Below are 43,455 nucleotides of genomic sequence, written 5' to 3'. Positions count from 1 at the left end.
CGATTTGACTTAGAGCCAATATTTGACAGATTGATGTTCTTTGATTTGGGCCATTTATAAATTTTAAAGTGAGTTTTTTGATTATAGTTTCTTCAAACCTTTGCGTTGTTCCTCATCGATCATATGCGTGTATAAGCTAGTTGCTCCAGTAGAGTTTTGACCTAGCTGTGTCGCTACTAGCTGTTCATTTTTGGTAGCTAAGTACAGTTTTGATGCCAGGGTGTGACGCAATTTATGCGGTGTTATCCGAACTTTAAAAGCTGCTGAATACTTGGCAACCATTTTCTCTATCGAGCTCGATTGCATTCGTGAAGCTTTACCTCGATAAATGGTTAAAAATAGGGCTCGATCATTTGCTGATGGGTGATAAATAGCTGTTCTTTCGGAAACGTAAGCTTGGATATATGGCAACGTCCAAGGTGCAATATTGACAATATCTTTTTGACCGCCTTTTCGGATAACGCCAATCGTGCCTGTTTTTAAGTTTAATTGTCGTAAATCAGAATTGGCAGCTTCGGAAACACGCAATCCACTTCCCAAAAGAAGAGCATTTATTGCTAAATCACGTTTTTTATCACGAAGAAAATAGCGCTTCTGGCTGGTTGTTAGTTTAGTCTCGTATTTATCATCAATAAAGGATAAATATTCATGATCAGTGTCACCTAACATGAGTTTAGTTTTTAAATTAGCAGCTCTGGTAGCAAAGGTTTCGTTAGTTCTGACTAAGGTGATTTTGTGCATCACGTTACGATCAAAATAAGATTCGCCATTCTCATCTTCAGTATCTTCTGTTAAATATTTGAACAGTGAGGAGAGGGCATTCAAGGAACGATTGATGGTTGGATGAGTGCGACTTCCGCGAGACCCCGAGGATTTAGTCTGATTAAGTAGGGCAGACTTGTATAGTTCAACGGTTTCTTTTTTGAGATGTTCAAGAACTGTTAATGAAATATCATCTTGTTTGGGACCCGGAGTAATGCCTTCAGTAATTAGCCAATTAAAAAAGCGTCGAAACTCAGTTAAATATTGATACAAAGTGGCAGGAGATAACGGAATTGTAGATTTTGCTTGATAATATTCTTTAACGAACCAGGGTGCTTGAGCAAGTTCTTCATCAATGAGTTTTAAATAGTGCTGTCTTTCCATAAACAGGTCCTCCAAACAGACGTTCTTATACTAAAGCTTAGCATATTTGCTGAGAGAAGACGATTGTTTAACTAGAAGTGTAAAAAACCCTTGTTTAAATTAGACAAGAACTAATTCGACCATTTTGAACTCATCAACGATGTCCTTGGCAATGTTAAGGTGACTCAAGTTCATGCTACAATTAATAGTAAGACTTTACCCACGACTTAATTCGACTTTTTATAAGGTTGCTTGTGTGCATCTACTCGAACCAGGTTCAGAGTAATACCTAGCCCTATTAAGACGAGCAGTGCCATTCCGAGTGATTCAAAATGGTAAGCTGAAAGTAACCCGTTGTGTGAAAATAGCGTCGCAAGTGTTGCGAGTCCCATAACTCCACCAATTTGCAACATGATGTTGATAAGGCTTGAATCGATACCGGCCGCTGAGGGCTATAATCCAGTAACAGCTAAGGTTGTCACGGGACTTAAAATCCAGCCTTGGCCGTAGCCAATCAAAACCATCGGGAGGGCAACGGTTAACCAATAGTTACCACCGTGATGAATGCTCAATAAGCCCAGAAAGCCAATCAATCCAATCATCAGTCCCCATAAAAGTGGTTTCCGATTACCATCAAGGCGGGCTAAATGATCCACCTGGTGAGCCGACCAGAAATTAACTAATGTCATGGGTAAAAATGATGCTCCAACCAAAATCGGGCTCAGGTGGTATAACGTTTGGAGAATCCTAGGCGTGAAAAACCAGAAGCTAGTAATTGCCGCCGAATAAACGAATCGAATCAAGTAGGCCTGGGTGCGAGAGGCGTTGTTGAAAATAGCCACTGGAATTAAAGGTTGGGAGCTATTTATTTCGTGATAGGCAAAACCTCCTAGAAGTAATAGACCAATCAGTAAAGAAAGTAACCGATTGCCAAAGCCATTAATCCCGTTAATTAAGCCCACAATACCTAAAAACGAAAGGGCAACTCCCGACCAATCGACAGTGCGTCGTTGACGACTTGATGCTGGCAGGTAGCGATGTGTTAACCAAATTAAGCCAAGGGTAATGGGTAAATTAATGAAAAAGCCAGCGCGCCATGACCATAAAGTTGTAATCCCCGCACCGATAATAAGACCGAGACTAACACCGATACCAGACATTGCCCCATAAATGGTAATTGCGTGGTCCCGTTGAGAGCCTTGATAATTATCCATAATGATGGCTAAAGTGGCGGGTGCAATGATAGCGGCCCCAACTCCCTGGACAGCGCGGGCTAAAATGAGCATGGAGGTACTGGTTGCTAATCCCACGATCAATGAACTGATTCCGAAAATCAGGAGCCCAGTGATAAATATTGGTTTGCGTCCCCATAAGTCACCTAAGCGTCCACCCAGAAGAAGGAGACTGCCAAAGGTGAGGGCGTAAGCATTACTGATCCAAGTCGCTTGACTCGTCGTCATCGCAAAAGAACGGCCGATTTCATTGGAGCAGGTAAAGACAAGAGATGTGTCTACTAGAATAATGAAGTAGGCCAGTAGAAAAATTAACATGATAAAATCAAAGTGTTTCAAACGCATAGTTTAAATGCCAGCTTTCTTAACTAATAAGTACTCCCAGTTTAAAACAAGTGAAGTCGGTTGAGAAGAAAGCTTTTGTTAAGGCGAATTAAGGGATAGTTTATGGAGGAATAGCAATGATAGATATGATGAGTTTGACGATTTTTGAATTGGTCGTGGCCAACGGGAGTTTTACGCAAGCTGCTGCTCATGGTTATTTAACGCCCCCGGCCGTCAAACGACGAATTGAAGAGCTAGAAAAGCAGGTTGGGGTGACTCTATTTTTAAGGACCGCTCAGGGTGTGCAACTAACTGCAGCGGGAAAACTACTCCACCAACAGGCGCCAGCCCTGATTAATCATAGTGAAAGTCTACTGAAACAGGTTCAGCATTATGCGGGAAGTCAAGCTAAAGTGATTCGGATTGGAACGTCTGCGTTGAATCCTGCCAGTCGACAGTCTGATTTGTGGGCTGAAGTTAGTCGTCAGCTGCCAGATTATCGGTTTCAATTCATTCCATTGGAAACTCTGAATATGGGATTCCCTACGCTATACCAGCATTTGGGTGAACAGGTTGATCTATTAGTTGGTCCTTCAGGTTTTCAACAAACGCCCTCGCAAATTCATTTTTACCAGTTGTCTACATCTAAGTTGACCTTGACCATGTGCCAAACCGACGCTTTGGCTCGTCAGTCCGTGATTCAGCCAAATGATTTGGCCGGAACTAAATTAGCTTTAATTCCTCAATATGAATCAATTGCGATTGATCAGGTTTACGACTATCTGGCTCAAGCCCAGATTAAATTTAAGGCTGTGGTGGCTGATGCCCATTATACGATTGATACGTTTAATCGTGACATCTTACCAAATCAGCCTTTGTTGACACTTGATTGTTGGCCGGCAATTTTACCCGGGACAGTTACGCGACCGTTAAATATACCCGTTAGTGTTCCTTATGGCATCATGGCGCCACTAAAATTAACACCAGCTATGGTTAAACTAACAGACGTAGTACAGCAAATTATCAAAAATTAGAAAAACAAACCTAGAGACTTAAAAATAAATGAAATGAAAAAAGATAAGTGAACTGAACCCCATAAGTTGTAGTAATCCAAACTTATGAGGTTTTTTATGTTTTCAAAAGAAATTAAAATTAAAGCTGTTCTCGATTATCTCTCCGGAAAAAGCTTCACATATGTGAATCGAAAGTATGGTATCAAGGGATCTGCCACTATTTATCAATGGGTTCATTTATTCAAAGAATTTGGAGTTGAGGGACTTTATACTTATCCTTCAAAGACTTTCTATGATTATTCGTTTAAAATCAAAGTAATAACATGGCGAGTTAATCATAGAGCATCATATCCAGTAACCGCTAAGAGGTATAGGATCCGTAATCCTGCAACTATTTGGCAATGGGAACGAGAACTGGAGTCAGGTCGTCTAAAACCAAATGATAGGCGGTCTAGGAAAATGACTGATAAAAAACCACTTACAAGAGAAGAATTCAAAAAATTAGAGGAAGAGAATCGTCGTCTAAGGATACGGGTAGCTTACTTGGAAAAATTGCATGCCTTAACTCAGAAGAAGAAAAACTCTCAAATCAAGAGAAAGCACGATTAATAACTGAGTTAAGGCACGAACTCAATGAGTCTCTGGCAATCATATTAGAAGTCACAAATATGTCTAGCAGTAGTTATCACTATGCACAAAGCCACTCCTATAAGTCACATCCTGAAAAGCTGGTAAATGAAATCAGGATTATTAGGACGGAACATAAAGATTATGGCTATCGAAGTGTAACAATGGAACTTCATAACCGTGGAATTAAAGCTAATCATAAATTAGTTCTCAAGATAATGAATAAACATGGACTTCTTTGTCATGCATTTGATTGGAAAACTAGAAAATATAATTCTTATAACGGTAACGTTGGCAAGAGAGCCAAGAATAAGTTGAACCGAAGGTTCATCACTGATAGACCCTTTTAGAAGAGAACAACTGACGTCACTGAATTGTGCTGGGGAAATGGGACAATGTCGGAGAGAGCATATTTTACGGCTTTTATGGATATCTATAGTGGTGAAGATCATCAGTTGGAATATAAGTCTTCACCCAGATGTTAAATTTGTGACTGATACGTTGGATCTTCTGACCGCTAAATGTCCCGAAATGCCTTATCGTATGACGATACATTCTGATCAAGGATTCCAATATCAAAATTATGAATATGTATCACGACTAAAGAAAAATCGCATTATCCAAAGCATGAGCCGCAAAGCGACCTGCTTAGATAATGCGATGATGGAAAGCTTCTTTCATATCTTAAAAGTTGGAACAGTAAATAACAATGAGTATAAGTCATATGAGCACTTAAAGAATGAGGTCTCAAAATATATTTACTATTACAACAATAAACGTATAAAAACAAAATTGGTCGGAAAAACTCCGATAGAATGTCGAAATCTTTCCGACCAACTTGTGTCTTAAAACAAACTCCAATTAATGGGGTTCACTTCAAAGCTCATTTGGGCTTATCTTTTTTATAATCTTCGTGATAAATAAATTTATGGAGTTTTAGGTACTATTCACCAAACTTCTTTTCACTCTCGTTGTTTTTTGGATAATAGTAACGTTTGCCAGTAAAACCCTCAGGCATATAATTTTGAGAAGCAACTTGAAATGGTTGAGCAAAGGGACTCTCGAATAGTCCACCACCAGTGATTTCCTCAGAATGTTTATAGTGTGCATCTCGCAATCCTTTGGGCATTGGATGTAAATTAGGATGTTCGGTGTCTTTATCTAATTTTTCCCAAGTTTCATCAAATGATCCCGACTTAGGTGACAAGCACATCAACATTGTCGCAAACATCAGGGGATACTTAGCTTTAGGCATTCCAATTTTTTCGGCTTGATTTGCGGCGACGACTATTTGAGTGGCTTGTTGGGGATTGGCTAATCCAATATAAGTATAGGGGATTTCACGTAATCTTCGAACAACCGAAGGTAAGTCGTTATTTTTTAGAAGAACTGTTAGATAGTATAAAGCCGCATCGGTATCAGAGCCGGCCATTGAGTCAGAATAAGCGGATAAGTAATCATAGTGCTTGGTAGCTTTTTTATCGTAGCTGAAGTGTTGCTGCTTAGCAAAGCGCTTAACATCTTTGACGGTTATTTTGTCGGGGTTGATAGCATGCAGTGTTTCAAGAATGTTCAAGGCGATTCGCAGATCACCTCCAGAAGAGATAGCAATCAACTTTAAAGAATCAGTCTCAATCTGGTCTGGATTTAACTCAAAAACCTCATCAGTTGCTCGTTTCATAGTGGTCAAGATATCCTCGGTACTCAAAGGCTTGAATTCAAAAATCTGACATCTTGATCGAATGGCAGGAACAATCGACATTATAGGATTCTCAGTTGTTGATCCAATCAGCATAATATGACCGTTCTCTAAATATGGTAGTAGGAAGTCTTGAAGAGTTTTGTTCATTCGATGAATTTCATCGATCAGTAATACAAATGATTGGTAACGATAGAGTTCGATTGACTGTGTCAGTTGTGCTTTGTTATCGGTCGAAGCATTGAAGAAAACGAAAGGATATTTATATTTTTGAGCAATGATTCGTGCCAGACTAGTTTTCCCAGTTCCCGGCGGTCCCCAAAGTATCAAGGGAATATTGACTTTTTTATCAATGATCTGACGTAATGGTTGACCAGACTGTAATAGATCCTGTTGACCGACCATCTGTTCCAACTTTTCGGGTCTCATTTTATCTGCCAAAGGTGTTTTGAATGCCAATATAAAAAATCCTTTCTAATTATAATTATTTGTTTCAGATATAGAAATTGTAACCCAAAAACAATTGTTATGAAATTTGAGTAATTTAAACATGGTTGAAAGATAAGTATTTGTAATTATTTTAGTGCTAACATACAATAAAGATTATATTACTTAAAAGGAGGGCTTTCATATTGTTGTATTATCCATTATTCGAATGTGATGTACCTTCATACCGCTAATCAGTGGTGTGAATCCGCTGATTCCTTAAATGATTAAGTAAAAGCGGAGGTTTCATATTTTGAACAAAAATAAAATAATAGGTAGTATTTATTTAACATTAGCAGCTTGTATTTGGGGTGGAATGTTTGTCGTTGTCAAATCAGTTGTTGCTGAAGTTCCACCAGTTCAGTTAGTCTGGTTGCGATATCTCATTGGATCGATTGCCTTATTGATAATTGCATTAGTCGCAAAAATTCATTGGTATTGGGATAAAAGAAATTTATTGCTGATTTTTTTAATTGGATTGATTGGCAACACAATCTCTATCGTTGCACAAGAAGCGGGAACGATGTTTTCTTCAGCCCAATTGGGATCAGTTGTTACAACAGCAACGCCAGCATTTATGATAATATTCAGCTGGCCGTTATTGAAAATTAAACCAACAACAGGCAAATGGATTAGCCTATTTTTAGCTATTTTCGGTGTTATTTCGATTGTTGGTTTCCAATTTACAGGTAAAAATTTACTGCTAGGTGTAATTTTTTTACTGATTGCCGGTATTACCTGGGCATTGATGTCAGTATTGATTGAACTAGTAGATAAAAAATACAGTATCATTCAAGTAACTTTTTTAGGAACCCTAGTTGCTATCGTCTGTTTGACACCTATTATTTTCATGCAAAAAAGAATCTTATTAAATATAGCTTGGAGTAGTGTAAATATTTGGTTAAGCCTTTTGTACTTAGGAATAATTTCAACAGCAATTGCTTTTTTCCTTTGGAACAAGGGATTAGTCTTATTTCATGGTCCAACATCAGGATTATTTTTTCTGTTCCAACCAATCGTAGGAACGTTATTAGGATGGCTATTTTTAAGCGAATCAATCCAAGTAGGCTTTTTTATTGGTTTAGGATTGATTTTATTAAGTATAGTTGTTTCTATTAGAAATGAATGAGTTTAAAAAATAAAGCCAATCAACTCAACAAGAAATATGAGTTGATTGGCTTTTAATATTGTCTTTCTAAATTATATCTTCTGAATTAGACGATAATTAAAACTGTGTCATATACTAGTATTGATATATAAAAATATAGCTTATTTGACATGGCTTTTTACCAAATTGCTTAGACTGACTAACATTACCCACAATAGCACAGATTGTCAAAATTATAAGTCCGATGCCTAAAAGTGTAATTATTCAAATTCCATCGTATTCTAAAAAGTTCAATAAAACAATTATAATATTAAAAATCAACTGTTGACAATTGATCCTGTATTTTTTGAATTAATGTTTTTAATCTATTTTGGTTACGTTTCAAGAAACTAATGTAGAATGTTTGATTTGCTGATGAATCCATCAACGGTTTTAATACACGGTTATTAGGCAAATTTTTGCCCTAATTAGGATCGAGTTTTGTCAAATTAGTTGTAAAAAATGGCATACTAGAGAAACTAAGTAATTCCTTATACTCCGTTGATTCATTTTGATAAATAAATTTACCATCAGGAATTTGGGATTCATAAATATCCTTCCAAAACCCTATTTCTTGAGGACAAAGAAAGGTATTACCAGCTAAATCAGCAAATTTTAATGACTCAATTTTAGTTAAAGGATTTTCCTGCCTCAAATTAACAGCCATTCTTTCACTACCAATGAAAACTGAAATTATTTTATCTGACTTCAAAGATTTGTTTGTTAATAGACACGTAACTTGCTCTTCATTAAGAATTTTTTCAAAATCCTTTTGGACATGTTTGTTTTGTACGATGAGATTATCAAGGTTCAAGGAATGGATAACTATCAAGGGACCAGGAGCGTTAGCGCCGATAGTGATGCTCGATTGATTTTGTTCAAAAAGTTTTACTTTATCGGTAAATTTATAATTGTCATCAATGACTCTTTTGGCTTGTTGAACGGCATATTTACCAGTGTCAGTTAAATAAAGTCGATTAGGTTTACGATCAAATAATTGAACTCCCAATTCATCTTCAAGATTCTTAAGAGAATGTGTTAAGGCAGGTTGAGTAACACCTAATTGTTCAGCTGCCTTGGCAAGAGTGCCATATTCATCGAATTTTACTAATGCTTCCAATAAATAAAAATCAATCATGGTTGAACCTCCAGTATCAATTATATTTATACTAGCATTCAAAATAGTAAATTTTAAAGAGCCTAAATTCACTATATACTAACAATATTGATTGAGACATCTCGTCAAAATGTCAAAAACATAAAACTTATAAGACTGGAGACCACAATATGATTAAAGAGAAAGTAGTAGTGATTACAGGAGCATCAAGTGGTATTGGAGCTTCAACAGCAATGCTGCTAGCAAGTAAAGGTGCCAAATTAGTCTTAGGAGCACGTCGTGAAGATAAACTTCAACGAATCGTTAATAAAATCAAAGAAAATGGTGGGGAAGCAATTTATAAAACTACTGATGTTGTAAATCCTGATGATAATAAGTCCTTGGTTGAGGCTGCAAAAAAAGAATTTGGCAGAGTCGATGTAATTTTCTTAAACGCTGGCTTAATGCCAAGTTCAGAAATAGCAAAATTAAAAACTGATGAGTGGGATAGAACTGTCGATGTAAATATCAAGGGCGTCCTGAATGGAATTGCTGCAATTATGCCTACTTTTAAAGAACAAAATGGTGGTCAAATTGTTACCACTTCTTCAGTTGCTGGATTGAAACCATATCCTGGTGTTGGAGTTTACGGTGCTACTAAGCATGCTGTTCGTGATTTGATGGAAGTGTTGAGAATGGAATCTGCCCAAACTAACAGCAATATTCGTACGGCAACTATTTATCCGGCGGCTATCCATACTGAATTATTGAGTACAATCACAGATCCCGAAGCAGCTAAAGCAATGCAAGCAAATTATGATCAATATCAAATTGGACCTGATCGTGTTGCCAATGTGGTTGCTTTTGCAATCGATCAACCCGAAGATACAAATGTTAGTGAATTCACCGTTGGGCCAACAAATCAACCATGGTGATTAATTTTATTCAGTTCATCTATATTAACTTTTAAATTAATTCAAAAAAATAGTTCTCTGAGGATTTACAGATTGACGATTACAATCTGTTAGTTTATCAGAGGACTATTTTTATCGTTTCTTCTAATTATTATGCATTAAATTATCATCACCACGTCTTTAGTATTAATAATATTTATACTAGCATTCAAAATAGTAAATTTTCAAGAGTCTATTTTCACTCTATACTAACGATATTGATTAAGACATGACGTCGTCAAGCTATCAAAATAGAGTTTAAATATTTAATTCAATTAAATAGAAAATGAGGTCCTACATGAGAAATAAAAAATTATTAATTTTTGTATTAGCAATCGGTACTTTTAGTATTTTAAATACTGAGGTGGGCATTTTAGGAATTCTTCCTGTTATCAGTCAACGATTTGAGATATCGACTGCGACATCAGGATTGTTTGTCAGTATGTTTGCCTTGATAGTCGCAATATTTGGTTCAATCATGCCAGCTATTGTGCGGAAAATTAATCGAAGAAAGATCATGCTTGCCACTTTGTTACTGTTCATCGTTTCAAATGTTTTAGGTGGGTTGGTCACAAACTTTGGATTGGCATTATTCTTCAGATTACTACCAGCGGTATTGCATCCAGTCTACTGTTCGTTAGCATTTACAATTGCTGCCGAAATTTCAGATGCTGGTGAAGCTTCTAAATCAGTTTCTCGAGTAATGATTGGTGTTAGTGCTGGTAGAGTACTTGGAACTCCAATTACAACATTAATTGCCAACAACGTTTCATATTCAGCAGCAATGTATTTCTTTGCTTTAGTCAGTTTAGTTGCCTTTTTTTTGAATTACTTCCTATTACCAAAACAGGATACACAATCAGTTTCAGCTAGTGATAGCAGCGAAACTAGTATTAAAAAAGTATTAGTTAAAAGGTCACTCTGGGTATCGGGTGCTGGAACAATTTTAATTGGTAGTATTTTGTTTGTTGTTTACGGATATGTTTCAGATTTATTATCACAATTGAGTAATTTTTCTTCAACACAATTGAGTTTAGCATTATTTGTTTTTGGACTGATGAGTATCATCGGAAATCTGGTAGCCGGAAATATGCTATCACGGTCACCACGTAAACTAATTACAATTTATCCATTTTTAATGATTGTTGTTTATTTATTAATAATTTCATTATCACAATCAACCCTATTAATGTTTCCAGTCGTTCTCCTTTGGGGTATGATTTACGGAATTGGTAATAATGTTCAACAATATCTAATTTCAGCTGCAATTCCAGAAAGTTTGGATCTTGCAAATGGATTATTCATTTCATTAGGAAATATCGGAACTACTATCGGTACTAGTATTGGAGGAATTCTGTTGAGTACTAGTGGTTTGATGATGTTGCCAGTTGGTGGAATCGTCATGCTACTCGTAACTTTTGCAGTAATTTTAGTAAGAAATAAAATAGTTCACAGTGAATTGAATGAGATAGAAAATTAAATTACAAATGAGGAATATTATGAGTGAAAAAACATGGACAACTAAAGAGATTCAAAATTTTGCGAAGGCTGATGACTTCCAGGTCTCACCGTTTTATGCTGATGGAATAACTTACGGAACACCCACTTGGATTTGGTCAGTAGTAACAAATGGTAAATTATTTATTAGAGCTTGGAATGGCCAAAACTCAAGCTGGTATAATTCAGCAATTAAGCAAAAGGCTGGTCGAGTTTTTCTAGATGGATTAAATCATGAAGTAATCTTTAAAAAGCTTAATGATAATGAAGTCAACACGTTAGTTGATCAGGAGTACGAAAAGAAATACCAGGGTAGTGCTTATTTACCACCTATGGTTCAAGCTGGACCAAAAAGCTCTACCATAGAGGTAATCCCTAGATAGATGTTTAACATTTCACATTATTTGATCGGCATCTCAGTCAATGGGGGATATACGATTCAATAAAATTACTAGTATTTGTTAAACGAAGATTAGTTAATAAAATTAATTTCAAATTATGATAGATGAAACCAGAAGAGAAGAATTCGTTATGATCTTTAAAGATGGAAAAGGGCATGATGAAAAATAAGTAATTCCAACAATCTCGTTTGGATAATCAATTATGTTAATTGTAGAACGGAAAATCACTGGTATAATGCCTGTTATTTTCCGTTTTTTCTTTGTTAGTATATTGCTATAGAATTCGATAATTTATAAAATTCTATTATGATTACAAATATGTACTATTGTACTTTCATTAAAATATTCATTTTAATGAAAGTACTCATTAAGCAACCTAGGTTTTATCTTGATTTAAGTATTATCAATATCTCTAAAATCACTTAGTTTAGCTAATTTCGTTATATTGTTTCAGCAAACATATTCAGTTTTAGACATTTGACCATCTAAACCATCGTAAATGCTATTATATCAAGCTTTGCAGCTATTTATTTTTGAATTTCACACATTAATTTAACAAATCAACATATTCAAACATCAAATGATCGCTGATTTTCCAATTTACTCAACTAAATTCAACAAAATCTATCATATTTATGATGATCAGCTGTTTAAATTTGAATCGTAATCAATAAGAAATTTGCTATCGGCTAGTTTTGAATGTAATCCACGATAACTACATATTTAAATCTACATATCTAAACTTCAGCAAATATCTCAATTTGAGCGTTGATTCTAAGAACGCGTTCAAAATATTTACAGGTAGTTGATGGTCAAGCGACATCTGACAACGTGCTTAATTGAACAAATATTGCTGTACAGATTTAAACCTTAGGACTTATCAGCTGAAATGATTTTACTCAGCGGATACGGGGCCAATATTTGTCAGAACTTTTGATTGAAACTGCATTTAATGCAGATTCGTCAAAAAACGGTAAAAAACAAAAACAGGGGGTCTTTTTCTCTAAACCATCGTTTATATCTATCTAAGGTTACATAATACATATTATACGAAGTAATGGATTTTAAGAAAAAAGAGTACTTTCTGCTGTACTCTTTTAATAAACCTAGAAATGTTTTTCCCGTAGTTGTTTAATAAATTTTTCTACGTCATCACGATAACCAAATTTTTTGTTGTCTTTTTTTAAGGCTGGAATATCATGTGTGCTAGCTTGACCAGTATGTAGCATTTTGCCATATTGATCTAAGTACGGAAGATCATTGGCTTCAGCAATTTTTAATTCATCATCAATATTGTATCTTGCGCGTTTAAAGGACACGTTCGCATAACCAGATGAATCAATTTCCAAGATGGCATATTCTGCGCGTAAATCTTTGCTGAACTTTTTCCAGTCTGTATATGGATCACCAATCGAACCTGGATTAATGATCATTTGGTCAGTTGAACTGGTCCGCATCACTTGATGATGTGTATGACCATAAAATGCCATATCAATTGACTGATCATCAGTCAATTCATCAAAGTTGCCCTGGATCTCGTATGGCAGTAATTCGTGACCAAAGTTCTTAAATGGTAAATTATGGGATATTTGTAAATTTAAACCGTTGATTGTTTTACTTGTCACCGTCGGTGCATTCTTCAATCGGTCAAAATTTGTCTGAGTGATTGTTCTTGATAAGTATTCAACCATTTTTGCTACGTGAACATAGCCGTCGTTGTTCAAATCAAAATATTGTTCATCGTCTAACAACACCTTGATAACCAAATCGTCCCAGTTACCACGGATAAAGGCTGTTGTGTTTAAGTTATTCAATAAATCAAAGATCTCATTAACTCCTGGTCCAGGTGTTAATAGATCACCTAAAAACCAATATTCGGTGATATTTTCGCTTTGCAGCTCTTCTAGGACTGTCTTAAGGGCAGTGATATTGCCGTGAATATCTGAAAGTATAGCAATTTTGTGGTCCATTTTTCTCCCCCTAAGTACGTTCTTGTGTTTTTGTTAAGATGTTTTCGTAAAACATTTATTATCACATATAATAGCAGTTTAAAACAGATAACATATTTTACTTTAAGCTTGGTATTCTTTGATCTCGTGAATAAATTTATCACCATATCGCTCAAGCTTGGCATTCCCGACTCCAGAAACAGTTAAAAATTCTTGACTATTTTCCGGCCTGATCTGTGCCATATCACGTAATGTCCGGTCCGAGAAAATCACGAACGGCGGTACATCAGCGGCATGAGCTAAATCTAGACGTAAGGCTCGTAAGCGTTCGAAGAGTTTTTGATCATAATTGCCGTCATCCATGATCGGTTGTCTAGCATGAGTGATCTTGGTCTCACGACGTTTGACCTTTAATTCACTCTTCAGGACCATCAGACCTTTGTTAGTTAAACGCAAAGTTGGATATTGATCATCAGATGTTTGCAAATAATCATTAGCTGTTAAGAAATCAAGAAATTCTTCAATGAATTTCAAGGTCGTGTCGTGCATCAAACCAAAGGTACTCAATTCACCAAAATTATGCCAATCAGAAGCCACATCGGGTTTCCCTGCTAGGACACGAGCTACTAATTTCTTACCGTATTTTTGTCCCATCCGGACGACACAACTCAATGCTTGCTGTGTCTGGTAAGTGACGTCATGTTCTGGTCGTTCATCCAAACAATTTGAACAATGGCCACATGGTTCAGTTTTGGTCTCACCAAAATATTTGAGGATATAGTTCATTAAGCACAATTCAGTTTTGGCATACTGATTCATTTCTCGCAATTTTTCAGTCAAACTTTGCTTATAATCATCGTCAGCATCTGACTGCTCGATGAAGAAACGGTGCAATTGTAAGTCAGCCGGCGAATAGAGCAAAATTGCTTCAGACGGCAAGCCATCACGCCCTGCCCGACCTACTTCTTGATAATAGCTTTCGATCGTGCCTGGGATCGAATAATGAATCACGAAGCGGACGTTGGTCTTATTGATACCCATACCAAAAGCGTTAGTGGCGACCATGACATCAATTTCGTCAAATAGGAAATCTTCTTGCATTTGATGACGAACGTCATCATCCAAGCCAGCATGATATTTACCGACTTTGATGCCTTTTTCTTTCAATTGATCGTAGATCTTTTCAACATCTTTTCGCTTACCGGCATAGATGATGCCTGATTCACCTGGATGAGATTGAACGTATTCTAATAAATAACGTGGTTTATTGACACCTCGTTCGATTTTTAGGGCCAAATTGGTCCGCTCGAAGCCTGTCTTAATGACATCCTCATCCTTGATATTCAAAATACTAGTCAGATCCTCTTGGACACGGTTAGTAGCAGTAGCTGTCAGAGCTAGGACTGGGGGATCATTCGGCAATTGATTCAAAGGTTCGATGATGTTCAAATAACTTGGGCGAAAATCATGTCCCCAAGAAGATAAAACATGGGCTTCATCGACCGCGATCAGATCGATCGGCAGATGTGTCAGCCAGTTATAAAACTCAGGGTTCTCAATGCGTTCGGGAGCTACATACAATAGTTTGACTGCGCCGGATTCGATATACTGCATCCGCTCATTAGCTTCAACATAATTCAAGGTACTGTTGATAAAGGTCGCTGGGATATTCATTTCATTCAATCCATCGACTTGGTCTTTCATCAAAGAAATCAGTGGTGATACGACTAAGGTCAACCCAGAAAACATCAATGCTGGTATTTGATAGCAAACTGACTTCCCTCCACCAGTTGGCATGATCCCTAGTGTTCTCTTATGATCCAGGACTTTATTGATGATATCCAACTGACCCGGACGAAATTCATCGTATCCAAATGTCTGTTTTAAAATTTCATTAGGACTAATAATTTTGAAAACTCCCTTAAATATACTTCTTCTATTAGAATATCATTGTCCAAGAATATCGTCATCAAAAGTAAACTCATTCTTGAACCGATAACTATAATTACGCAACTTTTCAGTTGAAAACTGTCGACTCGAATTCCTTTATTATAAGATTAATCTGAATTGATTGAAATAGAACCATCGATTGTAAGTGATTACAGAACGAGACATTTTTATTAGCTTTTCTCTAATATTATTGACATTTCATTAAAAAGGTCGATTATTATGATTACGTTCTATAATATATTTTGTTTTATGAGGTGTGTGTTATGAGTAAAATCGCAATCATTGGATTAGGCCATGTGGGGAGCACAACAGCCTATACCCTAGTAAGCCGTGATCTGGTCGATCAATTGGTGTTGTTCGATAAAGATGAGAAGATCGTTACGGCCCAATACAAGGACTTGAAGGATGGACAAGTGGGATTAAACTCTCACTTAGAGATCATCAAACCTTCCCTTCAAGAGCTGAAGGATACCGATATAATCATTTTTTCAGCTGGTAAGATCTCGGTCCAACAAGGTAGCGGCAATCGTTTTGATGAATTGAACTATACAAAAAAGGTTGCCGACGAATGGGGTCCTAAAATCAAGCAGTCTGGCTTCAATGGTATCTTGATCAATATCACCAATCCATGCGATGTTATCGCCCGTCTCTTGCAAGAGTTATCTGAATTACCTAGAAATCACGTCTTTGGTACTGGGACATCCCTTGATACAGCTAGGATGAAACAGGCCGTCAGTGATAAATTAGGCGTCCATGCCAATAGTGTCCATGGTTGCGTCCTTGGTGAACATGGTATGACGCAATTCGTTCCTTGGACATCAGTCCGGATCGAAAATACTAGCTTGAGTCAACGTTTGACTGATGAAGAACAAGACTCACTCGAACATCAAGCCAAACAAAACGGGATGGATATCTTCTTTGGCAAAGGTTTCACCAGCTATGGCATCGCTAATCAAGCGGCCTTGATCGTTCAGACGGTCTTAAGCGACAGCAAGAAGATCATGCCTGTTTCTGTTTACAATCCAGATGAAGCGATCTACATCGGAGAGCCTGCTTTGATCGGTTCCGATGGAGTCGAGAAAATCTTCCCATTAGACCTGACTGACCAAGAGAGCCACAAATGGGATAAATCAGTTCAAAGCATCAAAGAAATGTACGCCGCCATTTAAAAAAATTACCTCACAATGTTATTGAACATCTGTGAGGTTTTTTATCGTGTAATTTGCTGAATAGTCATAAGTCCGCTAATCTAGTAGTATCTAATAACTAATAAGGACTACTTACGACAAAAATACCATATATCCCTGGATTTAATGCATATTTGAAAACTCGCGCTATCTCTTCAAGAGCTCATACTGAATATCTCAATAGTCTGCATGATTTCTTTGACTACCTAGTGGTTAAACATCCCTCTTATAAAGCAACGGAAGATCTAACGACCATCCATGAACAGGACTTACGGATCTACAAGGACTATTTGATGACGACCTTAAAACTTAGTCCATCAACTATCAATAAGATCCTGAGTAATCTCAATATTTACTTCAAGTATCTATTTGCGAACAAGAAGATCAAAGAGATACCGACACTTAATATCACTAGCCTAAAAGTCCCGACTCAGGAAGATTTTCCAGTCGATGTCTTCTTAGACTTACCAAGGTATCTAAACGATATCTCTTTACATGTCTATCCACGCTTGTTGATCTTAGCAATTTCGAAAGGATTCACTTATCAGCGAGCCTTGGCTGAAGGCTTTTATCAAATCTTCCAAAAATTAGCCTTTTCAGACCCTGAGACGAGTTTTTTATCTGAGTATGATGACTTTATCGAGCCTTATCGAAATTACTGGCACAACCAAAATCTGTTCCTTTCACGTAACAAAGGAGCTAAGTCTCCTCTACTGAGCACTTCTGCTTTACATCGTGATATCAAAAAGGACAGTGACAAAACCAATTTGGATCTGACTCCCAAAAAGCTCTATACGACCTTTATCTTATTGTTACTAAGCGAAAAAGAACCTAATGATGAGCAATTGAAGATCATCGAGCACTTAGATACCTCATCACTACTTTATTATCGTCGACTATTGCGGGAAAGCGATTTTGAAAATATCTAAAGATTCCTGAATTGTAACAGTAATTTGATAACATTTGAATTATAATATTTATATTCAGATACAAAGGAGCTCGCCTCAATGTTTAAAAACAAACTTTTCACCCGCATCATCTTGAGTGCAACGATCTCTGTCTTGTCACTCAGTGCCATCACACTGACTAATGTCAATGCTGCTACGACAAGTCAGGATAATACCGGAACTTATCAAATGTTCCCGACAGAATACGCTGACCAATACTTAGATGGTCTCACGACAGATATCACCATCCCTAGTTATGACTTACCTTCAGAGACAGATGGTTATTGGCGTAACTATGACCAGTTCTTAGCTGGCGATATGACGACTTGGCTCGGACAAACTAATCTTAACTACGCCAAGTCTGCTCGTAACAATACCTTAGTCAAGAGCTTCCTTTATCGTCTCAGCCCAGCTGATGATGATTTTAGCAATTTTGCGACTAACGTAGTACCAGATTTGAAGAAAAATGGCGGTACAGCTAATCTTAAACTTCAAGTGCTGAATAACTATAACAGTGGACAGGTCTTACGCGAACAACCGATGACAGTCCATGTTCCCAAACCTATGAGTGAGTTAGACGTTAACTTTCAAGATACCATCAAAATAAAGTCGACTTCCTTAGCTGATATTTTTAAAAACACTTATTTGATCCCAAATTTCACGATCACTGACAAAGATAATGGTAAGACTTATCAAGCTACCAAGATAAGTCCTGTCAATAACGTCTATTTAGACGGTAAAAAAGTTGCATTGAGTGATTTACCAAAGACTTTAAAGGCTGGTACGTATACACAAAGTATCTTCTTCACCGTTGATGGTATGAGTCAGGCACAATTGAGTCAACTTTCTGCCAATAGCCGGATCGTGGGTAATGGTGGAACTGATTCGATCCGTTACTCTAATGGCCAATTGATTGCTGCACGAACCGTAGTCATTTTATAATCAAATGATTTTATTGCCTTGAAATCCCAATTCATATCTCAAATGGATCGGGGTTTTTTGCTAGAAAGATGTGTAAAAATGAAAAATATTGCAGTTTATTGCGGAGCTTCATCCGGTAACAAGGCTATCTATACTGAGGCAGCCGAAAAACTTGGCCACTGGATAGTCGCTCATCACTATGGTTTGACTTATGGCGGCGGCAAATTTGGACTGATGGGCACCATCTCTGATACCGTCTTGAATGACCATGGATATGTACATGGTGTTATCACTAAAGACATGGTCAATCGTGAATTGACTCATAAGAAAATCGATCAGGTGGATATAGTTGATTCGATCGATCAACGAAAGGAATTGATGTTAAAAAACTCGATTGCTAGCATCGCGTTGCCTGGAGGTCCCGGGACCTTGGAAGAAATGGCCGATGCCTTTTCTTGGACCAGAATTGGCAAAAATCCTGATCCCTGCATCTTTTATAATGTCAATCATTACTACGACCCACTGAAAGCTATGTTCAATCAGATGACCAATGAGGGTTTCTTAGAAGAAAAATCCAAAAATACTTTACTGTTCACTGATTCATTATCAGTCATAGATAAATATATCAATAATTACGTAACACCAAAAAAGCGTCAATATAAAAATAAATAAATAAGTCTTCTGTTTCACATCTTATAGTGATGGACTTATGATGAAAATGTCAGATAGGTATTGGTGATTTCCCTATTTGACACTCCTTCGATTTCTGCTTTAACAAATGTTAGACTCATCACTAACATTTAAAGCTGAGATCCCCCACATTATTGGATAGAAGTATGAAAGGAAATGGGTTTTAACTTGTTTCTGAGTAATTACGAAGGTCATAGAGCTGCCGATGCAGAACTATGACCTTTTTTGTGCAAAAAAAAAGACATCGACTGATGTCTTTAAAATTATTTAATGAAGGCAGTAATGATACCAGCAATAACAACTAATGCTAGTCCCGCTAGAACTGCGATCATTTCTTTGTGTGTTTTCTTTTCGTGAAGCACATAAATTCCACCTAATGTTGCTAAGATAACATTCATTTGTGAAAGTGTGAAACCAGTTGCCAATCCGTTAACGGATGGACGTGCTGAGATCAAATATGTTAAAGCAGCAAATGCAAAGAACAAACCAGCAATGATGTTCGTGTATGAGCTCTTTGTCCGGTAAGGTCTTGATTGACGATTCTTCTTAGTAGCTAAAGCAAAGATAGTAGCTGTGACAGCCATACCTAAAGCTTGTGGCAAGAAAGCTTCGAATCCTGTAGCCTTTGGAACAGCTTGTGGGAAAGCTGAGTATGCTAAGTAACCGATTTCAGCACAGGCCACTAAAAGTACACCTTTGAAAGCTTTTGATCCACCGGCTGTTTTGGTCTTGTTTTCAGTATAAGTTGTGAAGTACACACCAATGATGATCAATAGGATCGCAAAGAATCCGATGAATTTTGACGATGTCTTACTCCATTCGCCTAATACCAAGACACCCCACAGTGAGGCTCCGATCAACTGGGCTCCGGTTGAAATAGGCATCGTTCTGGAAACTCCCATTTCAGTAAAGGCATAGAAAACTAGGATTTGACCAGCTGCCCAACCAATACCAGATAAGAAAGTGAACAAGAACTCTTTGCCACCGATCATCGGTGTACGCATGAATAATGCCACTACAATTGCACCAATCAGAGTACCATAGGTTGCTCCAATGATTTGGTTAACTGGCTTACCGCCAAAATAACCAGTAAGGACTGGGAAGACACCCCAACCAATCATCGGACACAGTCCGATCAAAATGTTCGTAATACTCATTGTATATCCCCTTTGTTTAAAAAAGTAACTTAAACATCAAAACTGCTGGAGTCTAAAAACCTCCAGCAGCTTTCATGATATACAAGATTATACTAGACGAAACAACCGTTTTCAATGTAAACGTTTCAGTTTAAGTAAATTTTTTTGATTAATTTACTTATATTTACTAAAACTCTCCATTCAATGGTGGAACGATTTGTTTCTTACGTGAGACAACACCAGGTAAGCTAGCTTTATTGTCGCTGACCTTAGTGTTCAAAGCCTTTTCAAATGTTGAAACAGCATTATCATCGCCAATGATGACACCTGTGGTATCACTAGTCATGATGTTAGTAATCAACAAGACGAACAAGTTATAATTGTTTTCTTGGTTTTCTTTCTTAATGTCACTGACAAATTCTGCTTCACGTTCCAAAGTATGGTCAACATCAACTGTGTTAACTTGAGCGATACGAACATTATTGCCATTCATTTCGAAACTCTTGGCATCCATATCGATCAACTCTTGAGTTGATTTATCATCCAAGTCTGTACCAGCTTTGAGCATTTCCATACCGTATGCTTCATAGTCGATACCAGCAGTCTTAGCCAAGCTCTTCAATGCATCTTCATCTTTTGAAGTAGATGTAGGTGATTTCAATAACAATGTATCAGAAATAATAGCTGAGGCCATCAATCCAGCAATTTTTGCAGGGATCTCAACATCCTGTTCGTTGTACATTTCCCAAAGGATAGTACTTGTACAACCGATTGGTTCTGCACGGTAGTATAAAGGAAGAGCTGTCTCGAAATTAGCGATCCGATGATGATCGACAACATGTGTTACTTCAACATTGTCGATATCATCAAAACTTTGTTGTTTTTCATTGTGATCGACCAACATAACTTTTTTAGCATCGCCGTTCACAGCAGTCGTGATCCGAGGGTATTTGTAGTCAAACTTGTTGAAAACAAATTTAGTTTCCTTATTTGGTTCTCCTTGTGCTACGGCTTCAGTATTCATACCTGTTTGGTTTTGCAAGTAAGAATAAGAGATAGCTGCGACTACAGCATCTGTATCGGGATTCTTATGTCCTACAACTAATTGTTTTTCTTCTGTCATTGATTCAATTCTCCTTCTTGGTAATTAAGATCTTAAACGATCGGTATAGCTAGTTTTTTGTAAGAAACTGTCCCATTCGTTGAAAAATTCTTTGATCCGAGGGATCTTGTCTTTGTCATCACGGTAAACAAAAGTCAATTCACTCGAAATTGCTGGCTCTAAAACAGTCGTGTACGACTTAACAAGACGTTCGTTAGCAATACAGAAACTCAATGGTAAACCAGCATAAATATCGTCTGATTCTTGAACAAATTTCAAGATCTGATATGGCGATGAGAATCTTGCCACGATCTTAGGCACATCAACTAAGGAATTCTTAAATTTCTCGATCAATAGATCTGTGAAGTAATATCCCCGCAAATAGGTTGCCCAAGGTTGAACAGTTGCTTCTTTGTAAGTAGCCTTACCTTTCTTAAAAATCTTCTCATTATTGTGAACTAACATTATCGTATCATTAATAATCTTCTTTGACTTATATGATTTCCAATTTTTAATAGTATTGTCGGGTAAATACATCACGGCAATATCGATCTTATTGTTTTGGATCTCATCCCAAATTTCTCTTCTGGTCAGTAAAATTAAGTCGATCTCGATATTAGGGTTGATCCGATTGAATTCAACGATGAAATCTTCAAGAACTTTCGTTTCGACCGCAGCTAAAATACCGATACTGATCGTCCCAGAACTTTCAGAAGATTTCTGTTGGATCTGGTCAGTTACCGTATTGATCACATTAAAAATATCTTGTGTTGCACTCAATAACAGCGTTCCGGCATCGGTCAGATAGATCTTTTTGCCGACACTGTAAAATAGTGGTGCACCCACGACCTTCTCAATCTTCTTTATTTGTTGAGTCAAAGCAGGCTGAGTGATACCTAAAGACTGTGCAGTTTTGGTATAACTCATATTTTTTGATAATTCATCAAAATAATTTAAAGCCTTTGAACTAAATACTCTTCGTGCATCTTCATCTAACAAAGAATTCACTCCCCCTCAACCAATCAATTCATATCTATGTTTCAAAGTAATCATACTATATATAATAAAAAAATTATAGTAAAGCTTATTCTTCTTTATAAATCTTTTGGAAGCGGAGTGGTAAACCATCTGTTTCGGGATCAAGAATGAATGATCCATTTGAATAGCGATCAGCATCATTATGGGCGGAAAAGTCGATCGCAATATCACTATTTTGATCAGTGATAACGTGTAGTTCGGTATCTTTATTGGTCTTGGCAATCAATTGGATACGATGTGGTAATCGTTTTAGTTCTCTTAGGGTCAAGACTCCTCGACGAGCACGGCTTGTCACAGGGATCTCTGCCAATTTCATCTGTTTATAGGAACCACGTTGTGTCAATAAAGCAATTTTATCTGTTTGGTCATTTTGATCGGCAATAAAGTAACTGACCACCTGATCATCTTGTTTCAAACTGACGAATTTAACACCGACAGCCTTGCTACCAACGACTGGTACTTCACTGATCGGAAAGGCTGAAGCATAAGAATGTTTCGTAAAGACATAGACCAAGTCATCTTTGGAAGCGTCTGGAGCAATATAATCGACATCTAAGACCCGAGTTTGGTCGTCTTTTAATTTAATATATCGAGCAGCTCGAGATTTATAAGTTCGACCTGGTAAGAGGTCTTCAAATGAAACTTGCTTGATGTAATTGCCATTAGTCCCGGTGATAAAGGTCCCTGTTTGTTTGAGATCCTTAAATATGAATGCCTTCAAAACTGATTCATCGTTAGCAAGGCCAACTTCTTGAGACAAGTGAGAACCGGTATCTTTCCAACGGCTATCTTCTAATTCATAGATCTGACGGTAAACCAAATTACCTTTGTCAGTAAAGATGAAGATGTGATCTAAGGTATTAGCTTCAACATCTAAGATCGGATAATCTTCGTCTTTTAAGCCATTTTCACTCGGCTCAGAAGCCATATATGAACGTTGACTACTACGCTTGACATAACCATCATGACTAACCAAGACACGGACCTCTTCACTGGCGACCATGACTTTAGTATCGACTTTGATCTCATCAACTTTAGCTTGGATCTTCGTCCGACGTTTGTCAGCGTATGTATCCTTGACCTGTTGAAGTTCTTTTTTGATGACATTCATCAAAGTAGTATGGTCGTTGATGATCTTATTCAAACTGGTGATCAATTCATTCAATTCTTTGTCTTCTTTTTCAAGCTCAGTCACATCAGTATTCGTCAAACGATAAAGTTGCAAGGATACGATAGCTTCAGCTTGTGGTTCAGTGAATTGATACTCTTTGACCAAATTATTCTTAGCATCAGATTTGTTCTTACTGCCACGGATGGTTTTGATGACTTTATCTAAGATCGATAAAGCTTTGATCAGACCTTCAACGATATGCAAACGTTTCTTAGCTTTTTCTAAATCAAATTGAGAACGACGTAAAACTACATCTTCTTGATGCTTGATGTATTCTTTCAAGATCTTGATCAAGCCAACTTGTTGAGGCGTCATTTCTGAAATGGCGACCATATTGAAGTTGTAAGAGATCTGTAGATCAGTGTTTTTTAGTAAGTAATTCAAGATACCTTGGGCATCAACATCACGCTTTAATTCGACTACGATCGAGAGACCTTTACGGTCTGACTCGTCTCGGACTTCAGCGATACCGTCGACTTTTTTGAGCACGCGGACTTCATCCATCTTCTTGACCAGAACAGCCTTGTTGACTTCATAAGGTATTTCCGTGATCACGATTTGAGATTTATGTCCCCGTAGTTCTTGAATAGTCGTTTTTGATTTCAGATAGACTTTACCACGACCGGTCTTGTAGGCTTCTTTGATACTACTTGCACCTTGCAAGATACCACCAGTAGGAAAATCTGGTCCTTTGACGATCTTCATTAGGTCATCCAAACTCGTGTCAGGTTCATCGATCAGCTTGATAGTTGCTTCGATAACTTCTCCCAGGTTATGTGGTGGGATCTCAGTTGCATAACCAGCGGAGATACCAGTTGCCCCGTTAACTAATAAGTTCGGAAATCTGGCTGGTAAAACCTTTGGTTCCTTTTCTGTATCATCGAAGTTCCACTCCTCATCGACCGTACCCTTATTGATATCACGGAGCATTTCAGCGGAGATCTTTGATAAACGTGCTTCGGTATAACGCATGGCAGCCGGTGGATCACCATCCATCGAACCATTGTTACCGTGCATCTCGATCAGTGGTGCACGTAATTTCCAATCTTGTGATAGTCTCACCATTGCTTCATAGATTGATGAGTCCCCATGAGGATGAAAATTACCCATGACGTTACCAACACCTTTGGCTGACTTACGGAAGCCCTTGTCATAAGTGTTACCGTCCAGATACATTGAATATAAGATTCTTCTCTGAACAGGTTTTAAACCATCCCTGATATCAGGTAAGGCTCTTTGTTGAATGATCGACTTTGAATATCTCTCAAAACGGTCTCCCATGATTTTTTCTAATGGGATGTCTTGAATTTTAGGAGATTTGTTAGCCACTATTTATCACCTATCCTTGTTCAATAAATCGTCAACGACTTTTTTGTCGATATGATCTGTATCATCGACTTTTGCTAAAATGTCGTCGCCTTCTTCAGTTCCGTTAAAGCGGACGTTTTTTTCGATCCAATCACGACGAGGTTTAACTTTATCGCCCATCAAAGTAGTAACGCGGCGTTCAGCTAAAGCTGCATCATCGATATTTACCCGGATCAAGATCCGTGATTCAGGATCCATGGTTGTCTGCCATAATTGATCAGCATTCATTTCACCAAGGCCCTTGAATCGTTGCAATTCATAGCCCTTACCCATCGTTTTGATGGTTTCAGCTAACTCGTCAGGTGTCCAAGCGTATTCGATCTTCGTCTTAGCACCACGACCCTTTTGCAATTTATACAAAGGTGGTAAGGCAATATAAACGTGTCCAGATTCAACTAGAGGACGCATATAGCGATAGAAGAAGGTCAACAATAGAATCTGGATATGTGAACCGTCATCATCGGCATCGGTCATGATAATAACTTTGTCATAATTACGATCTTCTAACTTGAAATCAGCACCAACACCAGCACCAATGGTATAGATCATCGTGTTGATCTCGGCATTCTTATAGATCTCTTCGAGCTTTGCTTTTTGAGTATTCAAGACCTTACCACGTAATGGCAAAATGGCTTGAAATTTCCGATCTCGACCTTGCTTAGCTGAACCACCGGCAGAATCACCCTCGACTAGGAACAATTCATTTTTAGCAGCGTTCTTTGACTGAGCAGGAGTCAATTTACCTGACAATAAACCGTCATTTTTTTTGCTCTTCCGGCCATTACGAGTAGTTTCCCGCGCTTTTCTGGCAGCATTACGTGCCTCACGCGCTTTGAGAGCCTTTTTCACTAATGTCTGGGCCTGTTCTCCATTCTCCATCAAATAAAAGCTCATCTGCTCATATACTAATTGGTCAACAGCTCCACGGGCTTGGGGTGTCCCCAATTTACCCTTAGTCTGTCCTTCAAATTGAAGGATCTCTTCCGGGATACGAACGGAGATGATAGCTGACAGTCCTTCACGGACATCACTACCTTCAAGATTTTTGCTACTTTCTTTTAGTAAGCCAACTTTACGGGCATAATCATTGAAAGCTTTGGTCAAACCAGACTTCATCCCAGCTTCGTGAGTACCACCATCTGCTGTTCGAACATTATTAACAAATGAAATAATATTCTCGGAATAACCATCATTGTATTGACCAGAAAATTCGATCTCAATGTCGGAATTTTCGCCTTCAATGTAGAAAATATTTCCTAAAGTATCTTTGCCTTCGTTCAAGTATTTAACGAACGACTGAATACCATCTTCGTAATGGAATATTTCCTGATTATCTTCTTCACCCCGTTTGTCGGTGATAGTGAACTTAACGCCTTTAAGTAGGAAAGCTGATTCCCGCAAACGTTCAGCTAAAGTGTCAAAATTGAATTTAATCGTTTGAAAAATCGAGGCGTCAGGCATGAAGCTGATAGTCGTTCCACTGTCTTCACGCGTCTTTCCGGTCATCTTTAAAGTACCAACAGGATGACCACCTTTTTCAAATTTTTCCTGATAGACTTTATGATCCCGAACGACCCGGACCGTCATCCATTCAGATAAAGCGTTAACTACAGATGAACCAACACCATGCAGTCCACCAGAAGTCTTATAACTATTTTCTGAGAACTTACCACCGGCATGTAAGACCGTTAAGATAACTTCAATAGTTGGTTTCCCCGAAGAATGCATACCTGTTGGCATCCCCCGTCCATGATCGACTACAGTTACACTGCCGTCATGATTAAGTGTGACATTTATTTCTTTACCAAATCCTGAAAGAGCTTCGTCGACAGCATTGTCGACAATTTCGTAAACCAAGTGATGTAGACCACGAGTATCAGTTGACCCGATATACATACCAGGACGTTTACGAACTGCTTCTAATCCTTCAAGGATTTGAATTGATGAATCATCATAAGATGATTTAGGCATTTAAATCAGTCCTTTTTTAGATTGCTAGATAACAATTGTTAATTATAGCATGGATACGAGAAAGTAAAGCAAACATATGTTCAAAATTAATTTCTTATTTTTTGTTAATTTTCCAAAAATGGGTAAATAATTTTCCTAAAAACAGGTATCATGTAAAAAGATGACTTATTGTTACGAACTTTATATACCTAGATAACTAAGAAATGAGCGTGATTTTATGTTAATAGCTAAACTTCTTATCTCTATAATTTTAGCATACCTAGTTGGCTCCTTTCCGACAGCCTACATAGTTGGAAAAGCTTTCTTTCACAAAAATATCTTCGAGTATGGTAGTGGAAACGTTGGTACCACTAATGCTTACCGAGTTTTTGGCCCACTGGCCGGTACTGTTGTCCTGATCGTTGATATCCTCAAGGGTACCTTAGGAGCCTTCATGCCAGTGTTCTTTGGATTAGATCATCGATTGATGCTTTTTGTTGGAGTATTTGCTGTTTTAGGACACGTCTATTCGATCTTCTTGGAATTCAAAGGTGGCAAGGCCGTTGCTACTAGTGCTGGGATATTGTTAGCTTATAATCCCTTATTATTTGGAATTTGTTTCATCTGCTTAGCACTCATCACCTATGTTACCAGCATGGTCAGTGTCGGCAGTTTAGTAACTATTTTGATTTTTACTTTAGCCTCGCTACTTTTCCATGATTGGATCTTAACGACTGTAGCTGCAATCGTGACAGTCATCATCTATGCTCGCCACATACCTAATATCAAACGTCTACTAAAGGGAAAAGAGAACTTAGTACCGATTGGCTTAGCTTATAAGCGTCAGCAAAAAAAGGAAAACCATAAATCCGATAAATAAAAAGACTACTTTACTGTTATTAGAACAGTCAAAGTAGTCTTTTTTTGCATTCTTTTAAGCAATCATTACTTGAAGGAAATACTATAATAAGCTTCAAATTTTTCAGTTGGATCTAACTCATTGATCCCATATTTATGAGTCAACTGATGATCAGTATCGATCTTATCAGCAATACCCCACCAAGGTTCGATGCAGACGAAATTACCCTCTTCTGGATATTGTGACCAGATACCGACAAAACGAGCATTTCCAGTATCTAAGTTGATCGTACGCTGATCCTTATTGTTCGAGATCGTCACAACCGTTGGCTCACTCAAACTATAAATCAGGGCATCGTCAACGAAAACTTGATGATCCAAATCAAAATCCTGATCATCGACCCGTTTTTCCTGACTAAGATCGATATTGTTCTCACGCAACGTTATCCGTGGCCGTGTGACCTGAGGAGTCAGGGAGACATGATAGTCTTGATAATTCAATCCTGACTCAAAAGGCACCGAGAATCCTGGATGAGCGCCGATTGAGAAATACATCGGTTCTGATTGACTACGATTATTAACGACATAACTGATCTGCAAAGTATCTTTGACTAGTTGATAGATGACTTGCAATTGAAAATGAAATGGATAAATTTTCAAAGTCTCTTCATCATCAACTAATTCGAGGATCAATTTGTTGTCATTAGCCGAATCAACGCTAAAAGTACGGTCACGAGCAAAACCATGCTGTGACATATCGTATTTCTTTTCTTGATAGTAATAATGATCATCATTCAAACGGCCAACGATCGGGAAAAGAACTGGTGCATGCCGTCCCCAAATATTAGGGTCAGCTTGCCAGATCAATTCATTATCGGAACTATCGATGATACTGATGATCTCTGCGCCTGCTGTTGAAACGATAATCTTTAAATAATCATTTTGAATGGTATAGGTTTCCATGAGTTTCACCTCTACAGGATGTAACGTGAAAGGTCTTTATCAGAAACGATCTTACCGACTTGTTTCTTGACGTATTCACGTGTAATAGTAACATCACCCATCTGCATATCTGGACCTTCATAAAGAATATCAGCTAAGATCTTTTCCAAAACTGTTGATAATCTTCTGGCACCAATATTTTGATTGGTATTATTTAAATCAAAAGCAACTTGAGCTATTTCTTCAACCGCTTCTTTAGTAAATACTAAGTTGATACCATCAGCCTTAGTTAAAGCAACGTATTGTTTTGTCAAGGCATTATCAGGCTTAGTCAAGATCTGGATAAAGTCTTTTTCAGTCAAGTCTTTTAACTCAACACGAATTGGGAAACGGCCTTGCAATTCGGCGATCAGATCACTAGGTTTACTGTCAGCAAAGGCACCTGATGCAATAAAGAGAATGTGATCAGTTCTGACTGCGCCATATTTAGTATTGATCTGTGAACCTTCAACGATTGGTAAGATATCACGTTGGACACCTTCACGAGAAACTTCTCCGGAAGTATGTTTGTCACCGGCAGTGATCTTATCGAACTCATCAATAAAGATGATCCCGTTGTTTTCTGTCCGATTGATAGCACCTTGATAGATCTCATCATGGTCGACACGTTTAGCAGACTCTTGACGGATCAGGACCTCACGAGCATCTTTGACAGGCAAAGTACGTGAGATCATCTTCTTAGGCATGATCGAATCCATCATACTTCCCATGTCAATACCCATTTGTTGCATTTGGTCATTCATTGGGGCTTTTCTGGATTCTTCCACTTGAATAGTAACGTCGTGGTCTTCTAGCAGGCCCTTGTCTAGTTGTTCCTTGACTGACAAACGTTGGTTACGGATATCATCAGTCACGTCACGACCTTCATCAGGGTCTCCGCCATCATCATTATTACCATTCTTGAACATATCGCCAAGATTTGATGAATTGTTCATGTTTGTCAACATCGACATGAAATCGTTCATCCCACCATTAGCTTCTTTGGTTTCTTTTTTAATCGCCGGAACGATCAATTTAACTAATTTCTTGTTAACTTTGCGCTCGATATCAGGTCTTATCTCAGCGTATTTTTCGTCTTCTTCCATTGTTACCGCAACATCCATCAAGTCACGGACCATTGACTCAACGTCACGTCCGACATAGCCAACTTCAGTAAACTTGGTTGCTTCAACTTTAACAAATGGAGCTTTGACGATTTTAGCTAGTCGACGAGCGATCTCAGTTTTACCAACACCAGTAGGTCCGATCATCATCAGATTCTTAGGTGTGATCTCTTGTTGCATCTTATCTGGTACTTGCATCCGACGATAACGGTTATATAAAGCAATAGCCACTGATTTTTTAGCAGCATCTTGGCCAATAATATAATCATCTAATTGTTGAACTATTTGTTTTGGAGTTAAATTTTCCATTAATGAATCTCCTCTAAAATTTGTCTGTAATAATATTTGTGTTTGTGAAAATATCTATTCCTGAGGCAATATTCACACCTTCACGGGCAATTTCTTCAGCAGTCATATCCTTAGAGTGTCTTTGCATAGCAACAGCTGCAGCTTGAGCAAAGTTACCACCTGAACCGATAGAAATGACATCTTCATCCGGTTCGATCACTTCCCCACTACCAGAGATAAGCAAGACATTATCCTTATCTAAGGCAATAAGCATGGCTTCAAGTTTTTGCAATTGAGGATCTTTGCGCCAATCTTGAGCTAATTCAACTGCTGCACGTTTCAAATTACCAGAATAGGCCTTTAATTTCTTTTCAAGCCAGTCTTGTAAAGTGATCGCATCAGCAACACCACCAGCGAAACCAATGATAACTTGGTCATCAAAGATTCGTCTGATTTTGTGGGCACTGCCCTTCATGATGAATTTTTCACTCAATGTAACTTGTCCATCACCAGCGATGGCAGTTTTACCGTTATGTTTTACAGCTAAAATAGTTGTCATATAGTAGATCCTCTCTTATCTTGGAAAATATTTTTTATAATCTTTTTGTAAATGTTCCATAGTAACGTGCGTATAAATCTGTGTCGTCGATAAACTCGAATGCCCGAGCATCTCTTGGACCGTCCGCAAATCTGCACCGTTATCCAAAAGATGAGTCGCAAAAGTATGCCTGATCATATGGGGATGAATATCAGCTGTCAAACTAGTTTGCTTGATAACTTTATTCAAAATATATTCGATCCCCCGACTAGTCAATTGCTGACCACGACTATTGATGAAAACAAAGTCGTGGTCTTGATCATATTGCTTCATTAAAACAGTTCGGGATTCTTCGAAATATTTTTTTAAAGCAGTTTGAGCATATTCTCCAAACGGGACGTAACGGTCCTTATCGCCCTTCCCGTGGATCAACACGATCCCATTAGTGAAATCGAGCTGTGACATAGTCAGATTGGAACACTCGCTGACTCGCATGCCAGTAGCATAAAGTAATTCTAACAAAGCGGAATTACGGATCGACAACAAGTCATCACCTTTGACAGCTTCAAATAATTGTTGCATTTCTTTTTCATAGAAGAAACGTGGCAACTTACGTCCTTTGCGACGCAGTTGAACTAATTCAAAGGGATTATTTTTTACGGCATCGTTTCGGACTAAGAAGTTAAAGAATGACCTCAAAGATGAAATCCGTCTGGCAATCGTTCCGTCGGCATAATTTTTTTCATCCATGAAAGTTAAATATGTCTCGACGTCGAAACGATTCACAGCAGTAAATCCTTTAAAGCCTCCATTTTGGTCAAGGCATTCAACAAAGTTATTGATGTCTTCTAAATATGACTTCTTAGTATCTTCGGAATAGTGTCGATTGACTACTAAATAGTCAACGAACTGATCTAATAATTTTTGTTCAAGCATTATTTTTGAACGTCTTCTTTATAGTCGCCATTAGGACAAACTACTTGACGTCCACCCTTGACCTTCTTTTCAACCAAATAATGTTGGTCTTTAGGACAATTACGGCCGATCGGCTTGTCCCATGAAACAAAGTCACATTCTGGATAACGTGAACAACCGTAGAAGATCCGGTTCTTTTTAGACTTTCTTTCAATAACCTGTCCCTTTTGACACTTAGGGCAAGTTACACCGATCTCTTTAACGATTGGCTTGGTGTTCCGACAATCTGGGAAACGCGAACAAGCGTAGAACTTGCCGTATCTTCCTAATTTGATGACCATTGGTGCACCACAGATATCACAGTCGATCCCGGCAGGTTCATCCTTGATCTGCACTTTTTCAATCGTATCCTCAGCCGATTTCAATTCTTTTTCGAACGGCTTGTAATATCGATCAACAACTTGAACCCAATCCTCTTTGCCATCTTCGATATGATCAAGTTCATCTTCCAAATTAGCAGTGAAATCAACATTAACGATGTCAGGGAAATACTCTTGAATCAAATTATCGACGATCCCACCGAGTTCGGTTGGCTCAAAACTCTTACCGTTTAATTTTACATAATAACGACGTTGGATAGTATCGATTGTTGGAGCATAAGTTGAAGGACGTCCCACACCATTTTCTTCCAAGGCTTTAACTAATGAAGCTTCAGTATATCTTGCGGGTGGCTGTGTAAAATGTTGAGCCGGATCATTTGATTGTAATTTTACTTTGTCGCCTTCATTCAAATCTGGCAAAATATTATCTTTTTTACTAGATTCGGAAGTGCTTTGGTAGACCTTACGATAACCTTCAAACTTCATTTTAGAACCGTTGGCTCTGAACATGACCTTGTTTTGAGTAATATCAACAGCCATAGTATCAAAAACGGCTGGAGTCATTTGGCTGGCAGCAAATCGTGACCAGATAAGATCATAAAGACGATATTGGTCTCGGGTCAAAATCTCCTTCAGTGACTTAGGCGTCCGATAAATAGAAGAAGGACGGATAGCCTCATGGGCGTCTTGTGCACCCTCTTGGTTTTTATCTTTACGCATCTTCACTGCAGCGAATGGTTCACCGTATTCTTCGTGAATGAATTTAGAAGCTTCTGTTTGAGCAACTTTAGAGATACGTTTTGAGTCAGTACGCATATAGGTAATTAAACCAACAGTTCCTTCTTTACGACCTAGATTGATCCCTTCATATAATTGTTGGGCGATCATCATGGTCTTACGAGTTTTGAAATTTAATTTTCTATTAGCTTCTTGTTGAAGTGAACTAGTTGTAAATGGTGCAGCTGGGAATCTCTTCCGTTCCTTTTTAGTAACCTTTTCAACATCAAAATCAGCATTTTTATCGATCTGACCTAATATTTCTTGGACCTTATCATTGTTTTTCAATGCTAACTTCTTATGGTTCAAACCATAAAAGTTAGCAGAAAATTTATTACGATTATGTTTGAAGACCGACTCGATAGTCCAATATTCTTCAGGAACGAATTTTTTAATTGAATTCTCACGTTCAATAACTAATTTCAAGGCAATCGACTGAACACGTCCAGCACTCAAGCCTTTTTTTACTTTAGCCCAAAGGATCGGTGAGATCGAATATCCCACTAGACGGTCTAAAATACGTCTAGCTTGTTGAGCATCAACTAAGTTCATGTCGATGCTTCTTGGACTCTTGAAAGCTTGTTTAACAGTATCCTTAGTGATTTCGTTAAAGACGACACGATTCTTTCCTTCAACGTCTAAACCTAACAAGTGCGATACATGCCAAGCGATAGCCTCTCCTTCACGATCCGGATCGGCTGCCAGATATACTCTTTTAGCTTTCTTAGCTTCTTTTTTTAGATCCTTAATGACCGGACCTTTACCACGAATCGAAATGTATTTGGGTTGATAATCATGATCAATATCAACACCCATTTGACTCTTGGGCAAGTCACGGACGTGTCCTAAACTGGCAATGACATGATAATTTCGTCCCAGATACTTTTCAATTGTTTTTGCTTTCGATGGTGACTCTACGATCACCAGATTTTTAGATGATGGCACGTACACGTGCTCCTTTCTAGTAACTCAAGCTCGATTAAAAAACTGAACTTATATTAAATATCAATTTTTGATTTGTCAATCAAATAATACATTTTTTTTGACAATTTGGGAAACGTTTTCTATATTTCGTTAAAATTTATTAACGGAATAGCTCCATCCTGAATCAGTTTATTGCACCCGGCAGAAAGTGCCGAATCGATTCGACCTGGCACAGCTAAAACCTCACGATTAGAATCTAAGGCTAACTCTGCAGTGATCAAGGCACCACTTTTTAGTTTTGCCTCAGTAACGATCACCTTTTCCGACAAGCCAGCAATTATCCGATTACGTTGTGGAAAATGCCATGGCTTGATTTGACTTCCAGGTGGATATTCGCTCAACAATAAACCAGTTGAAGCAATTCTTTGTTGCAATTTGGCATTTTTATTTGGATAAGCTACATCCAAACTACTGCCAATCACAGCAATTGTATTTCCAAGGTGATCAAGTGTTGCTTGATGTGCCCAGGTATCGACACCCGTCGCCAAACCACTGACCACAGTATACCGGTCGACAATTTTAGGGACAAGACCAGCAACACAGTGAAAGCTATACTCGCTAGCCTTCCTAGAACCAACAATAGACAAACAATTCGATAAAAGCAAATTTTTCTTTCCTTTATAGAACAACAATGCAGGCGGATTATAGATCTGCCGAAGCTGTTTGGGATACATTGGATCCCAAAAATTTAGCGCCTCCACATTGGCTAAATCTATGCTTCTAAATAATAGTAGAAACTTGTCAAATTTACCTTGACCAAAAACAACTTGTAAATATTTCAATCCCGCCAAGACATTGCCGGAACTATTATTGATGACTTGGATCAACTTCAATAACTCTTGATTAGACACCATTTGTGTCATTCGACAACTGACTAAAAATTTCGTTAATTTATCCATAAAAAAACCACCCTCGTAATTAAAATTACGCAAGTGGTCGTTGATAGATCGTTTCAATATTTTTGACTGGTGCAAAACTTTCACGATGTAACTTAGTCTTGCCATACTTAGTAAGGGCTTGTAAATGTTCTTTAGTTCCATAGCCATCATTGTGAGCAAAACCAAACTCCGGATAAATACGATCGTATTCACACATCAACCGATCTCGGGCAACCTTAGCGATGATACTTGCTGCGCCGATCGAGAGTGATTTGGAATCACCTTTGATCAATTTTGTCTGTGAAATTGAAATTGGTATAGTCATTGCATCCACCAAGATATGATCAGGTCTCAAGTAAAGATTATCGACTGCATCCTTCATGGTCAATTCGGTCGCATGATAAATATTCTCCCGATCGATCAATTGCCGAGAACCAACTGCCACACTAATATCAATTGCTTGTTGACAAATTTGACGATACAATTTCGCACGTTTATCAGCTGATAATTTTTTTGAATCATCAACTTCATAAAGAGTATTATTGGCAGGTAAAACTACGGCTGCTGTGACAACTGGTCCAGCTAGAGGACCACGCCCAACTTCATCGACACCAGCGACATATTTTTGCTGTTGCCAAAACGGTTGTTCAAGATTTTCTTTTTGGAGAAAATCTTGATAATTCTTGGCTTGCTTAGCAATCCTTTTTTGATATTGCAGTAATAATTTTTGAACACCAGTGCGAGGATCGGCTGATAATTCTTCAATGAATTTTGAATCTGGCTGTTCGAGTAATTTTTCTTTGATAACTTTTATGGTGAGATTATTCTTCATAAAACTCCCCAGGAACATCAAAAGTGACACGACCAAATTTCAAATTACGAACGTCCATGATCACCCTTCTGGCGGCACGATCATAATCTTCTTTATAGCCAAGCTTCTCTGTCAAACGCATCAATAGTTGAGCTGTAGTGTGATTATACACATCAGAACGCTGCAGATTGTAGACTGACATCACACGATCCAAGTAATTTGCTTGGAGAAAATCTAAAGCATAAATCGCTACATCATCAGGTGGATAGATCTTATCTTTGATAGCACCAGAAAGAGCTAACTTCATCCCAACTTTCGGATCACTTATTTTTGGCCACAAAATACCAGGGGTATCCAGTAGATCGATACCATAATCCGTTTTCAGCCAATTTTGATTTTTAGTGACGCCTGGTTTATTGCCTGTGACAGCGACTTTTTTACCGACCATTTTATTCAGGATAGTCGATTTACCAACATTGGGGATACCAATACACATCGCCCTGATTTGGAAATTTTTGACGCCATTACGTTCGTATTTAGCAATTTTGTCAGATAATTCTGAACGGATCAAATTATTCAATTTAGTCAGCTTAGTGTCATGCTTAGCGTCGACTTCAATTGCTGCTGTGCCTTCTTGTTGGTAGCTTAAGATCCAATCAGAAGTTAATTTAGGATCCGCCAAATCAGCTTTATTCAAAATTATAATATGTTTTTTCTGATTGATTATTTGTTCTAGAACTGGATTCCTTGAGGAATACGGCAAACGAGCGTCGACGATCTCTAAAACGATATCAACGACCTTCAAGCGGTCTTGGACTTGATTCTTTGCCTTGTTCATGTGACCGGGATACCACTGTAGGACCATAATTATCACCTATTTTCTATCTATGTCTTTATATTTTGCATACACTTCATCAAAGATCGTCATACTTGGTAAGTAGCCTGCATTAAGCTCCAAATATTCAGAGATCTTTTCATAGTTTTGCTCCTGCTTAGGAAATGATTGATCGTGAAAAGCATTATTAGCAAACTCTGCATCTGGCTCAACGCTTTCTGGATTACGAAGTGTCATAAGAAATTGGTAAAAGCTTCTTCTCATTAGCTACCTCTGTTCATAATTATTTATTGATTATCAGTTATCTTATCATTCATGACATCAAAAACTAACTTGTCATGTTTCAAATCAATCTTTTTGGCTCTAATACTATATCCTTCTTTGGTAGTAAATTTAGTAAATTTCAACAAAATGGTTTTGTCGTTACTATTTACATCGACCCATTTAGGAATTTTAAAGCTATTTTTAGCATAATTCATCACAAATTTAATTGGTAGTGATAACGCTCCAACTTTAATCTTTTTTGCTTTTAACAGCACATCCCCATTGGTTTTGGCATAAGGCTGCATCTCAAGATCAAAGTGGATCTTTGAACCAAGGAATGATAATTCACCTGACATGACTGCTTGTTTATTCAATTTTAAATCGTATTCGGCTTTTCCATTATTTAAAGTATGTTCTAAATAGTAGGAAGCCATTTCATTAGCCTGACTCTTGTCCATATGAACAGTGAAAACTTGTTGATCTTTAGCTTCAATCGTCGAAGAGACTTTATAAGTTTCATTGGGAGCACTAAATATCTTGGCACTTAAAAGGCCTCCGAAGACTAATAGCAGACCCATTAAGACTAAAAAGGCGATTTTCCAATAGTTTTTCTTTTTCATAGCGATTATTTATCAAGCCACTCTTTCGTTGTATTTTGAACTTTACTGAAAATTTTATTTGTCATCATATCATAACCGGTCGCATTCGGATGGAAATGGTCGTCCTTTGATAGATAGGGATTAGTCCCAGTTTTTTCAGCTTTTTTGTTGACATATTTATTTTGATAAAGTTCATTAATATCAACATAATAAGTATTATTGACCGATCGTGCAACCTCTTGTGATCCTTGACCCCACTTGACAAAAGCTTCTTTAGCATCCTTGACATTAGATAAATAAATACTGAAAGGATTATAAATACCCACCAAATAAATTGGTGCATCAGCATTATAATGACGAATATCTGCTAATAAAACCCCTAATCTCTGGTCAAAGGCAGTCTGCTCAGTGGCAATATCTTTTTCAGTAATATCCATCCCTTTTTTCTTCAGTAGATGCATAAAATCATTACCACCTACCGTCACTGTAATAATATCAGCTTTTGGTAACTCTTTGTGAATTTTTTGGTCAAAAGAGATCCGATCGATGATTTGACTACTGGTGTTACCTGAAACGCCAAAATTATTTGCAGTTGTTTTAACATCATATTTGGAATGCACCTTGTGCTTCAAACGTGTGACATAACCGCCACCAACTGATTTAGAATCACCGATCCCTTCTGTCAGTGAATCGCCGATCGCAACGATCTTAACATTGCTCTTTTTAGGGACGACTTTTTTCTTATTAGTTATCTTAGTAACTTTTTTATCTTTATTATTAATAGTTGCTTGCTGTGGTTCTTCAGTATGCGAATTACTCTGCAAAACAAAATATCCACCGACAACGACGGCAATAATAAAAACTAACGAAAAGATCATCGTCAGGAATTTTTTCTTCTTCATTTTAAATCCATCTTTCAATTCATAACTTTTTTAACTTACTAAATAAAACCTTTGATAAGGAAAAAATTCCAAATTCACGGATGTGAGTTTGGAATTTTTGAATGGTCAATCACTAATAATAAATTACTATCAGTAATTAGAATTATTCTGTATAAAATTCAATCGCAAAGGCACCCGTACCCGCATGAGTGGCAATAACTGGACTAGTTACTCGGATCAACAAAGGTACATCAGGCACGATCTCTTGTAATTGGGCTTTCAATTCATTGACATAGTCAAGCTTATCAACATAAGAAATCCCGATCGATTTGATATTTTTTAAACCTTTGATCTCTTCCATAACGTTCTTCATGTATTTTTCGATTGTCTTACGACCACGGCCACGCTTAGCGATGTCTAAACTGTTATTTTGCATTGTTAACACTAAATTCAAGTTCAATAATGTCGAGAGTGTACCTGCAAATCGATTCAACCGTCCGCCTCGTAAAACATTTTCAATACTTGTTATCCCCATATATAAATATGTGTGATCACGGATATTATTGATGGCAGTCTTTATTTCGTCAACTGATTTGCCTGCTTTAGCAATTTTGGCAGCTTTTAACACTTGAAAAGCCATTGCCCGGTCAGTAAATTCCGTATCAACAGCTTCATAATTACGATCGGTCATTTCTTTGATCTGACGAGCAGCATTGATCGTACCACTGATTGATTTAGTCATATTTAATGAAAGAATATCAGTATAATCGTCCGGAACATTATCGATTACTTCCATGAAAGCACCGATCGATGGTTGTGACGTCTTTGGTAATTCCTTTGAAGCATCCATTTCTTCAACGAATTTCTTTCTTGAAATATCGACCCCATCAGTATAAGTGTGCCCATCAATTTCAATGGTCAATGGAACGATCGAGATGTCATTTTCTTTGATCTCTTCTTCAGTCAATTGTACAGAAGAATCAGTGATGATTTTTACCTTACTCATATTCTCCCTCTTTCATAAGGTTTTCATTGCTTAATTGTTTAAATTATACCAGAAATATTAACATTGTATGAACTTTCCGCTAAAGTATTATATTATTATAACTAAATCTATAAGAAGGTCTGATGAAAGTTTTGTCAAAAAATACTGTAAAAAACGTCGTACCGGTAAAAAAGTATTCACGCCGTTATCAAATCACTAATGAAGTTTTCAGTGCTGTAACTCATGGTATCGGTATCATTCTAGCAATTATTGGAGCAATATTCTTGCTCATAAAAGGCTTTGCTAGTGGCGATCCTTTGACCATCACAGCATTTTTCATTTATGCATTCACATTGTTCTTTTTATATTTAAGTTCAACGTTGTTCCACAGTTTGTACTTTACCAAGGCCAAAGGTGTATTCCAAATCTTTGACCACAGTTCGATTTTCTTGATGATTGCCGGAACTTATACGCCCTACTGTTTAGTAGCTTTAAAAAGTACTCCATTTGCAATCACTCTACTGTCGATCATTTGGATTTTAGCCATTGGCGGCATCCTTTACAAGATCTTTAACGTCGGTCGTTACAAATATTTTGAAACTTTGCTTTATGTTTTAATGGGTTGGGCGATCATCGTGGCAATGAAACCACTTTATGAAGCTATCGGTGCAACCGGGACATGGCTTTTGTTCTTTGGAGGCGTGGCTTTCACATTAGGGGCCTGCGTCTACTTGATCAAAAATCTCAAATTCGTTCACGTCATCTGGCACATTTTCGTGATGCTAGGGACCGCATTAATGTATTTCTCAGTTTACTTCTACGTTGGATAAACGATGATAAGTTTCGAAGGTATATGGATAAGGATTTTTTTCATCCATGGTACCTTCTTTTTTTTCGGTCAATTTGAATTTTCGATAATCCAAATCGATCATTTTTGTATCACCAGAAAATTCATGATGGATCTTCGTAACATAAAGAGTATCAACATCATCTTTGAATAATTGGAAAATTGTTTTCCCGCCAATGATCATGATATTAGCTTGTTTAGAAACATATTCAAACAAAGCCCCTTTATCGTTGATCAAGATGGCTGGAGACTTGACTTGATAATTTTTGTTGCGTGAGATCACGATATTTTGCCGATTGGGAAGTGGTCCATTAGGAAAACTTTCATAAGTCCTACGTCCCATCACGATAGTATTATTTGTCGTTAATTCCTTAAATCGTTTCATATCGTTTGGCAAGTACCAAGGCAAATCACCCTGATATCCAATATTTCTTTGGCTGTCTTCAGCCCAAACAAAAGCGATCATTTTTCCACCTCAGATTAAACGGCTACAGGAGCCTTGATTGCAGCTTGTGGTTCATAACCTTGAACAGTGATATCTTTCACGTCCAAGTCGAAAATACTTTTATCACTATCAATGACTAATTGTGGTCCAGCAGTAGGAGTCCGTGACAATTGTTCTTTTACTTGAGCTAAATGATTTAAATAAATATGAGCATCCCCAAAAGTATGAACAAAATCGCCGACTTCTAAGCCAGTCTCACGTGCGATCAAATGCGTCAATAACGCATAACTAGCAATATTGAACGGTACGCCTAAAAACAAATCGGCACTTCTTTGATAAAGCTGGCATGATAACTTACCGTCATTAACATAAAATTGAAACAATGTATGACATGGAGGCAGCGCCATGCTAGGAACATCTTCTGGATTCCAAGCACTAACGATCATCCTTCTGGAATCTGGTGTGGTCTTGATCTGATGGATCACATTTTTGATTTGGTCAATAAAACTACCATCACGTGTCTCCCAATGGCGCCACTGTGCACCATAGACTTGACCAAGATTACCAAATTTCTCTGCAAATTGATCATCATTTAAGATCAAGTCATCAAAACGTTTTTTCTCGACTTGATATTCTTGATCAAATTCAGGATCTAGCAAATGTCTACGACCAAAGTCAGTCATATCTGGTCCTTTATAATCATCACTTTCGATATATTTTTTAAATGCCCATTCATCCCAGATATGGTTCTTATGTTGTAACAAATAGCGAATATTAGTGTCACCATGTAAAAACCAGAGTAATTCACTTTTGATCAAACCAAAAGGAACCTTTTTAGTCGTCAACAGTGGGAATGACTTTTGTAGATCAAAACGCATTTGGTAACCAAAGATACTGATCGTACCTGTACCAGTCCGGTCTGATTTTTCATGTCCATGTTCTAAAACATAATCTAATAAATCCAAATATTGTTGCTCATTACTCATAATTTCCTCTACTCCTCAAATTGGCCTAAATATTCCCAGCGTTCCATCAGATGATCAGCCTTTTGATTAGCCTCATCCAGTTGACGTTGATAGTCCATTAATTGGGTATAGTCATTGCCCTCATTATTCAACTGCTGTTTCAAGTCGGAAATCTCATCATCTAACCGTTCGATCTCAGGTTCTAACTTTTTGAATTCGATTTCTTCAGCATACGTCAATTTCGTTTTTTCGGTAGCTTTAGGTTCATTTTCATTGCTTTCAGCCGACTTCTTTGCCTTTGTTTCTTGATGTTTAGCTTGTTCTTGTTCAGCCATTTCTTTCAAATATCCAGAATAAGAATCATAACTTTCAACGATCCGACCATTTCCTTTAAAAATCAACAATTTACTAGCAATTTTATCCAGGAAGTAACGGTCATGGGAAACAGCCATCACAGTACCTTTAAAATCAGCAATATAATCTTCTAAAATCGTCAAGGTCTCGATATCAAGATTATTAGTTGGTTCATCTAGTAACAAAACATTTGGCTGAGTGATCAAAATCGCTAATAAATAGAGACGACGTTTCTCACCACCAGATAGTTCACGGATGAACGCCCCTTGCATTTGATGATCGAATTTGAAAGTATCCAATAATTGTGAAGCTGACATATGTCCCCCGTCAACGCTTTCGACATTTTGTCCGATCCCTTCTAGATATCTGATAACACGCTTGTCTGGGTCCATATCTTCAGTGTATTGGGTGAAATAACCAATCTTGACCGTTTGTCCCACTTTCAAATTACCAGAGTCTAGGGGTATTTTACCGGCTAATACATTAAGAAAAGTCGTCTTACCAGAACCATTTGATCCGGTGATCCCGATCCGGTCACCTTTACTGACCAAGTAATTGAAATCATCGATGATATCTTTATCATCAAAATGCAATTTAGCATCGTCAATCTTGAAAACATCGTTGCCCAGTCGTTGCTGAGCGATATCGATCGACATTTCCATTTGAGCTTGTGGTTTGTCAGCTAAATCATCTTTCAAATCATTGAAACGGTCGATCCGAGCTTGCTGTTTCGTTCCACGCGCTTTGACACCAGCACGCATCCAGTCTAGTTCTTTTTTGTACATTTGTGTCTTGTGATGCTGAACTGCAGCCATATTAGCTTCATTAGCTGCTTTTTGTTGAAGATATTTTTCGTAGTTCCCATCGTATTCGGTAACGTTTCGATGCTCTAATTCAAAGATCCGATTGGCTACCTTATTCAAAAAGTACCGATCGTGGGTCACGAACATGACTGAGCCCTTGAATTTGTTCAAATATCCTTCCAACCAATCAATAGCTTGATAATCCAAGTGGTTTGTTGGCTCATCCAGAATCAATAGGTCAGCATCTGAGATCAAAGTCTGTGCTAAAGCTACCCGACGTTGTTGACCACCAGAAAGTTCTTCAATAGTCTTGTCTAATTCAACAATACCCAGCTTATTAAGGATCGCTTTAACATCGGATTCCATCTGCCAAGCATCAGCCGCGTTCATTTTTTCCTGAAGATCAAAGAATTCTTTTTGAATCTTTTGGTCAGTCGAATTTTGATTGAACTTATTCAAAGCACGTTCATATTTCCGAATCAATTTGAATTGTTCATTTTCGCCAGCAAAAACAGCATCAGTCACGGAAAGCTTTTCATCCAATTCTGGTTGCTGCTTTAAATAAGTTATCTTATAAGTCTTTGGCTTCTCGATGTCGATCGAATTGAGATCCTCATTGTTGACGATCCCGTCCAAAAGGGTCGTTTTACCGACTCCATTCAGACCTAATAGACCGATCCGATCATTCTCATTGATCGTGAAAGAAACGTCTTTAAACAATGTTCTATCACCGAAATTCTTACTTGCATTGGTTACATTTAATGTTTTCAAATAATTCACCACGTATTTTTATAGTTACTTAATATTTTAGTCGAAAAAGCCTACTAAAAAAAGCATTTAATATAATTCTAAAGTGATTTGAAACTTTTCCATCAAAAAACCGGCGACCCTCACGGAATCGTCGGTTTTTAAAAAATTTTGGGTCTAAACTTTC

The 43,455-nt window shown here is 37.7% G+C and carries 40 protein-coding genes; 14 read left to right on the top strand and 26 right to left on the bottom strand.

Annotated elements, in window-relative coordinates; genetic code table 11:
- Positions 1-81: 81 nt before the first annotated feature.
- Together xerS and FC27_RS08985 are read right to left on the bottom strand one after the other, a co-directional pair.
- Entirely contained in the window at positions 82-1,146 is a 1,065-nt protein-coding gene (xerS, locus tag FC27_RS08990; RefSeq protein WP_010623503.1) for a tyrosine recombinase XerS, read from the bottom strand.
- Positions 1,147-1,577: 431 nt separating this feature from the next.
- Entirely contained in the window at positions 1,578-2,702 is a 1,125-nt protein-coding gene (locus FC27_RS08985) for an MFS transporter (RefSeq protein ID WP_010623502.1), read from the bottom strand.
- A gap of 116 nt (positions 2,703-2,818) precedes the next feature.
- Here FC27_RS08985 and FC27_RS08980 point away from each other — a divergent pair, with 116 nt between their 5' ends.
- The 4 genes from FC27_RS08980 (at position 2,819) to FC27_RS12245 (ending at position 5,170) form a co-directional block, all read left to right on the top strand.
- On the top strand, positions 2,819-3,715 hold the full coding sequence (locus FC27_RS08980; RefSeq protein WP_010623501.1) for a LysR family transcriptional regulator: 897 nt from the start codon (positions 2,819-2,821) through the stop codon (positions 3,713-3,715).
- A gap of 96 nt (positions 3,716-3,811) precedes the next feature.
- On the top strand, positions 3,812-4,303 hold the full coding sequence (locus FC27_RS08975; protein WP_010623500.1) for a helix-turn-helix domain-containing protein: 492 nt from the start codon (positions 3,812-3,814) through the stop codon (positions 4,301-4,303).
- Positions 4,304-4,362: 59 nt separating this feature from the next.
- Complete coding sequence (locus FC27_RS08970) at positions 4,363-4,671, top strand: IS3 family transposase (protein WP_010623499.1); 309 nt, start codon at positions 4,363-4,365, stop codon at positions 4,669-4,671.
- Between the two features lie 37 nt (positions 4,672-4,708).
- Positions 4,709-5,170 carry an IS3 family transposase gene (locus tag FC27_RS12245; RefSeq protein ID WP_010623498.1) on the top strand — a complete coding sequence of 154 codons (462 nt, stop codon included), beginning with the start codon at positions 4,709-4,711 and terminating at the stop codon, positions 5,168-5,170.
- 94 nt (positions 5,171-5,264) lie between these two features.
- On the opposite strand, the gene FC27_RS08960 is transcribed toward FC27_RS12245, so the two are convergent.
- Positions 5,265-6,479, bottom strand: a complete 1,215-nt coding sequence (locus tag FC27_RS08960) for a replication-associated recombination protein A (RefSeq protein ID WP_010623497.1) — start codon at positions 6,477-6,479, stop codon at positions 5,265-5,267.
- Between the two features lie 280 nt (positions 6,480-6,759).
- Here FC27_RS08960 and FC27_RS08955 point away from each other — a divergent pair, with 280 nt between their 5' ends.
- Entirely contained in the window at positions 6,760-7,635 is an 876-nt protein-coding gene (locus FC27_RS08955) for a DMT family transporter (RefSeq protein ID WP_010623496.1), read from the top strand.
- Between the two features lie 442 nt (positions 7,636-8,077).
- Here the strand turns inward: FC27_RS08955 and FC27_RS08950 are convergent, their stop codons facing one another.
- Complete coding sequence (locus tag FC27_RS08950) at positions 8,078-8,791, bottom strand: LysR family transcriptional regulator (protein ID WP_010623495.1); 714 nt, start codon at positions 8,789-8,791, stop codon at positions 8,078-8,080.
- Between the two features lie 149 nt (positions 8,792-8,940).
- On the opposite strand from FC27_RS08950, the gene FC27_RS08945 reads away from it, so the two are divergent.
- The 3 genes from FC27_RS08945 (at position 8,941) to FC27_RS08935 (ending at position 11,582) form a co-directional block, all read left to right on the top strand.
- Positions 8,941-9,684 carry an SDR family oxidoreductase gene (locus tag FC27_RS08945; RefSeq protein WP_010623494.1) on the top strand — a complete coding sequence of 248 codons (744 nt, stop codon included), beginning with the start codon at positions 8,941-8,943 and terminating at the stop codon, positions 9,682-9,684.
- 316 nt (positions 9,685-10,000) lie between these two features.
- A complete protein-coding gene (locus tag FC27_RS08940) occupies positions 10,001-11,182 on the top strand; it encodes an MFS transporter (protein WP_010623493.1) in 1,182 nt (393 codons plus the stop codon).
- A gap of 19 nt (positions 11,183-11,201) precedes the next feature.
- Positions 11,202-11,582: a DUF2255 family protein gene (locus tag FC27_RS08935; protein WP_010623492.1), complete on the top strand. Its 381-nt coding sequence runs from the start codon at positions 11,202-11,204 to the stop codon at positions 11,580-11,582.
- A 1,124-nt stretch (positions 11,583-12,706) separates the two neighbouring features.
- Here FC27_RS08935 and FC27_RS08930 read toward each other — a convergent pair.
- Positions 12,707-13,570: a metallophosphoesterase family protein gene (locus FC27_RS08930; protein ID WP_010623491.1), complete on the bottom strand. Its 864-nt coding sequence runs from the start codon at positions 13,568-13,570 to the stop codon at positions 12,707-12,709.
- A 102-nt stretch (positions 13,571-13,672) separates the two neighbouring features.
- Positions 13,673-15,457 (bottom strand): DNA helicase RecQ, encoded by a 1,785-nt coding sequence (gene recQ / locus FC27_RS08925; RefSeq protein ID WP_029508090.1) that lies wholly within the window; start codon positions 15,455-15,457, stop codon positions 13,673-13,675.
- A gap of 305 nt (positions 15,458-15,762) precedes the next feature.
- On the opposite strand from recQ, the gene FC27_RS08920 reads away from it, so the two are divergent.
- The 4 genes from FC27_RS08920 (at position 15,763) to FC27_RS08905 (ending at position 19,226) form a co-directional block, all read left to right on the top strand.
- Positions 15,763-16,668 (top strand): lactate/malate family dehydrogenase, encoded by a 906-nt coding sequence (locus tag FC27_RS08920; RefSeq protein WP_010623489.1) that lies wholly within the window; start codon positions 15,763-15,765, stop codon positions 16,666-16,668.
- Positions 16,669-16,790: 122 nt separating this feature from the next.
- On the top strand, positions 16,791-17,615 hold the full coding sequence (locus FC27_RS08915) for a phage integrase N-terminal SAM-like domain-containing protein (protein WP_155802054.1): 825 nt from the start codon (positions 16,791-16,793) through the stop codon (positions 17,613-17,615).
- A gap of 78 nt (positions 17,616-17,693) precedes the next feature.
- Complete coding sequence (locus tag FC27_RS08910) at positions 17,694-18,575, top strand: hypothetical protein (RefSeq protein WP_010623487.1); 882 nt, start codon at positions 17,694-17,696, stop codon at positions 18,573-18,575.
- Between the two features lie 78 nt (positions 18,576-18,653).
- The gene (locus FC27_RS08905; protein ID WP_010623486.1) at positions 18,654-19,226 is read left to right on the top strand and encodes an LOG family protein; all 573 of its coding nucleotides are present in this window, start codon (positions 18,654-18,656) and stop codon (positions 19,224-19,226) included.
- 281 nt (positions 19,227-19,507) lie between these two features.
- On the opposite strand, the gene rbsU is transcribed toward FC27_RS08905, so the two are convergent.
- From rbsU to parE, 5 genes are all read right to left on the bottom strand, one after another.
- Positions 19,508-20,401: a ribose/proton symporter RbsU gene (gene rbsU, locus FC27_RS08900; protein WP_010623485.1), complete on the bottom strand. Its 894-nt coding sequence runs from the start codon at positions 20,399-20,401 to the stop codon at positions 19,508-19,510.
- Positions 20,402-20,567: 166 nt separating this feature from the next.
- Entirely contained in the window at positions 20,568-21,503 is a 936-nt protein-coding gene (locus tag FC27_RS08895; protein ID WP_010623484.1) for a manganese-dependent inorganic pyrophosphatase, read from the bottom strand.
- A 24-nt stretch (positions 21,504-21,527) separates the two neighbouring features.
- Complete coding sequence (locus tag FC27_RS08890) at positions 21,528-22,481, bottom strand: LysR family transcriptional regulator (RefSeq protein WP_010623483.1); 954 nt, start codon at positions 22,479-22,481, stop codon at positions 21,528-21,530.
- An 85-nt stretch (positions 22,482-22,566) separates the two neighbouring features.
- Positions 22,567-25,020, bottom strand: coding sequence for a DNA topoisomerase IV subunit A (gene parC, locus FC27_RS08885; protein ID WP_010623482.1), 2,454 nt, complete (start codon positions 25,018-25,020; stop codon positions 22,567-22,569).
- Between the two features lie 6 nt (positions 25,021-25,026).
- A complete protein-coding gene (gene parE / locus FC27_RS08880) occupies positions 25,027-27,030 on the bottom strand; it encodes a DNA topoisomerase IV subunit B (RefSeq protein ID WP_010623481.1) in 2,004 nt (667 codons plus the stop codon).
- 217 nt (positions 27,031-27,247) lie between these two features.
- Here parE and plsY point away from each other — a divergent pair, with 217 nt between their 5' ends.
- Positions 27,248-27,889 carry a glycerol-3-phosphate 1-O-acyltransferase PlsY gene (plsY, locus tag FC27_RS08875; RefSeq protein WP_010623480.1) on the top strand — a complete coding sequence of 214 codons (642 nt, stop codon included), beginning with the start codon at positions 27,248-27,250 and terminating at the stop codon, positions 27,887-27,889.
- Positions 27,890-27,954: 65 nt separating this feature from the next.
- Here plsY and FC27_RS08870 read toward each other — a convergent pair whose 3' ends face one another.
- The 12 genes from FC27_RS08870 to FC27_RS08815 all read right to left on the bottom strand — a co-directional run bounded on the left by FC27_RS08870 (position 27,955) and on the right by FC27_RS08815 (position 39,128).
- The gene (locus FC27_RS08870) at positions 27,955-28,830 is read right to left on the bottom strand and encodes an aldose 1-epimerase family protein (protein ID WP_010623479.1); all 876 of its coding nucleotides are present in this window, start codon (positions 28,828-28,830) and stop codon (positions 27,955-27,957) included.
- An 11-nt stretch (positions 28,831-28,841) separates the two neighbouring features.
- Positions 28,842-30,281: an ATP-dependent protease ATPase subunit HslU gene (gene hslU, locus FC27_RS08865; protein WP_010623478.1), complete on the bottom strand. Its 1,440-nt coding sequence runs from the start codon at positions 30,279-30,281 to the stop codon at positions 28,842-28,844.
- Positions 30,282-30,294: 13 nt separating this feature from the next.
- Complete coding sequence (gene hslV, locus FC27_RS08860; RefSeq protein ID WP_010623477.1) at positions 30,295-30,819, bottom strand: HslVU peptidase proteolytic subunit; 525 nt, start codon at positions 30,817-30,819, stop codon at positions 30,295-30,297.
- 15 nt (positions 30,820-30,834) lie between these two features.
- Positions 30,835-31,734 (bottom strand): tyrosine recombinase XerC, encoded by a 900-nt coding sequence (gene xerC / locus FC27_RS08855; protein ID WP_010623476.1) that lies wholly within the window; start codon positions 31,732-31,734, stop codon positions 30,835-30,837.
- Positions 31,734-33,815, bottom strand: coding sequence for a type I DNA topoisomerase (gene topA, locus FC27_RS08850; protein ID WP_010623475.1), 2,082 nt, complete (start codon positions 33,813-33,815; stop codon positions 31,734-31,736). The genes xerC and topA overlap by 1 nt, the downstream gene beginning before the upstream one ends.
- Before the next feature lie 119 nt (positions 33,816-33,934).
- Complete coding sequence (gene dprA / locus FC27_RS08845; protein WP_010623474.1) at positions 33,935-34,753, bottom strand: DNA-processing protein DprA; 819 nt, start codon at positions 34,751-34,753, stop codon at positions 33,935-33,937.
- 25 nt (positions 34,754-34,778) lie between these two features.
- The gene (locus tag FC27_RS08840; RefSeq protein ID WP_010623473.1) at positions 34,779-35,564 is read right to left on the bottom strand and encodes a ribonuclease HII; all 786 of its coding nucleotides are present in this window, start codon (positions 35,562-35,564) and stop codon (positions 34,779-34,781) included.
- Positions 35,554-36,408 (bottom strand): ribosome biogenesis GTPase YlqF, encoded by an 855-nt coding sequence (gene ylqF / locus FC27_RS08835; RefSeq protein WP_010623472.1) that lies wholly within the window; start codon positions 36,406-36,408, stop codon positions 35,554-35,556. The genes FC27_RS08840 and ylqF overlap by 11 nt, the downstream gene beginning before the upstream one ends.
- Before the next feature lie 9 nt (positions 36,409-36,417).
- Entirely contained in the window at positions 36,418-36,642 is a 225-nt protein-coding gene (locus FC27_RS08830; RefSeq protein WP_010623471.1) for a YozE family protein, read from the bottom strand.
- A gap of 23 nt (positions 36,643-36,665) precedes the next feature.
- Entirely contained in the window at positions 36,666-37,262 is a 597-nt protein-coding gene (locus FC27_RS08825) for a YpmS family protein (RefSeq protein WP_010623470.1), read from the bottom strand.
- 5 nt (positions 37,263-37,267) lie between these two features.
- Entirely contained in the window at positions 37,268-38,143 is an 876-nt protein-coding gene (locus tag FC27_RS08820; protein WP_010623469.1) for a DUF459 domain-containing protein, read from the bottom strand.
- A 142-nt stretch (positions 38,144-38,285) separates the two neighbouring features.
- A complete protein-coding gene (locus FC27_RS08815) occupies positions 38,286-39,128 on the bottom strand; it encodes a DegV family protein (protein WP_010623468.1) in 843 nt (280 codons plus the stop codon).
- A 122-nt stretch (positions 39,129-39,250) separates the two neighbouring features.
- Between FC27_RS08815 and trhA the strand changes: the two genes are divergently transcribed.
- Positions 39,251-39,937, top strand: a complete 687-nt coding sequence (gene trhA / locus FC27_RS08810; RefSeq protein WP_010623467.1) for a PAQR family membrane homeostasis protein TrhA — start codon at positions 39,251-39,253, stop codon at positions 39,935-39,937.
- Here trhA and FC27_RS08805 read toward each other — a convergent pair.
- The 3 genes from FC27_RS08805 to FC27_RS08795 are packed head-to-tail and all read right to left on the bottom strand — an operon-like array spanning position 39,914 to position 43,301.
- On the bottom strand, positions 39,914-40,420 hold the full coding sequence (locus tag FC27_RS08805; RefSeq protein ID WP_010623466.1) for a dihydrofolate reductase: 507 nt from the start codon (positions 40,418-40,420) through the stop codon (positions 39,914-39,916). The two genes, trhA and FC27_RS08805, sit on opposite strands and share 24 nt — an antisense overlap.
- Before the next feature lie 14 nt (positions 40,421-40,434).
- A complete protein-coding gene (locus FC27_RS08800) occupies positions 40,435-41,385 on the bottom strand; it encodes a thymidylate synthase (protein WP_010623465.1) in 951 nt (316 codons plus the stop codon).
- An 8-nt stretch (positions 41,386-41,393) separates the two neighbouring features.
- Entirely contained in the window at positions 41,394-43,301 is a 1,908-nt protein-coding gene (locus FC27_RS08795) for an ABC-F family ATP-binding cassette domain-containing protein (protein WP_338025916.1), read from the bottom strand.
- Positions 43,302-43,455 lie beyond the last annotated feature (154 nt).

It is taken from the genome of Companilactobacillus versmoldensis DSM 14857 = KCTC 3814, assembly GCF_001434295.1.
Lineage (GTDB): Bacteria > Bacillota > Bacilli > Lactobacillales > Lactobacillaceae > Companilactobacillus > Companilactobacillus versmoldensis.
The sequence above is the reverse complement of the archived record's forward strand: the minus strand, read 5'-3'. Positions and strand labels throughout refer to the sequence as shown.

Coding starts and splice junctions, on each gene's coding strand:
- xerS (WP_010623503.1), bottom strand. CDS start 1,146: ATGGAAAGACAGCACTATTTAAAACTCATTGATGAAGAACTTGCTCAA.
- FC27_RS08985 (WP_010623502.1), bottom strand. CDS start 2,702: ATGCGTTTGAAACACTTTGATTTTATCATGTTAATTTTTCTACTGGCC.
- FC27_RS08980 (WP_010623501.1), top strand. CDS start 2,819: ATGATAGATATGATGAGTTTGACGATTTTTGAATTGGTCGTGGCCAAC.
- FC27_RS08975 (WP_010623500.1), top strand. CDS start 3,812: ATGTTTTCAAAAGAAATTAAAATTAAAGCTGTTCTCGATTATCTCTCC.
- FC27_RS08970 (WP_010623499.1), top strand. CDS start 4,363: ATGTCTAGCAGTAGTTATCACTATGCACAAAGCCACTCCTATAAGTCA.
- FC27_RS12245 (WP_010623498.1), top strand. CDS start 4,709: ATGGGACAATGTCGGAGAGAGCATATTTTACGGCTTTTATGGATATCT.
- FC27_RS08950 (WP_010623495.1), bottom strand. CDS start 8,791: ATGATTGATTTTTATTTATTGGAAGCATTAGTAAAATTCGATGAATAT.
- FC27_RS08945 (WP_010623494.1), top strand. CDS start 8,941: ATGATTAAAGAGAAAGTAGTAGTGATTACAGGAGCATCAAGTGGTATT.
- FC27_RS08940 (WP_010623493.1), top strand. CDS start 10,001: ATGAGAAATAAAAAATTATTAATTTTTGTATTAGCAATCGGTACTTTT.
- FC27_RS08935 (WP_010623492.1), top strand. CDS start 11,202: ATGAGTGAAAAAACATGGACAACTAAAGAGATTCAAAATTTTGCGAAG.
- FC27_RS08930 (WP_010623491.1), bottom strand. CDS start 13,570: ATGGACCACAAAATTGCTATACTTTCAGATATTCACGGCAATATCACT.
- FC27_RS08920 (WP_010623489.1), top strand. CDS start 15,763: ATGAGTAAAATCGCAATCATTGGATTAGGCCATGTGGGGAGCACAACA.
- FC27_RS08910 (WP_010623487.1), top strand. CDS start 17,694: ATGTTTAAAAACAAACTTTTCACCCGCATCATCTTGAGTGCAACGATC.
- FC27_RS08905 (WP_010623486.1), top strand. CDS start 18,654: ATGAAAAATATTGCAGTTTATTGCGGAGCTTCATCCGGTAACAAGGCT.
- rbsU (WP_010623485.1), bottom strand. CDS start 20,401: ATGAGTATTACGAACATTTTGATCGGACTGTGTCCGATGATTGGTTGG.
- FC27_RS08895 (WP_010623484.1), bottom strand. CDS start 21,503: ATGACAGAAGAAAAACAATTAGTTGTAGGACATAAGAATCCCGATACA.
- parE (WP_010623481.1), bottom strand. CDS start 27,030: ATGCCTAAATCATCTTATGATGATTCATCAATTCAAATCCTTGAAGGA.
- plsY (WP_010623480.1), top strand. CDS start 27,248: ATGTTAATAGCTAAACTTCTTATCTCTATAATTTTAGCATACCTAGTT.
- FC27_RS08870 (WP_010623479.1), bottom strand. CDS start 28,830: ATGGAAACCTATACCATTCAAAATGATTATTTAAAGATTATCGTTTCA.
- hslU (WP_010623478.1), bottom strand. CDS start 30,281: ATGGAAAATTTAACTCCAAAACAAATAGTTCAACAATTAGATGATTAT.
- hslV (WP_010623477.1), bottom strand. CDS start 30,819: ATGACAACTATTTTAGCTGTAAAACATAACGGTAAAACTGCCATCGCT.
- xerC (WP_010623476.1), bottom strand. CDS start 31,734: ATGCTTGAACAAAAATTATTAGATCAGTTCGTTGACTATTTAGTAGTC.
- dprA (WP_010623474.1), bottom strand. CDS start 34,753: ATGGATAAATTAACGAAATTTTTAGTCAGTTGTCGAATGACACAAATG.
- FC27_RS08840 (WP_010623473.1), bottom strand. CDS start 35,564: ATGAAGAATAATCTCACCATAAAAGTTATCAAAGAAAAATTACTCGAA.
- ylqF (WP_010623472.1), bottom strand. CDS start 36,408: ATGGTCCTACAGTGGTATCCCGGTCACATGAACAAGGCAAAGAATCAA.
- FC27_RS08830 (WP_010623471.1), bottom strand. CDS start 36,642: ATGAGAAGAAGCTTTTACCAATTTCTTATGACACTTCGTAATCCAGAA.
- FC27_RS08825 (WP_010623470.1), bottom strand. CDS start 37,262: ATGAAAAAGAAAAACTATTGGAAAATCGCCTTTTTAGTCTTAATGGGT.
- FC27_RS08820 (WP_010623469.1), bottom strand. CDS start 38,143: ATGAAGAAGAAAAAATTCCTGACGATGATCTTTTCGTTAGTTTTTATT.
- FC27_RS08815 (WP_010623468.1), bottom strand. CDS start 39,128: ATGAGTAAGGTAAAAATCATCACTGATTCTTCTGTACAATTGACTGAA.
- trhA (WP_010623467.1), top strand. CDS start 39,251: ATGAAAGTTTTGTCAAAAAATACTGTAAAAAACGTCGTACCGGTAAAA.
- FC27_RS08805 (WP_010623466.1), bottom strand. CDS start 40,420: ATGATCGCTTTTGTTTGGGCTGAAGACAGCCAAAGAAATATTGGATAT.
- FC27_RS08800 (WP_010623465.1), bottom strand. CDS start 41,385: ATGAGTAATGAGCAACAATATTTGGATTTATTAGATTATGTTTTAGAA.